The sequence below is a fragment of the Cryobacterium sp. TS_SC_7 genome, from assembly GCF_056156285.1.
Genome location: NZ_CM149589.1, coordinates 3,083,773 through 3,141,443, shown reverse-complemented (window position 1 = coordinate 3,141,443; position 57,671 = coordinate 3,083,773). Strand labels below are relative to the sequence as shown.

Annotated in this window: 50 protein-coding genes and 2 riboswitches (2 of these 52 only partly in view); of the genes, 22 read left to right on the top strand and 28 right to left on the bottom strand. The window is 67.5% G+C overall.

The annotated features are described in order from the left end of the window. Positions 1-1,835: the 3' portion of a penicillin acylase family protein gene (locus tag AC0J5J_RS14445; RefSeq protein ID WP_474898627.1), read on the top strand. The gene continues 871 nt to the left of window position 1, outside the view; the window shows 1,835 of its 2,706 coding nt (coding positions 872-2,706); the start codon falls outside the window, past its left edge; it ends in the stop codon at positions 1,833-1,835. Here the strand turns inward: AC0J5J_RS14445 and AC0J5J_RS14440 are convergent. The 4 genes from AC0J5J_RS14440 to AC0J5J_RS14425 all read right to left on the bottom strand — a co-directional run bounded on the left by AC0J5J_RS14440 (position 1,832) and on the right by AC0J5J_RS14425 (position 5,805). Continuing rightward, positions 1,832-3,133, bottom strand: a complete 1,302-nt coding sequence (locus AC0J5J_RS14440) for a citrate synthase (RefSeq protein WP_134425777.1) — start codon at positions 3,131-3,133, stop codon at positions 1,832-1,834. The genes AC0J5J_RS14445 and AC0J5J_RS14440 overlap by 4 nt on opposite strands. A gap of 217 nt (positions 3,134-3,350) precedes the next feature. Continuing rightward, positions 3,351-4,454, bottom strand: a complete 1,104-nt coding sequence (dapC, locus tag AC0J5J_RS14435) for a succinyldiaminopimelate transaminase (RefSeq protein WP_474898626.1) — start codon at positions 4,452-4,454, stop codon at positions 3,351-3,353. A 6-nt stretch (positions 4,455-4,460) separates the two neighbouring features. After that, entirely contained in the window at positions 4,461-4,778 is a 318-nt protein-coding gene (fdxA, locus tag AC0J5J_RS14430; RefSeq protein ID WP_104099174.1) for a ferredoxin, read from the bottom strand. Positions 4,779-4,812: 34 nt separating this feature from the next. Further along, positions 4,813-5,805 (bottom strand): PIG-L deacetylase family protein, encoded by a 993-nt coding sequence (locus AC0J5J_RS14425; protein WP_474898625.1) that lies wholly within the window; start codon positions 5,803-5,805, stop codon positions 4,813-4,815. A 142-nt stretch (positions 5,806-5,947) separates the two neighbouring features. Between AC0J5J_RS14425 and efeU the strand changes: the two genes are divergently transcribed. Genes efeU through efeB form a run of 3 tightly spaced genes read left to right on the top strand, consistent with a single transcriptional unit; the run spans position 5,948 to position 9,323 of the window. After that, entirely contained in the window at positions 5,948-6,832 is an 885-nt protein-coding gene (gene efeU / locus AC0J5J_RS14420) for an iron uptake transporter permease EfeU (protein WP_474898623.1), read from the top strand. 43 nt (positions 6,833-6,875) lie between these two features. Beyond that, a complete protein-coding gene (efeO, locus tag AC0J5J_RS14415; RefSeq protein ID WP_474898621.1) occupies positions 6,876-8,042 on the top strand; it encodes an iron uptake system protein EfeO in 1,167 nt (388 codons plus the stop codon). Further along, positions 8,043-9,323 (top strand): iron uptake transporter deferrochelatase/peroxidase subunit, encoded by a 1,281-nt coding sequence (efeB, locus tag AC0J5J_RS14410; RefSeq protein ID WP_474898619.1) that lies wholly within the window; start codon positions 8,043-8,045, stop codon positions 9,321-9,323. Between the two features lie 101 nt (positions 9,324-9,424). Here the strand turns inward: efeB and AC0J5J_RS14405 are convergent, their stop codons facing one another. The 11 genes from AC0J5J_RS14405 to AC0J5J_RS14355 form a co-directional block, all read right to left on the bottom strand. Next, complete coding sequence (locus tag AC0J5J_RS14405) at positions 9,425-9,826, bottom strand: hypothetical protein (protein ID WP_474898617.1); 402 nt, start codon at positions 9,824-9,826, stop codon at positions 9,425-9,427. A gap of 164 nt (positions 9,827-9,990) precedes the next feature. Further along, positions 9,991-11,901 carry a translational GTPase TypA gene (gene typA / locus AC0J5J_RS14400; protein ID WP_134425737.1) on the bottom strand — a complete coding sequence of 637 codons (1,911 nt, stop codon included), beginning with the start codon at positions 11,899-11,901 and terminating at the stop codon, positions 9,991-9,993. A 212-nt stretch (positions 11,902-12,113) separates the two neighbouring features. Next, positions 12,114-13,799 carry an ABC transporter family substrate-binding protein gene (locus tag AC0J5J_RS14395; protein ID WP_134425738.1) on the bottom strand — a complete coding sequence of 562 codons (1,686 nt, stop codon included), beginning with the start codon at positions 13,797-13,799 and terminating at the stop codon, positions 12,114-12,116. A 61-nt stretch (positions 13,800-13,860) separates the two neighbouring features. Next, a complete protein-coding gene (locus AC0J5J_RS14390) occupies positions 13,861-16,017 on the bottom strand; it encodes an ABC transporter ATP-binding protein (RefSeq protein WP_474898615.1) in 2,157 nt (718 codons plus the stop codon). Then, positions 16,010-16,966, bottom strand: coding sequence for an ABC transporter permease (locus AC0J5J_RS14385; RefSeq protein WP_134425739.1), 957 nt, complete (start codon positions 16,964-16,966; stop codon positions 16,010-16,012). The genes AC0J5J_RS14390 and AC0J5J_RS14385 overlap by 8 nt, the downstream gene beginning before the upstream one ends. 1 nt (position 16,967) lies before the next feature. Further along, positions 16,968-17,951: an ABC transporter permease gene (locus AC0J5J_RS14380; RefSeq protein WP_474898614.1), complete on the bottom strand. Its 984-nt coding sequence runs from the start codon at positions 17,949-17,951 to the stop codon at positions 16,968-16,970. 260 nt (positions 17,952-18,211) lie between these two features. Beyond that, entirely contained in the window at positions 18,212-18,745 is a 534-nt protein-coding gene (locus AC0J5J_RS14375; protein WP_134425742.1) for a PH domain-containing protein, read from the bottom strand. Between the two features lie 85 nt (positions 18,746-18,830). Then, the gene (locus AC0J5J_RS14370) at positions 18,831-20,591 is read right to left on the bottom strand and encodes a dipeptide ABC transporter ATP-binding protein (protein WP_134425743.1); all 1,761 of its coding nucleotides are present in this window, start codon (positions 20,589-20,591) and stop codon (positions 18,831-18,833) included. Further along, complete coding sequence (locus tag AC0J5J_RS14365; RefSeq protein WP_474898612.1) at positions 20,588-21,535, bottom strand: ABC transporter permease; 948 nt, start codon at positions 21,533-21,535, stop codon at positions 20,588-20,590. Before AC0J5J_RS14365 ends, AC0J5J_RS14370 begins: the two co-directional genes overlap by 4 nt. Continuing rightward, positions 21,525-22,454 (bottom strand): ABC transporter permease, encoded by a 930-nt coding sequence (locus AC0J5J_RS14360; protein ID WP_134425745.1) that lies wholly within the window; start codon positions 22,452-22,454, stop codon positions 21,525-21,527. Before AC0J5J_RS14360 ends, AC0J5J_RS14365 begins: the two co-directional genes overlap by 11 nt. Before the next feature lie 136 nt (positions 22,455-22,590). Next, complete coding sequence (locus AC0J5J_RS14355; RefSeq protein ID WP_134425747.1) at positions 22,591-24,201, bottom strand: peptide ABC transporter substrate-binding protein; 1,611 nt, start codon at positions 24,199-24,201, stop codon at positions 22,591-22,593. 224 nt (positions 24,202-24,425) lie between these two features. Between AC0J5J_RS14355 and AC0J5J_RS14350 the strand changes: the two genes are divergently transcribed. Then, positions 24,426-24,818: a thiol-disulfide oxidoreductase DCC family protein gene (locus tag AC0J5J_RS14350; protein WP_134425749.1), complete on the top strand. Its 393-nt coding sequence runs from the start codon at positions 24,426-24,428 to the stop codon at positions 24,816-24,818. Next, positions 24,815-25,585, top strand: coding sequence for a CPBP family intramembrane glutamic endopeptidase (locus AC0J5J_RS14345; RefSeq protein WP_474898611.1), 771 nt, complete (start codon positions 24,815-24,817; stop codon positions 25,583-25,585). The genes AC0J5J_RS14350 and AC0J5J_RS14345 overlap by 4 nt, the downstream gene beginning before the upstream one ends. A 133-nt stretch (positions 25,586-25,718) precedes the next feature. Here AC0J5J_RS14345 and gcvP read toward each other — a convergent pair whose 3' ends face one another. The 4 genes from gcvP to AC0J5J_RS14325 form a co-directional block, all read right to left on the bottom strand. Then, positions 25,719-28,757 carry an aminomethyl-transferring glycine dehydrogenase gene (gene gcvP, locus AC0J5J_RS14340; RefSeq protein WP_474898609.1) on the bottom strand — a complete coding sequence of 1,013 codons (3,039 nt, stop codon included), beginning with the start codon at positions 28,755-28,757 and terminating at the stop codon, positions 25,719-25,721. Between the two features lie 30 nt (positions 28,758-28,787). Beyond that, complete coding sequence (gene gcvH / locus AC0J5J_RS14335; protein WP_134425751.1) at positions 28,788-29,159, bottom strand: glycine cleavage system protein GcvH; 372 nt, start codon at positions 29,157-29,159, stop codon at positions 28,788-28,790. A 26-nt stretch (positions 29,160-29,185) separates the two neighbouring features. Further along, positions 29,186-30,340: a glycine cleavage system aminomethyltransferase GcvT gene (gene gcvT / locus AC0J5J_RS14330; RefSeq protein ID WP_134425752.1), complete on the bottom strand. Its 1,155-nt coding sequence runs from the start codon at positions 30,338-30,340 to the stop codon at positions 29,186-29,188. 78 nt (positions 30,341-30,418) lie between these two features. Continuing rightward, positions 30,419-30,519: riboswitch (glycine riboswitch) on the bottom strand. A 1-nt stretch (position 30,520) separates the two neighbouring features. After that, a riboswitch (glycine riboswitch) is annotated at positions 30,521-30,618 on the bottom strand. A 148-nt stretch (positions 30,619-30,766) separates the two neighbouring features. Continuing rightward, positions 30,767-33,439 carry a hypothetical protein gene (locus AC0J5J_RS14325; RefSeq protein ID WP_474898607.1) on the bottom strand — a complete coding sequence of 891 codons (2,673 nt, stop codon included), beginning with the start codon at positions 33,437-33,439 and terminating at the stop codon, positions 30,767-30,769. Positions 33,440-33,622: 183 nt separating this feature from the next. Between AC0J5J_RS14325 and AC0J5J_RS14320 the strand changes: the two genes are divergently transcribed. Next, positions 33,623-33,967 (top strand): LysR family transcriptional regulator, encoded by a 345-nt coding sequence (locus tag AC0J5J_RS14320; protein WP_134425125.1) that lies wholly within the window; start codon positions 33,623-33,625, stop codon positions 33,965-33,967. Between the two features lie 20 nt (positions 33,968-33,987). On the opposite strand, the gene AC0J5J_RS14315 is transcribed toward AC0J5J_RS14320, so the two are convergent. From AC0J5J_RS14315 to AC0J5J_RS14300, 4 genes are all read right to left on the bottom strand, one after another. Further along, the gene (locus tag AC0J5J_RS14315; RefSeq protein WP_474898606.1) at positions 33,988-35,241 is read right to left on the bottom strand and encodes an FAD-binding domain-containing protein; all 1,254 of its coding nucleotides are present in this window, start codon (positions 35,239-35,241) and stop codon (positions 33,988-33,990) included. Positions 35,242-35,359: 118 nt separating this feature from the next. After that, the gene (locus tag AC0J5J_RS14310) at positions 35,360-36,199 is read right to left on the bottom strand and encodes a bacteriorhodopsin (protein ID WP_198414250.1); all 840 of its coding nucleotides are present in this window, start codon (positions 36,197-36,199) and stop codon (positions 35,360-35,362) included. A 214-nt stretch (positions 36,200-36,413) separates the two neighbouring features. Beyond that, positions 36,414-37,148, bottom strand: a complete 735-nt coding sequence (locus AC0J5J_RS14305) for a DUF2461 domain-containing protein (RefSeq protein ID WP_474898604.1) — start codon at positions 37,146-37,148, stop codon at positions 36,414-36,416. A 154-nt stretch (positions 37,149-37,302) separates the two neighbouring features. Further along, on the bottom strand, positions 37,303-37,875 hold the full coding sequence (locus AC0J5J_RS14300) for an HhH-GPD-type base excision DNA repair protein (RefSeq protein ID WP_474898602.1): 573 nt from the start codon (positions 37,873-37,875) through the stop codon (positions 37,303-37,305). Between the two features lie 52 nt (positions 37,876-37,927). On the opposite strand from AC0J5J_RS14300, the gene AC0J5J_RS14295 reads away from it, so the two are divergent. The 8 genes from AC0J5J_RS14295 to AC0J5J_RS14260 all read left to right on the top strand — a co-directional run bounded on the left by AC0J5J_RS14295 (position 37,928) and on the right by AC0J5J_RS14260 (position 45,059). After that, the gene (locus AC0J5J_RS14295) at positions 37,928-38,443 is read left to right on the top strand and encodes a 2'-5' RNA ligase family protein (RefSeq protein WP_474898601.1); all 516 of its coding nucleotides are present in this window, start codon (positions 37,928-37,930) and stop codon (positions 38,441-38,443) included. Between the two features lie 131 nt (positions 38,444-38,574). Then, complete coding sequence (locus tag AC0J5J_RS14290; RefSeq protein ID WP_134425133.1) at positions 38,575-39,150, top strand: GNAT family N-acetyltransferase; 576 nt, start codon at positions 38,575-38,577, stop codon at positions 39,148-39,150. Positions 39,151-39,209: 59 nt separating this feature from the next. Beyond that, complete coding sequence (locus AC0J5J_RS14285; RefSeq protein ID WP_474898600.1) at positions 39,210-41,921, top strand: winged helix-turn-helix domain-containing protein; 2,712 nt, start codon at positions 39,210-39,212, stop codon at positions 41,919-41,921. A gap of 126 nt (positions 41,922-42,047) precedes the next feature. After that, complete coding sequence (locus tag AC0J5J_RS14280; RefSeq protein WP_474898598.1) at positions 42,048-42,740, top strand: hypothetical protein; 693 nt, start codon at positions 42,048-42,050, stop codon at positions 42,738-42,740. Further along, positions 42,740-42,973 carry a hypothetical protein gene (locus AC0J5J_RS14275; RefSeq protein ID WP_474898597.1) on the top strand — a complete coding sequence of 78 codons (234 nt, stop codon included), beginning with the start codon at positions 42,740-42,742 and terminating at the stop codon, positions 42,971-42,973. Before AC0J5J_RS14280 ends, AC0J5J_RS14275 begins: the two co-directional genes overlap by 1 nt. Next, entirely contained in the window at positions 42,970-43,671 is a 702-nt protein-coding gene (locus AC0J5J_RS14270) for a DUF2306 domain-containing protein (protein WP_474898596.1), read from the top strand. The genes AC0J5J_RS14275 and AC0J5J_RS14270 overlap by 4 nt, the downstream gene beginning before the upstream one ends. Next, positions 43,668-44,690, top strand: coding sequence for an NAD(P)-dependent alcohol dehydrogenase (locus AC0J5J_RS14265; RefSeq protein WP_474898594.1), 1,023 nt, complete (start codon positions 43,668-43,670; stop codon positions 44,688-44,690). The genes AC0J5J_RS14270 and AC0J5J_RS14265 overlap by 4 nt, the downstream gene beginning before the upstream one ends. 96 nt (positions 44,691-44,786) lie before the next feature. Further along, a complete protein-coding gene (locus AC0J5J_RS14260; protein ID WP_134425116.1) occupies positions 44,787-45,059 on the top strand; it encodes a DUF2277 domain-containing protein in 273 nt (90 codons plus the stop codon). 396 nt (positions 45,060-45,455) lie between these two features. Here the strand turns inward: AC0J5J_RS14260 and AC0J5J_RS14255 are convergent, their stop codons facing one another. After that, a complete protein-coding gene (locus AC0J5J_RS14255; RefSeq protein ID WP_474898592.1) occupies positions 45,456-46,256 on the bottom strand; it encodes a hypothetical protein in 801 nt (266 codons plus the stop codon). Positions 46,257-46,716: 460 nt separating this feature from the next. Between AC0J5J_RS14255 and AC0J5J_RS14250 the strand changes: the two genes are divergently transcribed. After that, positions 46,717-47,457, top strand: coding sequence for a hypothetical protein (locus tag AC0J5J_RS14250; RefSeq protein WP_474898590.1), 741 nt, complete (start codon positions 46,717-46,719; stop codon positions 47,455-47,457). A gap of 460 nt (positions 47,458-47,917) precedes the next feature. Then, positions 47,918-48,499, top strand: coding sequence for a hypothetical protein (locus AC0J5J_RS14245; RefSeq protein WP_474898588.1), 582 nt, complete (start codon positions 47,918-47,920; stop codon positions 48,497-48,499). Positions 48,500-48,638: 139 nt separating this feature from the next. On the opposite strand, the gene AC0J5J_RS14240 is transcribed toward AC0J5J_RS14245, so the two are convergent. Together AC0J5J_RS14240 and ychF are read right to left on the bottom strand one after the other, a co-directional pair. Continuing rightward, complete coding sequence (locus AC0J5J_RS14240) at positions 48,639-49,313, bottom strand: SDR family NAD(P)-dependent oxidoreductase (protein ID WP_474898587.1); 675 nt, start codon at positions 49,311-49,313, stop codon at positions 48,639-48,641. 215 nt (positions 49,314-49,528) lie between these two features. Further along, entirely contained in the window at positions 49,529-50,602 is a 1,074-nt protein-coding gene (ychF, locus tag AC0J5J_RS14235) for a redox-regulated ATPase YchF (RefSeq protein ID WP_134425110.1), read from the bottom strand. An 83-nt stretch (positions 50,603-50,685) separates the two neighbouring features. On the opposite strand from ychF, the gene AC0J5J_RS14230 reads away from it, so the two are divergent. Both AC0J5J_RS14230 and AC0J5J_RS14225 read left to right on the top strand, forming a co-directional pair. Next, positions 50,686-51,303 carry an exonuclease domain-containing protein gene (locus AC0J5J_RS14230; RefSeq protein WP_474898585.1) on the top strand — a complete coding sequence of 206 codons (618 nt, stop codon included), beginning with the start codon at positions 50,686-50,688 and terminating at the stop codon, positions 51,301-51,303. Positions 51,304-51,357: 54 nt separating this feature from the next. After that, positions 51,358-52,731 carry a DNA recombination protein RmuC gene (locus tag AC0J5J_RS14225; protein WP_474898583.1) on the top strand — a complete coding sequence of 458 codons (1,374 nt, stop codon included), beginning with the start codon at positions 51,358-51,360 and terminating at the stop codon, positions 52,729-52,731. Positions 52,732-52,839: 108 nt separating this feature from the next. Here AC0J5J_RS14225 and glpX read toward each other — a convergent pair whose 3' ends face one another. Next, entirely contained in the window at positions 52,840-53,796 is a 957-nt protein-coding gene (gene glpX, locus AC0J5J_RS14220) for a class II fructose-bisphosphatase (RefSeq protein WP_241972800.1), read from the bottom strand. Between the two features lie 217 nt (positions 53,797-54,013). Here glpX and fbaA point away from each other — a divergent pair, with 217 nt between their 5' ends. Both fbaA and AC0J5J_RS14210 read left to right on the top strand, forming a co-directional pair. Beyond that, a complete protein-coding gene (gene fbaA, locus AC0J5J_RS14215; RefSeq protein ID WP_474898581.1) occupies positions 54,014-55,039 on the top strand; it encodes a class II fructose-bisphosphate aldolase in 1,026 nt (341 codons plus the stop codon). 12 nt (positions 55,040-55,051) lie between these two features. Further along, positions 55,052-55,621, top strand: coding sequence for a DUF6264 family protein (locus tag AC0J5J_RS14210; RefSeq protein ID WP_474898580.1), 570 nt, complete (start codon positions 55,052-55,054; stop codon positions 55,619-55,621). Between the two features lie 92 nt (positions 55,622-55,713). Here the strand turns inward: AC0J5J_RS14210 and AC0J5J_RS14205 are convergent, their stop codons facing one another. Further along, positions 55,714-56,754 (bottom strand): 4-hydroxy-3-methylbut-2-enyl diphosphate reductase, encoded by a 1,041-nt coding sequence (locus AC0J5J_RS14205; protein WP_134425131.1) that lies wholly within the window; start codon positions 56,752-56,754, stop codon positions 55,714-55,716. 89 nt (positions 56,755-56,843) lie between these two features. On the opposite strand from AC0J5J_RS14205, the gene xseA reads away from it, so the two are divergent. Continuing rightward, positions 56,844-57,671, top strand: the 5' portion of a protein-coding gene (gene xseA, locus AC0J5J_RS14200) for an exodeoxyribonuclease VII large subunit (RefSeq protein ID WP_474898579.1). It continues 420 nt past the right edge of the window; the window shows 828 of its 1,248 coding nt (coding positions 1-828); its start codon is at positions 56,844-56,846; its stop codon lies off the right edge, out of view.

The following is a 57,671-nucleotide window of genomic DNA, read 5'->3' as shown; positions in this document are numbered from 1 at the left end:
TTCTCGGCCCGGCCGGTGGGGAAATCGGCTCCAACTCCTGGGTGGTCGCCGGCGAGCACACCGACACCGGTGCGCCGATCCTCGCCAACGATCCGCACCTCGGCGCGGTGATGCCGTCGGTCTGGTACCAGGTGGGGCTGCGCTGCCGCACCGTGAGCGCGGACTGCCCGTTCGATCTGGCCGGGTACGGCTTCTCCGGCCTGCCCGGAATCATCATCGGCCACAATGCGAAGATCGCGTGGGGATTCACCAACCTCGGGCCGGATGTCGCAGACCTCTACCTGGAGAAGGTCACCGGGGACACGTATGAGTATGACGGGGCGCAGAAGCCCCTGCAGCTGCGCAGCGAGACGATCAGGGTCGCCGGCGGGGACCCGGTGCGGATCGAGATCCGGGCCACCGAACACGGTCCGATCGTGAGCGGGCTGGGCGGCACCGTCTTCCCGGCGATCGCGAACGAGTACCCGTCGGCGATCGACCTGCCGGCGGCGGACGCGCCGGCAGCCGGTGAGGCGACGGATGCCGCGGCCGACGCGGGTGCCAGCAGCGCCGCCGCCGAACCCACCGTCTACGCGCTCTCGCTACAGTGGACGGCCCTGACGCCGGGGCGCACGGCATCCGCCGTCTTCGCGCTCGGAGCGGCGACCGACTGGGCGAGCTTCCGTCAGGCGGCCGAGCTGTTCGATGTGCCGTCGCAGAACCTCGTCTACGCCGATGTGGACGGCAACATCGGCTACCAGGCGCCGGGGCTGATCCCGATCCGCCGGGCGGGCGACGGCACCGTGCCGGTTCCCGGCTGGACGAGCGCGTACGGCTGGGACGGCTTCATCCCGTTCGATGCGCTGCCGCAGATTTTCAACCCGCCCCGCGGCTTCATCGTGACGGCGAACAATTCCCCGGTCGGCCCGGACTACCCCTACCTGATCACCAAGGACTGGGATCTCGGCTACCGGGCGGCGGAGATCACCCGGCGGCTGCAGGCCCGCATCGACTCCGGAACCCCCGTGACGACCGCGATGATGAGCGAGATCCAGGGTGACACCTACAGCCCGCTGGCGGCGGCGCTGGTGCCCGTGCTGCAGGACATCGAGACGACCGGCGCGACCCGGGACGCGCTCGCCCTGTTCGACGGCTGGGACTACCACCTCGACGCCGGCAGCGCCGCCGCCGCGTACTTCAACATCGTCTGGCGCAACCTGCTCTCGGTCATGTTCGACCAAAAACTCCCGGAGGGCACCGCGTTCACCGGTGGTGACCGTTCCTTCGCCGTTGTGATCGCCCTGCTCGACACCCCCGAGTCACCGTGGTGGGACAACGACCGGCTCGGCTCCGGCGGCCGCGACAGCATGCTTGAACGTGTGCTCGTCCGGGCCGCGGCCGAGGGCGAGAAGCTGATGGGTGCGGATGTCGCCGGCTGGGAATGGGGCCGGATCCACACGCTCGAGGTGACGCACTCCAGCTTCGGGGAGTCGGGGATCGCCCCGCTGGAGTGGCTCTTCAACCGGGGACCGTATGAGGTCGCGGGCGGCTCCAGCGTGATCGACGCCGTCGGCTGGGATGCGACCATCGGCTACACCGTGGACTGGGTGCCGTCGATGCGGCAGGTGGTGAGCCTGGCCGACTGGGACGACTCGACCTGGCTGAACCTGACCGGAAGCTCGGGACACGCGTTCCACCCGAACTACGACGACCAGACCGTGCTCTGGCAGGAGCACCGCACCCGGCCGTGGCTCTTCTCACTGGCAGCCGTGAAGCAGGCCGCCACCCACACGCTGCTGCTCACCCCGGAAGTGACGGGGCCGGACCGCGAACACGGCCCGGCCGTCAATCGCTAGCGGCGCGGGAAGTCGCGCGCCGGCTCACCGATGTACAACTGCTGGGGGCGACCGATCTTGGTCGTCGGGTCCTCGTTCATCTCGCGCCAGTGCGCCACCCAGCCGGGCAGACGGCCGATCGCGAAGAGCACCGTGAACATGCTGGTCGGGAAGCCCATCGCCTTGTAGATCACGCCGGTGTAGAAGTCCACGTTCGGGTAGAGCTTGCGCTCCTTGAAGTAGTCGTCGTTGAGCGCGATGTGCTCGAGTTCCTTGGCGATGTCGAGCAGGTCGTCCTTGACGCCCAGGGCGGCGAGCACCTCGTCGGCGCTCTCCTTGACCAGGGTGGCCCGGGGGTCGTAGTTCTTGTACACCCGGTGGCCGAAGCCCATCAGGCGCACGCCCTGCTCCTTGTTCTTGACCCGTTCGACGAACTTCTCCACACCTTCGCCGGATGCCTTGATCTCACCGAGCATCTTGAGCACGGCTTCGTTCGCGCCACCGTGCAGCGGACCGGACAGCGCGTTGATGCCCGCGGACACCGACGCGAACAGGTTCGCCTCGGTGGATCCGACCAGGCGAACAGTCGAGGTCGACGCGTTCTGCTCGTGGTCTTCGTGCAGCATCAGCAGACGTTCGAGGGCCTTGCTGACAACGGGGTTCACCTCGTAGGGCTCGGCGAGGGTGCCGAAGATGAGGCGCAGGAAGTTGTCCACGTAACCGAGCGAGTTGTCGGGGTACAGGAACGCCTGACCGATGCTCTTCTTGTAGGCGTACGCCGCCATGACCGGCAGCTTGGAGAGCAGGTGCACGGTGGCGAGCTCGACCTGTTCCAGATTCTTGGGGTCGAGGGAGTCCTGGTAGTACGCGGCCAGGGCGGACGTGCCGGCGGAGAGCACGGCCATCGGGTGCGCGTTGTACGGCAGCACGTCGAAAAGGCGTCGCAGGTCTTCGTGCAGCAGCGTGTGCCGACGGATGCGCGTGTCGAAGGCCTCGAGTTCACTCGCACTGGGCAGGGAGCCGTAGATCAGCAGCCAGGCGGTCTCAAGGAAGTTGGAGTTCTGGGCGATCTGCTCGATCGGATAGCCCCGATAGCGCAGGATGCCCTTCTCACCGTCGATGAACGTGATGGCCGACCGCGTGGCGGCGGTGTTCACGAAGCCGGAGTCGAGGGTGATCAGGCCCGACTTGCGGGTCAGAGTCGAAATGTCGATGCCGGACGCACCGGCCGTGCCGCGCACGATCGGGAACTCGGCGGATCCGCCCGGAAACGACAGCGTCGCCTGTTTGGGTTCGATGGATGGCGTTCGCTCGGCGATGTCGCTCACGGCGGCTCCCTGGGTCTGACTGAGTGTCACTGAATATCACTACCTAACCGTCTGGTGGCTGACCGTCTGTGGCGATTGGCCACAGCACACCGATGTGTCTGGAGACGTCAACGCGGGTACAGCCTAATAGGCCGAGCCGCCTACTGTTGCATCCACCAAGAAAGCCAACTTCTCCTTGGAGGGAGTTGACAAATGGGGATCTGTGGGTCTACCCGGCGTACAACCGGCTCGCGGCGGCCGCCACGCGTTCATCCGTGGCGGTGAGCGAGAAGCGAACGTGCTGCGGATAGCCGTCACCGTAGAACGGCCCCGGCCCGGCAAGGATGCCCCGGTCTGCGAGCCCGCCGATCGACTCCCAGGCAGGGCGCCCTTCGGTGGCCCAGAGGTACAGACCGGCCTCGCTGCGGGTGATGCGGAAACCCGCCGCGACCAGGGCGGGCAGCAGAACCTCGCGGCGCGCCTGGTAGCGGCGGCGCTGCACGGCGACGTGCTCGTCGTCGCCGAGCGCGGCCACCATGGCGGCCTGCAGCGGCGCGGGAAGCATGAGACCGGCGTGCTTGCGCACCGTCAGAACCCGGGCCAGCAGTTGTGAGCAGCCGGCCGCGAACGCACCACGGTAGCCGGCCATATTCGACTGCTTGCTCAGGGAATACAGCGCCAGCACATTGCGGCGGTCCTGACCGATCACGCGCGGGTCCAGGATGCTGGGGGTCGGCTGCTTGTCCCAGCCGTCGGTCCAGCCGAGTTCGGCGTAGCACTCGTCGGAGACGATCACCGCGCCCAGTTCGCGCGCGCGGGCGACGGCGGCCCGTAACTCGTCGACCGACAGCACCCGGCCGTCCGGGTTGCCCGGACTGTTCAGCCAGATCAGCTTCGTCGACGCGGGCCAGTCCGCGGGGTCGTCAGCGGCGAGCGCGTCGGCGCCGGCCATGGCCGCGCCGATGCTGTATGTCGGGTAGGCGGCGAGCGGGTGCACGATGGTGTCGCCCTCGCCGAACCCGAGCATGAAGGGCAGCAGTGCCACCATTTCCTTCGACCCGATGGTCGGCAGCACATTCTTCTCGGTGAGGCCGGTGACGCCGCGACGGCGCTCATACCAGTCGATGATCGCCCGCTGCAGCTCGGGCGTGCCGGCGGTCTGCGGGTAGGCGTGGGCGTCGGTCGCGTGGGACAGTGCGTCGCGGATGACCTCGGGGGTCGGATCCACGGGCGAGCCGATCGACAAATCGACGATGCCGCCCTCATGAGCACGGGCCCGGGTCATGAAGGGGACCATCTGGTCCCACGGATAGTCCGGGAGCGGTTTCAGCACGACGGATCAGACCTGCGGAGGCAGCACGGCGATGATCGGGTGGTCCTTGTGGATCACGCCGACCTTGGCTGCTCCACCGGGGGACCCGATGTCGTCGAAGAACTCGACATTCGCCTTGTAGTACTCGGCCCACTGCTCGGGCACGTCGTCTTCGTAGTAGATGGCCTCGACCGGGCACACCGGCTCGCAGGCGCCGCAGTCCACGCACTCATCGGGGTGGATGTACAGAGAGCGGTCACCCTCATAGATGCAGTCGACCGGGCATTCGTCGACGCAGGCGCGGTCCTTCACATCGACGCACGGCAAGGCAATGACGTATGTCACGTTGGAGGGCTCCCTTCACGAGCGAATTTCCAGTCTACGCGGTACCCGGTCTGGCCGGGATTCGGGGCCAGGCCAGCACGATCGTGGCGACCAGGGTGGGCCCGAGCGTCCAGACCATTCCCGGCAGACCCTGGGGTATCAGGACCGAGCCGCCGGCGCTGCGCAGCGACAGGATGAAGATGGTGCCGAGGAGACCGAGAGCGCAGAAGAACACGATCGTCCGGTCCCCCAGAACCAGGCGCAGGCCGGCCAGGAGCGCCGTCGCGCCGGCAAGAGCGAGGATCAGCCCGATCGGGACCGTCACGGGACCGAGCCGAACGGTGGCCTGGTGGGCGATCGTGCCCAGCAGGCCGAACGCGACCCCCGTCCCGAGGGCGAAGACAACGGCCAGAACCCGGCTGAACAACCCGGCCGGGGCCGTGACGGTCGGAGCGTGCGCCGGAGGCAGGCGCAGGAAGGTTTCCGTGCCGCCGATGGCGACCGGGAGCTGGACCCCCGCGGCGGGCAGGGCCGGCTCGGCCGGGTCGATCGGGTCGATCGGCCGAACGGTGTGGTCGGTGACGCGCCAACGGTCAGGATAGGCCGCGATCGCGCGCAGCTTCTGGTCGACCTGGGCGCTCACATCGATCGCGATCAGAAGCTGGCCGACGGCATCCGTCACCCGGCGATGCTCGAAGACGGGCACGTGGTAGCTGTCGGCGGCTCCGACGGCCGCCGCGCGGAGGGCGTCGTCGTCGGTGCCGATCACGACGGCGGTGGCCTGCACGTAGTCGAGCACGTCGCCGACGGCCTCGGCCAGTGACTGCGCCCCGGATGCCGCTGGCAGTATCCGCCAGTCGCTCACGTCGAGTTCCCGCATGGCTGTGCGCAGCTCGCGGCTGTCCGCGGTGTGCGCGGGGTCCGCACCGAACAGCACGACGACCTGGGCGCCGTCGGAGCGGAGACGGGCGATGGTTCCTCCGGTCAGGAGCGATTCCTGGCCGGGGCGGTCGTGCACGAAGACGATGCGTTCTGCACTGCCGGACATGACCATTGATGAGCTCCACGGAGTTGGGACGGGCGGACACCCACGCATGAATGATAGCTGGACAGGGCCGCGGAACCGAAGCTAGAGTGAGCCACTAAGGTAAGCCTTACCAAAGTTATCCCACACTGAACCAGGAAGCCCCGTGCTCGCAAACTACCTGATCGGCCTGCGCGAAGGCCTCGAAGCCGCCCTGATCGTGACCATTCTGGTGGCCTACGTCGTGAAGATCGGCCGCCGCGACGTGCTTCTGCGCATCTGGGCCGGCGTGGGCCTGGCCGTGGTGCTCGCGCTCGGCATCGGCGCCCTGCTCACGTTCGGCACCTACGGCCTGTCGTTCACGGCGCAGGAGGCGATCGGCGGCGTGCTGTCGATCGTGGCCACGGGGCTGGTGACCTGGATGGTGTTCTGGATGCTGCGCACCGCCCGTGACCTGCCCGGCCACCTCCGCGGCAGCATCGACCGGTCCCTCGTGGGCTCGGGTCTCGGAATCGTCGTCGTCGCGTTCATCGCGGTCGGCCGCGAGGGAATCGAGACCGCCCTCTTCATCTGGGCAGCGGTGCAGGCCACCGGCGAAACCACCATGCCGCTGGTCGGCGCCAGTCTCGGAATCGTCACCGCCGCCGGGCTCGGTTGGCTGATCTACACCGGCATGCTGCGCATCAATCTCGCCCGCTTCTTCACCTGGACCGGTGGCATCCTTCTCGTGGTCGCGGCCGGCGTGCTCTCCTACGGCGTGCACGACCTGCAAGAGGCAGGGTTCCTGCCGGGCCTGCACAGCCTCGCCTTCAATGTGAGCGCCGTCATCCCGCCGGACAGCTGGCACGGCACCCTGCTCAAGGGCACCCTGAACTTCTCCCCGGCCACCACCTGGCTGGAGCTGATCGTCTGGGTTGCCTACCTCGTGCCGGCGCTGACCCTCTTCATCGCGACGAGCCGGAGGGGCCGACCGACCGGTTCCGGCGCCGTCGAGACCACGACCACGACCACACCCGAGCGCGACGTCGCTACCGCGGCGCTCCCCCACTGACCCCGCACCTCCTCCCCTGCCCCGCCACCTGCTAAGGACCCCCATGCGCGCCCGTCTCCTCCCCCTCACCGCCGCGTCCGCGTTCGGCCTGCTCGCCCTCACCGGCTGCGTGGCCAACACCCCGGCCGATTCCGCGCGCGCCGCCCTCACTGTCGACAGCAGCACGGATGCCTGCACCGTGTCGGCCCAGGACGCCCCGGCCGGCACCCTGAGCTTCAGCATCACCAACTCGGGCGACCAGGTCACCGAGTTCTATCTGCTCGCCGAGGACGGACTGCGGATCGTGGGCGAGGCCGAGAACATCGGTCCGGGACTCACCCGCGACCTGGTGGTGCAGCTGGCGGAGGGCGAATACGTCACCGCGTGCAAGCCCGGCATGACCGGTGACGGGATTGGGAAAGCCGGCTTCACGGTGACCGCCTCCGACCAGGTCGTGGCCGTCGACGACGACCTGCAGGCGCAGATCGAGACCGCCAACGTCAACTACGCCTCCTACGTGCGAGACCAGGTGGCGCAGCTGGTCACCGGCACCGACATGTTCGCGGCCGCGTATGTGGCCGGCGACTTCGACACCGCCCGCGGCCTCTACGCATCGACCCGCTCGCACTGGGAGCGGGTGGAAACGGTTGCGGAGTCCTTCGGCGACCTCGACCCGCAGCTCGACCTGCGGGAGGCCGACCTCGAAGAGGGCCAGGACTGGACCGGCTGGCACGCGATCGAGAAGGACCTCTGGCCGGCCGACGCCGAACCCGGTTTCGCCGCCTACCCGGCCGAGGAACGCCAGCGCCTCGCCGGCCTTCTGGTTCAGGACACCGCCACCCTGAACGAGAAGGTGCAGACCCTCTCCTTCACCCTGTCGCAGCAGACCAACGGCGCCATCGGCCTCCTCGACGAGGTCGCCACGGGCAAGGTCACCGGCGAGGAGGAGTTCTGGTCGCACACCGACCTGTGGGATTTCCAGGCCAACGTCGACGGAGCCGCGGTGCTCTACGCCGGTGTGCGGGACATCCTGGTCGCCAAGGATGCCGCCCTCGCCGACAGCCTCGACGCCGAGTTCGCCGCCCTGCAGACGCTGCTCGACGCTCAGCGCGTCGGCGACGGGTTCACCCTCTACACCGACCTGAGCCCCGAAGAGATCAAGGCCCTCGCCGACCAGGTGAACGCCCTGGGCGAACCGCTCAACCAGCTCACATCGACCCTGGTGCTCTAGGTGTCCGACGGAGCGTCCGGCGGCCTGTCGCGCCGTGGCCTGCTCGGCCTGGCCGGCGCGGGCGTGGCCGGCCTGGGTCTCGGGGTGGGCGGTGACCGGGCGGTGATCGCCGTCGCCGCTTCCGCCACCGCGCCGTCCCCCGCCACGGACGTGTACCCGTTCTACCAGGAGCACCAGGCCGGCATCCTCACCCCGGCGCAGGACCGCCTGCACTTCGCGGCGTTCGACGTGTCCGCGGGAACCACCCGGGCCGGGCTGATCGAGCTGCTCCAGGACTGGACGGTGGCGGCCGCAGCGATGGCCGCGGGGCGCGATATCGGCGACTTCGGCGCCGTCAGCGGCCCCTACGACGCACCCCCGGAGGACACCGGCGAGGCCCTCGGCCTGCCCGCGTCTGGCCTGACGATCACCTTCGGGTTCGGCCCGAGCCTGTTCGAGGACGCCGACGGCGTCGACCGGTTCGGCATCAGGACCCGGCGTCCGGACGAGCTGACCGAGCTGCCGCATTTCCCCGGGGACATGCTCGAGCCGGGACGCAGCGGCGGGGACCTCTGCATCCAGGCCTGTGCCGACGACCCGCAGGTCGCCGTGCACGCCATCCGCAACCTCTCCCGGATCGCCTTCGGGCGCGCGGTCATCCGCTGGTCGCAGCTTGGTTTCGGACGCACCTCGTCGACGAGCACCAGTCAGGCCACCCCGCGCAACCTCTTCGGTTTCAAAGACGGCACGTCCAACATCAAGGCCGAGGAACCGGGTGCCGCCGACGCCCACGTCTGGGTCGGCTCCGAGGTGGGGCCCGCCTGGCTGGCCGGCGGTTCCTACCTGGTGGCGCGGCGCATCCGGATGACCATCGAGACCTGGGATCGCAGCATCCTGCGCGAGCAGGAGGCCGTGTTCGGACGCGACAAGGGCGAGGGTGCTCCCCTGTCCGGCGGCACGGAGTTCACCGCGCCGGACTTCGCCATCACCGGCCGGGCCGACCTGCCTCTGATCGGCGCGGCCGCGCATGTGCGTCTGGCTCACCCCACCCGGAATGCTGGCATCCGGATGCTGCGCCGCGGATACAACTTCGTCGACGGCACCGATGCGCTCGGCCGTCTCGACGCCGGGCTGTTCTTCATCAGCTTCCAGAGCACACCGGAGAACTTCACCGCCGTGCAGCTGAACCTGGCCCGGCACGACGCGCTGAACGAGTACATCCGTCACGTCGGTTCGGCCCTGTTCGCCGTTCCGCCCGGCGCCGCACGCGGTTCCTACGTGGGAGCCGCCCTCTTCGCCTGATCCCCCGCGGCCACTCTCCTGGCCCGACAGTGCCCGTTCCGGTCGAGAGTGACCGCAGGAGCGGTCACTCTCGACCGGAAAGGTGACAGCTGAGGTGGGGGTTAGGCGGCCGGGGAGACCGTGTAGAGCACGCCCTCGGGGGTGCCGGCGACGACCACGGACCAGGAAGCGTTCGTCAGCACGGCGACGCCGGCATCGCCGATGTTCGCCGTGGCGGCGGTGTCCGCGCTGAAACCGGCGGCCTCGAGCTTCGCCGTGGCGTCGGCGAGCGGGTCCGCGGCGCTGGACGTGACGGTGACCACCCAGCCGTCGCCGTCCGCTGTGTTCGAGGCACCGAATCCGATGTTCCCCTCGATCACGGGGATCTCCCCGGGCCAACCTTCGGGCAGCTGACCGCCCAGACTGACATCGCCGCCGGTGGCCTCGTTCACCGCTCCGTCAACCGCGTTTCCGAGGGTCTCCCCGGAACATCCGGACAGCACGGCCATTCCTGCAACAGCCATGGTCACGGCCAGCACACGTAGTCGGTTCAGATGCATCGATTACCCATTCGTCGGTTCGGTCACTCGCGCTTTAACAACGAAACCGCAGCGGTGTCGCTATGGAAGACCATAAACGACGACCGCTGCGGTTTCGCTCCGAAGCTGTGCTCCGGCAGTGGCGAAGGTTAGTTCGCGTCCTGCTTCTTCAGACGTGAGACGTTGCGCTGGCGAGCGGATGCCGCCAGTTCGACCTTGCGGATACGCACGATGGCCGGGGTGACCTCGACGCACTCGTCTTCACGGGCGAACTCGAGGCACTGCTCGAGCGTGAGCTGCTTGGACGGGGTCATCGACTCGAACGTGTCGGAGGTCGACTGACGCATATTGGTCAGCTTCTTCTCCTTGGTGATGTTCACGTCCATGTCGTCGGCGCGCGAGTTCTCGCCGATGACCATGCCCTCGTAGACCTCTTCGGTCGGGTTGACGAAGAACGACATGCGCTCCTGCAGGGCGATGATTGCGAACGGCGTGACGACACCGGACCGGTCGGCGACGATGGAGCCGTTGGTGCGGGTGTTGATGGTGCCGGCCCAGGCCTCGTAGCCGTGGAAGATGGCGTTGGCGATACCGGTACCGCGGGTGTCCGTGAGGAACTCGGTGCGGAAGCCGATCAGGCCGCGCGACGGAACGATGAATTCCATGCGGACCCAGCCGGTGCCATGGTTCGCCATGTTCTCCATGCGACCCTTGCGGGCGGCGAGCAGCTGGGTGATCGCGCCGAGGTACTCTTCGGGCGAGTCGATGGTGAGGTGCTCGTACGGCTCGTGGATCTTGCCGTCGACGCGCTTCACGACCACCTGCGGCTTGCCGACGGTGAGCTCGAAGCCTTCGCGGCGCATCTGCTCGACCAGGATGGCGAGGGCGAGTTCGCCTCGGCCCTGCACCTCCCAGGCATCCGGGCGTCCGATGTCGATGACGCGGAGCGAGACGTTGCCGACGAGCTCCTTGTCGAGACGGTCCTTGACCATGCGGGCGGTGAGCTTGTGGCCCTTGACCTTGCCGATGAGCGGCGAGGTGTTGGTGCCGATGGTCATCGAGATGGCCGGGTCGTCGACCGTGATGGTCGGCAGCGGACGCGGGTCCTCGGGGTCGGCGAGGGTCTCACCGATGGTGATGTCGGCGAATCCGGCAACCGCGACGATGTCACCGGGGCCGGCGCTCTCGGTCGGGTAGCGGTCGAGAGCCTTGGTGATCATGAGCTCGGTGACACGCACGTTCGCGATGGTGCCGTCGTGCTTGATCCAGGCGACCGTCTGGCCCTTCTTGATCGTGCCCTGGAAAATGCGCAGGAGCGCGAGGCGGCCGAGGAACGGCGAGGAGTCGAGGTTGGTGACCCAGGCCTGCAGCGGGTGCTCGTCGTCGTAGACCGGCGCCGGGATGTGCTGGAGGATCGCTTCGAAGAGCGGCTCGAGGTCGTCGTTGTCGGGCAGCTGGCCGTTCTCGGGACGGTTGAGGCTGGCGGAGCCGTTGCGGCCGGACGCGTAGACGACGGGCACGTTGAGCACGAGGTCCAGGTCGAGGTCGGGAACGTCGTCGGCCATGTCGCTCGCGAGGCCGAGGAGCAGGTCCTGGCTCTCCTCGACGACCTCGTCGATGCGCGCATCGGGACGGTCGGTCTTGTTGACCAGGAGGATGACGGGCAGGTGCGCTTCGAGCGCCTTGCGCAGCACGAAACGGGTCTGCGGCAGCGGGCCCTCACTGGCGTCGACGAGAAGAACGACACCGTCGACCATGGACAGGCCGCGCTCGACCTCGCCACCGAAGTCGGCGTGGCCGGGGGTGTCGATCACGTTGATGGTGATGGGGCCATCCGTGGCGTGGATTCCCTTGTAGGAGATCGCCGTGTTCTTGGCGAGGATGGTGATGCCCTTTTCGCGCTCGAGCTCATTCGAGTCCATGGCGCGCTCTTCGGTGTGTGCGTGCTCAGCGAACGAGTTGGTCTGCTGGAGCATCGCATCAACCAGCGTGGTCTTGCCGTGGTCGACGTGGGCTACGATCGCGACATTTCGGAGGTTATTGCGCGTGGCAATCGCCATGAAGTAAATCCTTACGAAGAATGGATGCCGCAGAGTACCGCATGCGACGAAGAATGGATGTGTGTGGTCAAAGTCCGACCCAACGGATAATCCTACCGCACTCTCCCCGTCCGGACGCTGAGAGTCACGCCGGATTCGGCAGCGGGCACGAAAAACGGGGCGGGAACCGAAGTCCCCGTCCCGTCATCCGTGCTGTGTTGCGTGTTTTCCGGCTACTTCTTCCAGCCGACGATGGACCAGTCGACCGTTTCGAACTGGGTGGCCCCGTAGTTGACGAGACCGGACTTCACGGCGTACACGTTCGGCAGCGGCGCGACCGGGATGATCGGCACATACGCGGCGAGCACCTTGTCGATCTCGTTCGCGATGACGATGCGCTTGTCGGCGTCCAGCTCCGTGTTGGCCTCGTCGAAGAGCGCGGACAGCTTCTTGTCGGTGATGCCGGTGAAGTTCGACTCGGAGTCGACCGGGGAGAACAGGGCCTCGCTCGAGGAGATCGGCCACGGCGTGCCGACCCAGGAGAAGCTGGTCATTTCGAAGTCGCCCGGGATGATGTAGTCCGAGAAGTACTTCGCGGCGGGAACCTCGTTGAGCTCGACGGCGATGCCGACCTCCTTGAGGTCAGCCTGCACCTGCACGGCGCGCTGCTTGTTGGTGGGGGTGTCGGCCGGCACGGTGATGGACAGTTCGAGCGCCTTGCCGTCCTTTTCGCGCATGCCGCCGTCGCCGGCGGCGTAGCCGGCGTCGTCGAGGAGCTTCTCGGCAGCGGCCACGTCGTAGCCGATCGCGTCGCCCACGTTGTCTTCATAGCCCTTCTGGCCCGGCATGAAGATGTAGCTACCCTGGGTGGTGGCGTCCACTCCGACCGGCGTGTTGGCCGATTCGGAGATCAGCGAACGGTCGACCGCGTGGCCGATGGCGCGCCGCAGCTCCACGTCGGCGAGCGGGCCCTTCGAGCCGTTCATGGTGACGTGCGTCCAGGTGAGGCCACCGGATGCCTGGATCTCGGCATCCGCTCGCTTCTCCGCGGTCTGGTACGCGTCCGCGTTCGACGAGATGTAGAGCACGTCGGTCTCGGAATTGCCGAACGACGTGGCGGCCGAAGCTCCGCTGATGACCTTGACGATGATGGTCTCCAGCTTGGCGGTCTCGCCCCACCACAGCGGGTTGCGGGTCAGGGTGATGACCTGGCCGGTGGTGTCGACGTCGGAGATGACGAACGGCCCCGACGACGGCACCGGCGTGGTGACATAGCCGGTGTTGAACGCCTCGGGCGTCGACGTGACGCTGGCCGGCAGCACGCTGGTGAAGATCGACTCCCAATCGGCGTTGACCGAGTCGAAGGTCACCGTGAAGTCGAAGTCGGTTCCGGTGGACTCGACCGCGCTGATCTGTTCGAAGATGGCCGTGGACGCCGGCGAGAACTCTTCGTTGCTGCCGTTCATGGCTGCCCAGGTGGCCGCGTAGTCCTTGTAGGTGATCGGGGTGCCGTCTTCCCAGACGGCGGCCGGGTTGAGCTTGATCTCCACGACCTGAGGGTCGTCACCGATGAGCTCGACGCTGGTGGCGTAGTTCGGGTCGACCGTGGTGGTTCCGTCCGCGGCGACGCGGATCGGGCCGCCGGTGGTCGGCGCCACGGTGTTGACCGTGTCGGACTCGTTGCCGTCGACCTGGTACGTGTTCCAGTTCGAGGGGAGCGATCCGATGGAGAGGCTGAGCGTGCCGCCATCCTGAACGTCCGCGGCGGCGGCGACCTCCCATGCTGTGGTGGGAAGGACGGCGCTTTCGCTCGCGGCAGGCGAGTCGTCTGCGGTGTTTCCGGGAGCGCACGCCGTGAGCAACAGGGCGGACGCACTCAGAACGGCGAGTGCTGAGAAAACAGTACTTTTCCGTTTCATGTGTGATTCTCCTTTTCTTGGTGGGAACTTTTCCGGGGTCAGGGAGGTTGTGGGGTGGGATCTAGACGGCGACGCCGAGGACCGCGCTGTCCTCCACGTGGTGGCAGGCCGTTTCGACCGTGTCGTGCAGCGCCAGCAGTGGGTCGATGCTCTCGCAGAGCGCCCGCTTCTGCGGCGGCAGGAGGGTGTACAGCGGGCAGCGGCTGCGAAAATTGCAGCCGTCGATCTGCTCCGTCGGGCTGGGCAGGTCCCCCTCCAGCAGCACCCGTTTGCGGCTGCGCTCGATCTCGGGGTCCGGGATCGGTGCCGCCGAGATCAGGGCCTGGGTGTACGGATGCCGCGGGTGGGCGAAGACCTCCGCCACCGGCCCGTATTCGACGATCCGTCCCAGGTACATGACGGCGACCGTGTCCGCGATCTGGCGCACGATGGCCAGGTCGTGGGCGACGAACAGGTAGGAGAGGTTGAGCTGCTCCTTGAGATCTTCGAGCAGGTTGATCACGCCGGCCTGGATGGACACGTCCAGTGCGGACACCGGTTCGTCGAGCACGACGAGCCGGGGGTTCGTGGCGAGGGCCCGGGCGATCCCGACCCGCTGACGCTGTCCGCCGGAGAACTCGTGCGGGTAGCGGTCGGACATCTCCGGGTCGAGACCGACCAGGTCGAGCAGCTCGGCCACGCGGGCGCGCCGGTCAGCGGGCTTCACTCCGTGCACGGTCAGCGGTTCGGCGATGATGTCACCGATCGGCAGCCGTGGGTCCAGGGCCGCCATCGGGTCCTGGAAGACGATCTGCACGTCCTTCCGCAACCGAAGCAGGTCGGCACGGTTCAGGGTGGCCACATCCTGGCCGTCGATCAGGATCTGACCGGCCTGCGGCTTCGCCATCTCCAGGATCTCGAGGATGGTCGTCGATTTGCCGCAACCGGACTCGCCGACCAGCCCCAGGGTCTGGCCCGGCTGGATGGAGAAGGACACCCCGTCGACGGCGCGCACGGTGCCGATCTGCCGGGAGAACACCCCACCCTTGGTGAGCGGGAAGTGGCGCACCAGGCCCGTGACCGTGAGGACCGGCTCGGTGTCTGCGTTCCGTTCCCGATGCTCCACGACCAGCGGTTCCGGCCGGGGGAACACGTCGGGCCGGGTCAGCGCGCCGGAGGCGATCTCTGCCGCGCGGTGGCAGGCGGCGACGTGGGCGGTCTCGCCGAGCCCGGCAACGGGCACGCCGGGTGCGGCCGGCGCGTGTTCGAGGAGCACGGGCTCGGTCTCGAGGCAGGCGGAGACGGCGATCGGGCACCGGGCCGCGAACGGGCATCCGCTCGGCAGCGCCGTGAGCGACGGCGGCCGGCCCTCGAGCGGGACCAGCCGTTGGGTTCCGGCGGTCTGCATATTGGGCACCGAGCGCAGCAGCCCGATCGTGTACGGCATGTGCGGGGCGGCGAAGACCTCGTCAGTCGTGCCGTTCTCCACGAGCTTGCCCGCGTACATCACGGCGATGCGGTCGGCATGGCCGGCCACCACGCCCAGGTCGTGGGTGATCAGCACCACGGCGGCGCCGGTCAGGCTCTTCGCCTGCTCCAGCACCTCGAGGATCTGCGCCTGGATGGTGACGTCCAGGGCCGTCGTCGGTTCGTCGGCGATGATCAGCAGCGGGTCGTTGGCGATGGACATGGCGATCATGGCGCGCTGGCGCATCCCGCCGGAGAACTCGTGCGGGAACGCTCGGGCACGCCGCTCGGGCGCCGGGATACCGACGATCTTGAGCAGTTCGACCGCCCGGGCCGCGGCGGCCCGCTTGCTCAGCGCGGCGTCGTGCAGCAGAAGCGCCTCGGCGATCTGGTCGCCCACGGTGTACACGGGGGTCAACGCCGAGAGCGGATCCTGGAAGATCATCGAGATTTCCCGGCCGCGGATGCCGGAGAGCTGCCGGTCGTTCAACTCCAGCAGCGACCGGCCGCCGAACAGGATGCTGCCGGTGACCTCCGCCGAGCTGGGGAGCAGTCCCATCAATGCCAGCGACGACACGGACTTGCCCGAACCGGACTCCCCCACGATGCCGAGGAATTCGCCCTTGTGCACCTGGTAGCTGATACCGCGCACCGCCTGGACCGACGGGCCGCCGCGCTGGGGGAACGTGACCGACAGGTCTCTGACCTCCAGGAGCGGGGGGTCTGTGCGACGGTTCGCGATCGGGTTCTCGTTCGTCAGAAGATTAGTCACGGTTGACCCCCGAGGTTGGATCGACGGCGTCACGCAGGGCGTCACCGATGAGGCTGACGGCGAACAGGGTCACGATGAGCACACCCGCCGGGAAAACGAACAGCCACGGCCGCGTCACGGCCGCGCTCGTCCCCTCGGCCAGCAGGGTGCCGAGGGAGACGTCGGGAGCCCGGATGCCGAAACCGAAGTAGCTGAGGCTGGTCTCGGCCAGGATCGCCGCCACCACACCGAGGGTCGCGTCGATGATCAGCAGGGAGGCCACGTTCGGAATGATGTGGCGGCCGAGGATCTTGCGCATCGGCACGCCCATGTAGCGGGCCGCCTTGACGAAGTCGCGGTCGCGCAGCGACTTGGTCTGGGAGCGCACCACCTGGGCCATGATCATCCAGCTGAAGCCGGCGATGAAGATGGTCAGGAACACCCAGGACAGCCCCTTGAACAGCGGGCTCAGAATCACCAGGAGGATGAAGGACGGCAGCACCAGGAGCAGGTTGATGCACCAGACCAGAACCCGGTCGACGACACCGCCCATATACCCGGCGACGGAACCGACCACCGCGGCGATGAGGGTGCCGAGCGGCCCGGCGATCAGGCCGATCACCAGCGACTTCTGCAGCCCGACGAGGGTCTGGGCGTACAGGTCCTGGCCGATGCTGTTGGTGCCGAACCAGTGCAGCTGGGTGGGTCCGAGCCCCATGTTCAGCGGGTCACGGGTGAGCGCGTCGAACGGGTAGAACAGCGGGCCGAGCAGTGCCCAGATGAGGATCAGGCCGATCGCGATCGCCCCCACCCAGAACCGGGAGGTCTGCGTGAGCCGCCGCCAGATCAGGCGTCCCCGGGACCGGGATCTTGCCGGCGGACCGCTCGGCACGCCCACCCCGAGAGGCGTCGGCGTGACCAGGACGTCCGGGGCGCCCAGTTCGGCGTTGGTTTCTTCGACCAGGGACATCTCAGTTCCTCACTCTCGGGTCGAGCGCGGCGTAGAGCACTTCGGAGAGCGTCGACGAGAACAGGATGAGGATCGCAACGAACAGCGTCGTGCCGGCGACGGCGTTGATGTCACTCTGGCTGATGGCGTTCAGGGCGAATTCACCCATTCCGTGGGAGGAGAAGACGATCTCGAGCATGATCGAGCCGGAGATCAGGGTGCCGAAGCTGTAGGCGAAGAAGGTGGACATCGGGATGAGCGCGACCCGCACGCCGTGGCGCACGAGCGCCGAGTTGCGGGAACGGCCCTTGGCGCGTGCGGTGCGGATGAAGTCGGCCGACAACACGTCGAGCATGACGCTGCGCTGGTAGCGGGAGTAGCCGGCCGCGCCGATCAGCACCAGCGCGATGGTGGGCAGGAGCAGGTGGATGCCGCGGTCGAGGGCCAGATCCCACCACGACCCGGTGAGACCGGCCGAGTATTCTCCGGTGAAGGTGATCAGCTGCATGCCCGCGGCCCCGTTCAGGGCGGTCGCGCCGATCATCAGGAGCACGCCGATCACGAAGGTGGGCGTGGCGAAGATCAGGTAGGAGCCGTAGGTCACCGCCTGGTCGCTCAGCTTGTACTGCCGCACGGCACCCCAGACTCCCAGGGTCACGCCCACGATGGCCCCGATCAGGGACCCGATCAGGAGCAGCCGAAGGCTGACTCCCGCCCGGGAGATGATCTGGTCGCCGATGGAGACGCCGTTGACGCCGTTGCCCAGCGAACCGTGCACGACGATGTTGACCAGCCAGTCCCACAGCCGCTGCAGAACGGGCACATCCGGGTTGACGCCCAGGCCGTTGAGGATGTTGTCGATCGTCTGCTGCGTCGGCTGCGGGTTGCGCCCGTAGTACTTGGCCGCCGGGTCGAGCGCCAGACTGGAGACGACGTAGGCAAGGCAGGTGGCGATCAGTGACAGGAAGAAGTAGTTGACGAAGCGTCGGAAGATGTAGAAGACCATGGGGGCGGATCAGCCCCGAACGCCGGGCAGTGTCGTCGGCAGCGTGCAGCGATTCGAAACCATGAAAACTCCCCCGTCGTTCCCTCCGCCGCGATACCGGGGAAAGGAACTGTTCTCGTGTGCTTAAGGGGAGAGCTTATGCCTGCGTGAAGCGACTCTGCCCCGGAACCCAGTCTGGGGCACATTCAGACAAAAGTTGTAACAGTTTCGAAACGTAGTGGGCAGACTGCGCAGAAAAACGCGCACTCATTGAGCAAACCTCAGGCCAACTGCGCGGCCAGTCCGAGGATGAGCGCGGCGCCGCCCAGGAGCGACCACCGATGCCACCGACGCACAATGGGCTCTCCGGCGCGCTGCGGAGTCTCATGACGGTCCCAGAAGCCGCGAATGGCCCGGTGCGCGGCCGAGCCGCGGATGCGCCCGCTGGGCTCCCTGGCCGACCCGGGCGCGCGGGAGGTAGCCACCGAGGACCTGGCGGATGACGGCGCACCCCAGCACACGAGGCGTTCGCCCGATCGGGTCACCACGACGACCTGGTGCCGAAGCACGAGATCGTCCACTTCCCCCCAGGGCACGGTGGTCGTGCGCAGTACGTTGACGATGGTCAGCCCCTGCGCGTCCAGGCGCAGACAGGGACGCGCGAAGACGAGCCACGCACCCCAGACGACGAATGCCAGCGACGGGGTCGAGGCCAGCGCCGTGTCCCAGCGACCGCGAACGGCCGCGTCGGCCAGCAGCGCCGCGCAGAGCAGCACCACGGCGACGAAGACCGCGGCGGACGCCGGCGACCGCACCGCGATCCCGGCAGGCGCCGGCGACGAGGCCGGAAGCCGAGGTCCCCGGCGGCCGGGAACCCGTCCCGAACCGCCGGACACGCGCTTAGCGGCCGAACTCGAAGTTGGCACCCGGGATGGCTGCGAGGAGCTCCTGGGTGTAGGCCTCGCGCGGGCTGTCGAAGACCTCGTCGGTGGACGCGGACTCCACGATCCTGCCGCGCTGCATGACGCAGACGTTGTCGGCGACCAGGCGCACGACCGCCAGGTCGTGGGTGATGAACAGGTAGGTCAGGCCGAGTTCCGTCTGCAGCTCGGTGAGCAGGTTCAGGATCTGGCCCTGCACGAGCACGTCGAGAGCGGAGACCGCCTCGTCGAGCACCAGCACGTCCGGCTTGAGGGCCAGGGCGCGCGCGACGGCGATGCGCTGACGCTGCCCGCCGGACAGTTCGCTCGGGTAGCGGTACCGGGTGGCCCACGGCAGGGAGACCTGGTCGAGCAACTCACGCACGCGAGCCTGGCGCTCCGCCGAGGTGCCGATCTTGTGCGCCAGGAGGGGCTCCGCGATGGTGTTGCCCACGTTGTACTGCGGGTCGAGGGAACCGTAGGGGTCCTGGAAGACCGGCTGAACCCGGCGGCGGAACTTCAGCAGCGCCGCACCCTTGAGCCCGGCGACGTCCTGGCCGTCGAATTCGATCGTCCCGCTCGTGATGCTCTCCAGCTGCAGGAGGAGCTTCGCCACGGTGGATTTGCCCGAACCGGACTCGCCGACGAGGGCGGTGGTGGTGCCCTTCTTGATGGCGAAGGAGACGTCGTTGACGGCCAGCAGTTCGTTGTACTTCAGACCCTTGGTACGGATGCGGTACAGCTTGGAGATGTTCTGAACCTTGATGAGGTCTTTCGCCTCGGCGGCCTGTTCCCGCTCGGCCGCACGCGCCACGAGGGTCGTGTCGAGCGATCCGCCGGAGAAGATCTCCGCGCCGACCGCATCGTCGTTCTTGGCCGATTGGATGCGCCGTGACGCCAGGCTCGGAGCCGCGGCCACGAGACGCTGGGTGTAGGGGTGCTGCGGGTTGGCGAGGATCTCCTGCGACGGCCCGGACTCGACGACCTTGCCCTTGTACATGACGACGAGCTGTTCGGCCCGCTCGGCCGCGAGGCCGAGGTCGTGGGTGATGAACAGCACCGAGGTGCCGTAGTCACGCGTGAGGGTACCGAGGTGGTCGAGGATCTGGCGCTGCACCGTGACGTCGAGCGCCGAGGTGGGCTCGTCGGCGATCAGGAGCTTCGGCCGGGCGGACAGGCCGATACCGATCAGCACGCGCTGGCGCATGCCGCCGGAGAACTGGTGCGGGAACTGCTTGAGGCGGTCTTCCGCGTCGCTGAGGCCGGCTTCCTGCAACACCTGAATGGTGCGCTGACGTGCGGCCTTCCCCTGGGCGACGTTGTTGGCCTTGATGGCCTCCTCAACCTGGAAGCCGATGTTCCAGACGGGGTTCAGGTTGCTCATCGGGTCCTGCGGCACGTAGCCGATCAGGCGACCGCGCACATCCTGCATCTGCTTCTCGGACAGGCCCGCGAGGTCGCGGCCCTCGAACAGGATCTGCCCGGCCGTGATCTTGCCGGTGCCGGCGAGGAGTTTGATGATGGCCTGCGCGGTCGTGGTCTTGCCCGAACCGGACTCCCCCACGATCGCCAGTGTCTGGCCGGCGTACAGGGTGAGGCTGACCCCGCGCACAGCGGGGACGACGCCGTGCTGAGTCTGGAAACCGACCTCGAGGTCGCGAATCTGGAGCAGTGGCTCGTGGGACACGCCGGAGCCGTTGTTGACGGGCTCGCTGACGGGTTCGATGACGGTCTGGCTCATCGGCGGGCCCTCGCTTCGGGGTCGAGGGCGTCGCGCACGACGTCGCCCAGCATGAGGAACGCGAGGACTGTCACGGACAGGGCCGCCGCGGGGTACAGCAACACCTGCGGGTTGGTGCGGAGGGAACTCTTGGCGGCGTCGATGTCGTTACCCCAGGACATGATGGCCGGCGGGAGACCGATACCGAGGAAGGACAGGGTGGCCTCGGCCACGATGAACGTGCCCAGCGAGACGGTCGCGATCACGATCACGGGTGCGATGGAGTTCGGCACGACGTGGCGCAGCAGGATACGGAACTTGGAGACGCCCAGGGCGATGGAGGCCGTGACGTAATCGGAGTTGCGCGCGGACAGCACGGCGCCGCGCATGATGCGCGCGATCTGCGGCCACGCGAAGAGCGAGAGCACGAGTGCGATGGTGACGGGGGTGCGCTCCGGCAGGACCGACATGAGCACGATCGCGCCCAGCACGGTGGGGACGGCGAAGAAGATGTCGCCGATGCGCGAGACGATCGCGTCGAGCACGCCGCCGTAGTAACCGGCGAGCGAACCCACGATGATTCCCGTGAAGGTGACCAGGATCGTCGCGAGCAGGCCGACGGTGACGGAAGCCTGTGTGCCGAAGATGATCCGCGCGTAGATGTCGCAGCCCTGACGGGTGAAGCCGAGCGGATGTCCGTCTTCGGGGCCGCCGTGGCTGTCACCGAGGTCGCAGGCCCGAGGCGAGACCTGGGCGAACAGGCTCGGGAACAGGGCGACGATCACGATCAGGAGGATCAGGGCCGAGGAGATCCAGAAGCTGGGCCGCACACGCATGGCGTCCCAGGCACCCGCCCAAGTGCTGCGGGCCTTCTGCGATTCGTCCAGGCGGTCGACTGTTTCGACCGGGGTTTCTTCCAGCGCGGCGACGTAGTGCGTCTGCGCGTTCGGGTTCTTATTTGGCATAGCGAATCCTCGGATCCAGTGCTGCGTAGAGGAGGTCGACGAGCAGGTTGGCCAGCACGAAGATCACGACCATCACCGCGATGAACGACACCACGGTCGGTCCCTCGCCGAGCTTGATGGCTTTGTAGACGGTGCCGCCGACGCCGTTGATGTTGAAGATGCCCTCGGTGACGATCGCACCGACCATCAACGATCCGAGGTCGACGCCGAGGAAGGTGACGACGGGCACCAGGGAGTTGCGCAGCACGTGCACGCCCACCACGCGGCGGCGGGAGAGCCCCTTGGCCGTGGCGGTGCGCACGAAGTCCGCGTTCAGGTTGTCGGACACGCTCGCCCGGGTGAGGCGCACGATGTACGCGAACGACACCGAGGCCAGCACGAGGGCAGGGAGTAGGAGTTCGCTGAGAGGAGCCTCGCTGCTCACCGTGGTGCGCGCCCAGCCGAGTTGCACGGCGAAGACGTACTGCAGCACGAACCCGATCACGAACGTGGGAACGCTGATCAGGAGGAGGCTGACGACGAGGGCGCTGGTGTCGAACAGCTTGCCCTTGCGCAGACCTGCGACCAGGCCGACCAGAATGCCGAAGAAGGCCTCGATGGCCAGGGCGAGCAGGGCCAGGCGGGCCGTGATCGGGAACGCCTTGGCCATCACGTCGCTGACGGGACGGCCGGAGTAGGTCGTGCCCAGGTCTCCCTGGAAGAAGTTGCCGATGTAGATGAGGTACTGAACGATGAACGGCTTGTCCAGGTTGTACTGGGCGCGGATCTGCTCGACAACTCCGGGCGCCGGGGGCCGGTCGCCGTACAGGGCCGCAATGGGATCTCCGGGGAGGGAGAACACCATGAAGTAGATCAGGAGGGTTGCACCGAAAAACACCGGGATCATCTGGAGCAGGCGTTTGCCGGTATACCAGATCATCAGGTCCCCAAGCCGGAACGTATGTACATGAGATTCACAATCACTGGTTGAGTCTAGTCAGTGTGGGGTCCGTGGCTGCACGCCCCGGACCCCACACTTGGTTCTATCTACTGCTGTTGAACGGTTGGAACGAGTATTACTCGCTCTTGGTGATGTCGGTGTACAGCGGCACGGAGTCCCAGCCGTAGACGACGTTGTCGACCTTGTCAGACCAGACCCCGGTGACGTTGGAGTACCAGAGCGGAATGGTCGGAAGGTCCACGAGCAGGAGTTCCTGTGCTTCCTGGTACTTCTTGGTCGCATCCTCGACGGAGGACGCGGAGGCGCCTTCCTTCAGCAGCGCGTCGAACTCGGGGCTGGCGTAGTCCTCGTAGTTCGAGCCGGCACCGGTCTGGTACAGCGGGGCGAGGAAGTTGTAGAGCGACGGGTAGTCGCCCTGCCAGCCGGCGCGGGTTCCACCGGTCAGCTTGTCAGCGGAACGGTCTTCGAGCGCAGCGGCGAAGGTCGGGTACGGCTTGCCGACGGCTTCGATGCCGAGCGTGTTCTTGATGCTGTTGGTGACGGCGTCAACCCAGGCGGCGTGGCCGCCGTCGGAGTTGTAGGCGAGGTCGAACGTGCCGGTGTAGGGCGCGATCGCGTCGGCTTCGGCCCACTTGGCCTTGGCCTCTTCGGGGTTGAACTCGAGAACCTCGGAACCCTTGAGGGAGTCGGAGTAGCCGTCGATGACCGGCGAGGTGAAGTCGGTCGCCGGGGTACGGGTGCCCTGGAAGATGACGTCGGTGATTTCCTTGCGGTCGATCGACATCGAGATGGCGGCGCGGCGCAGCTTGCCTTCCTCACCGCTCCAGTGCTCGAGGTAGTACGGCATGTTGAAGCCCTGGAAGATGGCGGCCGGCTGGTTGACGAAACGGTCCGGGAAGTCCGACTCGTAGGTCTCGAAGGCGGCGTCCGGGACGGCGTCGAGCACGTCGAGGTTGCCACCCTGCACGTCCGCGTACGCGGCGTCCTGCGAGGCGTAGAAGACGATGCTCAGGCCGCCGTTGGCGGGCTTGCGCACGCCGTCGTAGTCAGGGTTGGTGACGAGGTCGATCCCGACCTCGTTCTCCCAGGCGCCCTCTCCGTCCAGCATGTACGGGCCGTTGCCGATCGGGTCCTGACCGAAGGCTTCCATGTCGTCGTATGCGACGGAGGGCAGCGGCATGAACGCCGTGTAGCCCAGGCGAAGCGGCCAGTCGGCCTCGGGCGAGGCCAGCTCGACGGTGAAGGTGGTGTCGTCGACGACCTTGAGGCCGGTCAGCTCGGCGTCAGCCTCGGGGTCGAAGCCCGCGATGTTGTCGAAGAAGTAAGAGGCACCCTGCGCGTTGCTGAACGTCGCGCCGTAGGTCCAGGCATCCACGAAGGAATCGGCCGTGACGGCCTCGCCGTTGGTGAACTCCCAGCCGTCGTTGAGCGTGACGGTCCAGTTCTGCGAATCGTCGGACTCGATCGACTTGGCGACCTCGTTCTCGATCTCTCCCTCGGCGGTGTACGAAACGAGTCCGGCGAAGATCGAGGTGGCGATCTTGCCGCCACCGGTTTCGGTGGTGTTCGTGGGGATGATCGGGTTCTGCGGCTCAGAACCGTTGGTCGTGATAATCGACGCGTTGCCGCCCTCTGCGGGGGTGTCTCCGCCGGCGCAACCGGAGAGCACGAGCGCTCCCGCGGCGGCCAAGGCGATGGCTGGTATGCCCAGTCTCCTGATTTTCAATTTTCCTCCAGTGCGCAGGGAAGTGCCGCCGGGCCTTTGGGCGCGCAGACACCTCAGTTATATCGACCTTAAAGAGCAGGTGCGGACTTCGCATAATCTATTGAGGAAACGTTACACATGCGAAACAAACTGCGCAGGATAGTTGCGCCACAACAGGTTCTTGCGCGCAAACTATCCGCCAGATTCAGCAACATGCTCGTTCCAGGCAGTGGGAGGATTGAACAATGACCGTCACCGCCCCCGCCCGTCCTCCGTTGCTGATCTTCGACGGCGACTGCGCCTTCTGCACCACGTCCGTGAACGCGATGAAGCGCCTCCTGCCCGCCATGCCGGCCTCCTCCCCCTACCAGTGGACCGACCTGGCTTCCTATGCCCTGACGACGAAGGATGCCCAGTCCCGGGTATGGCTGGTCATCGACGGACACCAGTACGGCGGGGCCGCCGCCGTGGCCGCGTTGCTCCGGCACCAGCCCGCGGCCGCACTGCGCGCCCTGGGCTGGCTGGGCACCGTGCCGCCGTGGTCGTGGGCCGCCGAAGTGGGCTACCGCTTCGTGGCCCGCTACCGTCACCGCCTGCCCGGCGGGACCCCGGCCTGCCGGATGAAGCCCGGAGCGTGACTCCGCGCGGCGATCGCACCGCACTCCGCTGGGAGGTGGGGATCGTCCTCGGGCTCTCGCTCGGGGCATCCGCTCTCTACTCGGTCATTGCGATCATCGCCCGGCTGACCGACACCCGGCCGCTCTCGGAACAGTCGGCGACCCTCAACGGGTCGCAGTCGACTCGGGAGTGGCTCGATTTCAGTTACCAGTTCCTGGGCATCTTCTTCGCCCTGTTCGCGGTTGCCCTGGTGCTCTACCTGCTGTGGCTCCCCGGTCAGAACTCGTTCCGACGTCTCGGATTCGACTTCACGCAGCCGGGGCGTGACCTGGGGAGGGGCGTCGGGCTGGTGCTCGTGATCGGCATCCCCGGCCTGGCGCTCTACCTCGCCGGGCGGGCCTTCGGCTTCACGGTGGCCGTCGTCCCCTCGCCGCTGGACACGTTCTGGTGGACGGTCCCGATCCTGGTGTTCTCGGCGCTGCGCTCGGCGCTGGTCGAAGAGCTGATCGTGGTCGGCTACCTGTTCACCCGGCTGCGTGAACTGGGCTGGTCGACCTGGACCGTGATCGTGTCCTCGGCGCTGCTGCGCGGCAGCTACCACCTGTACCAGGGCGTGGGCCCGTTCTTCGGCAATGCGGTCATGGGCGTGGTGTTCGGCTGGTGCTATGTGCGCTGGGGACGCACCATGCCGCTGGTGATCGCGCACTGGATCCTCGACATCGTCTCCTTCGTCGGCTACCCGCTGGCCCTGGCCTGGTGGCCCGGCCTCCTCGCCCCCGCCGCCTGACCGGCTGCCCGTACGCCCGGGCCCCCGTGCCCGTGCCCGTGCGAATTCGACGGAGATTCTGCCTCAGAAGGCGCTAATCAGGCCGAAACGCGGCCGAATGGGCAAAATCTCCGTCGAATTCGTTCGGGGCGTTCTACTCGAAGGCCTCCGGCGGCGGGCAGGCGCAAACGAGGTTGCGATCCCCGTAGGCGTTGTCGATGCGGCGCACGGGCGGCCAGTACTTGCCGCGGATGAGGCTGCGCACCGGATAGACCGCGGTCTCGCGGTCGTAGGCGTGCGTCCACTCCCCCTCGATCACCGACTGCGCGGTGTGCGGGGCGTTGTGCAGCGGATTGTCGTCGGCAGGCCAGCGGCCGGCGGCCACGGCATCCGCTTCGGCCTTGATCGCGATCATGGCCTCGACGAACCGGTCGATCTCGGCCAGGTCTTCGCTCTCGGTCGGTTCGATCATGAGCGTGCCGGAGACCGGGAAGCTCATGGTCGGCGCGTGGAAGCCGTAGTCGACCAGGCGCTTGGCCACGTCGTCGACGCTGACCCCGGTGGCCTCGGTGAGCGGGCGGAGGTCGAGGATGCACTCGTGCGCGACCAGACCGTTGTCACCCGAATACAACACCGGGTAGTGCGCCTCGAGCCGTTTGGCCACGTAGTTGGCCGCCAGAACAGCGGCGCCGGTGGCCTCATGCAGTCCCTCCGCGCCCATCATGCGCACATAGGCCCAGGAGATGGGCAGGATGCTCGGGCTGCCGTACGGCGCCGCCGAGACCGGACCGCCGGCGTGCACGACCGTTCCGCCGACGGCGCCGGCCTCGGTGTCACCTGTCGCCGCGTCGCCGGAGGCGAGCAGGTAGTGCTCCGCGCTCTGGGCCATGGGGTGCCCCGGCAGGAACGGCGCGAGGTGCGCCTTGGCCCCGACCGGGCCGACGCCGGGCCCGCCGCCGCCGTGCGGGATGCAGAACGTCTTGTGCAGGTTCAGGTGCGACACGTCGCCGCCGAAGTCACCGTACCGGGCGAAGCCGAGCAGGGCGTTGAGGTTGGCGCCGTCCACGTAGACCTGGCCACCGGCCTCGTGCACGGCCCGGCAGATGGTGCCGACCTCGTGCTCGTAGACGCCGTGCGTGGACGGGTAGGTGATCATCAGCGCAGCCAGGTTTCCCGCGTGCAGGGCGATCTTGGCTCGCAGGTCGTCCAGGTCGACGTTGCCGAGCTCGTCGCAGGCGACGACGACGACCTTCATCCCGGCCAGAACGGCGGATGCCGCGTTGGTGCCGTGCGCGCTCGACGGGATCAGGCAGACGGTGCGCTGGGTGTCCCCGTTGGACAGGTGGAAGCCGCGGATCGCGAGCAGACCGGCCAGTTCACCCTGGCTGCCCGCATTGGGCTGGAGGGACACCGAGTCGTAGCCGGTGACATCCGTGAGCCAGGTTTCGAGCTGCCGGATCAGTTCCAGGTAACCCTCCACGTCGGCACGTGGCGCGAACGGGTGCAGACCGCCGAACTCGGGCCAGCTGACGGCCTCCATCTCGGTGGCCGCGTTCAGCTTCATGGTGCAGGAACCGAGGGGGATCATGCCGCGGTCCAGCGCGTAGTCGTAGTCGGCGAGGCGCTTGAGGTAGCGCATCATGCTCGTCTCGGAGCGGTGCGTGTTGAACACCGGGTGGGTGAGGAACTCGCTGGTGCGGTGCAGTTCGGGCGGCAGCCCGGCCTCGACCATGCTGAAGTCGACCAGGCCGAAGGCGTCGCGGCCGCCGAACGCGCCGACGACGAGGGCGAGGTCGGCGAGGGTCGTCGTCTCGTCGACGGCGATGCCGATGGTGTCCGAATCGACGAGGTGCAGGTTGATGCCGCTGTCGGCGACCGCCCCGACGATCTCGGCTGCACGGCCGGGAACGGAGACCCGGACCGTGTCGAAGAACGTCTCGGTGCGCACGTCGGCTCCGGCGGCGAGGAGCGCGACGACGAGCTGCCCGGCGCGCTCATGCACCTGGGCGGCGATTTTCCGAAGGCCGTCAGGCCCGTGGTACACGGCGTACATGCCGGCCATCACGGCCAGGAGAACCTGAGCCGTGCAGATGTTCGAGGTGGCCTTGTCCCGACGGATGTGCTGCTCCCGGACTTGCAACGACAACCGGTAGGCCGGGTGTCCGGCCGCGTCGACGCTGACGCCGACCAGGCGGCCGGGAAGCTGGCGCTCGAGGCCCTTGCGCACGGCCATATAGCCCGCGTGCGGACCGCCGAAGCCCATCGGCACGCCGAAGCGCTGGCTGGTTCCCACGGCGACGTCGGCACCGAGCTCGCCGGGCGAGCTGATCAGGGTCAGGGCGAGCAGGTCGGCGGCGACGACGGCGAGCGCTCCCTGCGCCTGGGCGGCGGCGATGACGCCGGCCGGGTTCCAGACCCGGCCGGACGCGCCGGGGTATTGCACGAAGACGCCGAAGTACTCGCCGAGGTCTGCCCCGCCGGTCGAGCCGCCCCCGGTGGTCGAGCCACCCCCGGTGGTCGAGCCTGTCGAGACCCCGGTGGTCGAGCCGCCCCCGGTGGTCGAGCCACCCCCGGTGGTCGAGCCTGTCGAGACCCCGCCGAGGTCGACCTCGACCAGGTCGATCCCGAGGGCGCCCGCGCGGTTGGCCAGCAGCGCCTTCGTCTGCGGCAGCGCGTCGGCGTCGACGATGAACCGGGTCGACGTGGACTTCGACGCCCGGCGGGTGAGCAGCATGCCCTCCACCACGGCGGTCGACTCGTCGAGCATGGACGCGTTGGCGGTGGACAGCCCGGTCAGGTCCGCGATCATGGTCTGGAAGTTGATCAGTGCCTCGAGCCGGCCCTGGGAGATCTCGGGCTGGTACGGCGTGTACGCCGTGTACCAGCTGGGGTTCTCGAACACATTCCGCTTGATCACGGCCGGGGTGACGGTGTCGTAGTAGCCCAGCCCGATCATCGAACGCTTCACGGTGTTGCGGCCGGCGAGCTCGCGCAACTCCGCGATGGCCTCACGCTCGGTCGCCGCAGGCGGCAGGGTGCTGTCGCCGATGGTGCGGAACTGGTCCACCTGGATCGATTCGGGCACGGCGGCGTTGACGAGGGCGTCAACGGAGTCGTACCCGAGGATGGCCAGCATGCGGGACTGCGCGTCGGCATCCGTGCCGATATGGCGTTGGGTGAAGGGCTGTGACATGGGTGCGGGAACCTGCGCTTTTCGGTTTCGTTACTCGCCGATGAGGGCGGAGTATTCGGCGTAGCTGAGGAGGGGAGGAAGCTCGGAGAAGCTGACCTTGATCAGCCAGCCGTCGCCGAAGGGGTCGCTGTTGACGAGCTCGGGGCTGTCGACGACGGCGTCATTGGTCTCGGCGACGGTGCCCGTGATGGGCGCGAAGAGTTCGCCGACCGACTTGGTCGACTCGATCTCGCCGACGACGGTGCCACCGGCGACATCGCTGCCCACGGCCGGCAGCTCGACGAAGACGACGTCACCGAGCTTGTCGGCGGCGTACGCGGTGATGCCGACGGTGGCGGTGTTGCCGTCGACCTGCACCCACTCGTGCTCGGCGGTGTACTGGAGTTCAGACTGTTCGGCCATGGGGGTGTTCCTCTCGATGGGGTGAATTATTTCTGACGTTTGTAGAACGGAAGGGCGGTCACGGTCGCGGGGATGCGCGTGCCGCGCACGTCGACGAACACCTCGGTCCCGAGGCGGGCGAGTCCGGGTGCGACATAGGCCATGGCGATCGGATGTCCGAGCGTCGGTGACAGCGCACCGCTCGTGATCACGCCGTCGGCCACGGTCGCGTCGGAGCTGCGATACACCAGGTAGTCGGCCCGCCCGGCGCGCTTGCCGGCCGAGGCCAGCCCCACGAGCACGCGCGCCTCGGCGCTGGGACCTTCTTCGCTGGCCTCGCGGCCGATGAAGTCGACCTCCTTGCCGAGATTGACGACGCGGCCGAGCCCGGCCTGGGCGGGGTAGGTGGTGGTGCTCAGCTCGTGGCCGTAGAGCGGCATGCCGGCTTCCAGGCGCAACGTGTCGCGACTGGCGAGCCCGGCCGGTACGAGGTGGAAGGATGCCCCTGCCGCGCGGAGCGCGTCCCAGAGGGCCGCGGCATCCGGCACGTCGACGTAGAGCTCGAAGCCGTCTTCTCCGGTGTAACCGGTGCGGGCGATGAGCACGGTGCCGGCCTGGAAGGTGCCGCCGAGGGCGCGATAGTACTTCAGCGCGGACAGGTCACCGTCGACGGTCAGGTCGGCAGTGGCCTCGAGGATGGCGCGGGAGTTCGGTCCCTGCACGGCGATCAGGGCGACGTCGTCGCTCCGATCCGTGACCGTGACGTCGAAGCGTGCGGCGCGGGTCGACAGCGCCTCGAAGGCCGGAAACCGGTTGCCGGCGTTGGCGATGACGAGGTACTCGTTCTCGGCCGTGCGGTAGACGACCACGTCGTCGATGATGCCGCCGGCGCGGTTGAGGATGAGGCTGTACTTGGCCTGGAGCAGATCGATCGCCGAGAGTTTGCCGGCGAGGGCATAGTCGAGGAATGCGCCCGCGTCCGGCCCCGAGACGACGATCTCGGCCATGTGCGAGAGGTCGAAGATGCCCGCGCTGGTGCGCACCGCGTGATGCTCGGCCAGATCGCTCGAGTAACGCACCGGCATCTGCCAGCCGGCGAAGTCCGTGAAGCCGGCCCCGGCATCGACGTGCGCCTGGTGCAGGGGGGAGAAGCGTTCCGCCGCGGGGGTGGAATCAGGGTGGGCGGCAGTGTCCGAGGTCATGAGTTCTCCAGGTTGTCGTCGGCCGAGAGCCGAGCGAGAATCTCCGGGGCGCGGTCGAGCGATCGAACCCCTGGGAACTCCCCCTCTGTCGTCAGGCCTGAGAGCTTCACCGGTCCGTTGCCGGAGCGATTTTCACCATGGGCGAGTCACTGTTGTGCCGCGACTACTTTTCAGAGTGGCCAGTCCGATGCGGTACGAGTACCTGAGAGATTGTCGGGGAGGATTGCTCCTTCGGTGTTCGGCTGCCTGGCGGCGCCGAACTCTCCCGCATCGACCTTGATGGCCCGATATTCACTTTTCGGCACCAGCCTAGCGTGCGCCGGGATCGCACAGCGGTGGCCGGCTGGGTCCGGACAGGGAAAAGCGGGCAGCCGGTCGTGCCGGCTGCCCGCTTCGAACCCTGAACTCCAGTGGGTCGTGTGACTCCTAGTAGCCGTAGGCGTAGACCGGCTTGCCGCCCTCCATGGTGATCCGGCCGTCCACGTAGAAGTCGCGCTGACCGGTCATGGGCTCGACGGTGCCGCTGAAACCCTGACGGTTGTAGGTCACGCTGGCGGAACCCTGGACGTCCGTGGTCACGTACCACTCGTCGTCGTAGGAATCCTCGATTTCGAACGTCGCGGCCTCGTCGATGGTCCAGGCCACGTCCGTGACGGTGCCGAAGTCGAACGTGTACATCGGGCAGTCGTCGGCGTCGAGTTCCTTCAGCGCCACACACGCCTCGACCATCGCGGTGACCTGCTCGTCGATGCTCTTCTCGAAGGCCTTGGTGGGCACCAGCTCGAGTTCGACGCTCTCGCCCCCGTCGAGGTAGGAGGATCCGACCGTTGTCGTGCGGGGCTCGGCCGTGATCCACTCGTCGTCGCCGGCGACGCCGACGGTGTACTCGCCCGGGAACGCGAGCAGCTGCACATAGCCGTCACCCTGCTGCCCCTTGGTGAGCGAGACGGTGACGCCGTTGACGTCGAGTTCGGTGATGCCGTCGCTCAGCATGACGTCGAGGCTGGACAGCCCCACGGTGCTCAGCTTCCAGTCATCGAAGAACAGCAGGGTGGACCCGGTCCGCTTGAGCTCGTATAGTTCGGTGGACTTGCCACCGTCCTGCTTGAGCTCGGCGGTCACCTGGGCGGAATCCCCGTTGATGCTGACGTCGGTGATCGTGAAGTCGGTCACGCCGCCATCCGTCGCCTGAAAGACCTTGTCGGTCAGCAGCACACGCTCGGCCCGGGTCCCATCCGGAACCGAGAGTTCGAGAGCGGCCGACGCGTCCTGGTCGACCAGTGCGCCCAGGTAGCTCTGCACCTGGTGCTTGGGGCTGTAGACCGTCTTGTTGACGACCGCGATACCGATCGAGGCGGCCACCACGAGAACAGCGGCACCGCCGACGAGGCCGAGGACGAGGAGCAACCGGCGCTTGCGCTCGGGAGTCATCGGCTCGGTTGCCCCGGAGGCGACCGGAACGCCCACGCCCGGGCCTGCAACGGCGTCCGCGGCGTCGCCCGACATGGCGGTCATCACGGCGGGTTCGCCCACCGGCGCGGTGGGACGGATGCCGGCAGTCAGGGGCACACCGACCCGCGCCGTGAGCCGCCCGACCCGGGCGATCCAGGCGGCGGGGATGAGCGCGATCAGTGCCGGGGCCAGGTACAGGGCCACCGCCTCGACGAGTGCGCCGAGAGCCGCGAAGACGAGGAACGCCCAGGCGGCCAGACCCACGGATCCGCGGCCGGAGCCGGCGCCTTCCAGCAGGCCGATCAGGGAGTCGCTGTCGGAGCCGGCGTCGACGGTCGTCCAGCCGCTGATGCTGCCCAGCAGGGACGCCAGGACGCCCACCAGGGCGAAGGCGACGATGGTGGTCACCCAGGAGACCGACGACGCGGGTGCGCCGGTCGGGCGCCGCAGCCGCAGAATGATCCCGGCGCCACAGATCAGGGCCAGGTTGACGATCACGATCAGGGCCGTGGCCCAGAACGGCAGCACCGCCGGCATCCAGTAGCTGTCGGGGACGCCTCCGAGGGGCAGCGAAGACAGCGCGCCGGTGAGCGTGATCGGTGCGAAGTTGACGAAGCCGAGGCCGTCGAGCACGGCCGTGGGGAGCCACAGCGGCGCGGTCAGCAGGGCGTTCACCCCCACCTCCACGACGGTCCAGATCAGCAGCCCGACCGTGAGGAGGGCGGCGAGAACAGCCGTGTAGAGAGCGACAACGGGGGCGGTTCCGCGGACGTTGTCGCGCACGACGCGTGACGCGGGCGCCGCGGCCGGAGGCAGGGTGGCGGGGCGCACGCGTCCGGCGACGCGGGCGCGGCCGGCGTAGGCGGCGATCGTGCCGAGCGCGAGCGCGCCCAGGAAGGCGGTGAAGGAGGCTGAGGACAGCGCCACGTCGGAGTCCAGCGCGGAAGCCAGCTCGTCGGACGAGTCCAGGCGCAACGGGAGAACGGCCGCCACGATCACGGTGAGGAGGGCGAGAACCAGGCCCGTCGGCACCGACAGGAGCCACCGGATGCCGCGGGTCGCACTGCCCTGCAGTCGCTCGTCCCGGCGGGCGAGGAAGACGCCGGCCGCGACAAGGAACGCGGTGATCACGAGAGGGAGCCACAGGAACGAGACGGATGCGGTGACACCCAGGACCGTCGAGGTCCCGGTCAGCGTGCCGCCGACGGCGAGACCCACGAGTTGGGCCGGCGCCTGGAACGCCCAGAACCACTCGGGGTCGGATTCCAGGAGGCTCACGCCGAGAAGCAGGGTTACGACGAAGGCGAACACCCAGGCTGCAAGGAATACCAGGGCACCGGCTGCGGCGGCGGCGATGAATCGTTCGGGTGACACGCTGCGCACGAGCGCTCCGGCACGCGTGACGACCGTCGGGCCGGCGGGCGCGGCCGGAGTCCCGGCAACGGGAGGAGCGGGCGGGCCCGCCGGCGGCACGGGCGGAACCGCAGCATCCGCGGGCGGCGCAGGCGGCGCGGGCGGACCGGCCGGCGGTTCAGGCGGTGCAGGCGGACCCGCAGCATCCGCTGGCGGCGTCACAGCGGGCTGCAGGTTCGTCGCTTCCAGATCGTTGTTCGTCGCGTCAAGGCCGGAATCCGGCTCTCCGCCCAATTTTGAATTATCCATAAATCCCCCAGTATCAGCACTTACTCTATCAGCTGGGAAATACCTGAGAACCTGGTCACGCCGGGGGGACGCCGTCGTCGCCGGGGGCATCCGTCACGACTCCCCGGACTCGGCGCGTACCCTATGAGTCTGCCTGCGAATCGTGCGGGTCAGAAGAAAGGCGTTTCCGTGGACATCACCCTCCTCCGGCACTTCATCGCCGTCGCCGAGGAGTTGCATTTCCCACGCGCCGCGATGAACCTCAATATCTCCACCCCGAAGCTGCGCTCCTCGATTGCGAAACTCGAGGCGAACCTCGGCGTCGTGCTCATCGACCGCACCACGGAGACCACCCGGCTCACCACCGCGGGCAACCTGTTTCTGACGGATGCCCGCGCCGAGCTGGCTGCCTCGAACGAACCCTGGAAGCCGCCGCTGCCCGCGGGCGGCAAAGCCAAAGCGGCGAAGGGCAAGGGCCGCGCGCCCGAGGTCAAAGGCCAGCCGCGGCCCGGCAAGCGCCGCCAGGGGCGCTAGCCGGAGCTCCCCGTCGACCGCTAGAGACCGTCCAGTCGCGCCATGTCCTCCGACTCGTCGGCAGCGCGCACTCCGGCCGAGGCCCGGCGCCAGGCAGAGAAGCTGGCTACCGAGCCGCTGTGCGGCTCCACCAGCCACGGCCACGGATGCAGCTCCGCCGCACCCTCCGCGTACCGAGCGAAACTGGGTACCGGTGCAGACGTGACGGCTGCGTCAAGGCCCGGAACGATCACTCGGGGGTCGCCCAGGTGCACGACCACCTCGCGGCGGCGGGCCAGATCCTGAAGGGTCTCCACCGTGAAGATCAGCCTCTTGCTCGACAACCGCAACCGCTCCAGGGCCGGCTCGTCGAAGACGAAGACGACCGGAAGCGCGGGATGCGCGATGAGGGCCGGATCGGCGTCGCCCAGGGAGTCCACCGTCAGGAGCACCGACCGGGCAGCCCGATGCCGGACGACGTCGGCGGGCCCCCTCGTGATGGACAGCTGAGGGTCGCGGGTGAGGTTCGCCGGCGCATCCGTCACCGGCGGAACGGCGGCCGAGGCCGGAAATTCCTGGATCGGGCAGGCCCGGGCGAGCGGGCAGTCACGGCAGAGTTGCGGCGCCCGTTTCTCAACCTGCCAGCGGGCGAAGCCGTAGGGTGAACCGGTGCCGGCCCCCACCGTCCACTGCCAGCCCAGCAGGTTGGCGGCGCGGGAGCCGTCGAGCAGGTGCCGGTAGAACTCCTCCTGACCGGCGTGCCACCCGGCGCCGGACCGGACCGTGTACTGGGAGGCCAGCCACATCCGGGTCTGGTTGACGAGCCAGCCGTCGGTTTCCAGCTCCGACACCACCGACTCGACGCAGCGCATGCGCTGCGGCCAGGCCTCGGGTTCGAATTCTCCGGCCCAGGGTGCCGCGAAGCGCAGGTTTCGGTGCAGGGCCCCGCCCACCCGCGCGTAGAGATGGCGCGCGTATTCCTGCCAGAGCAACTCATCCCGGAATTTTCGGGTGTCCCGGGCCGGTCCGCCCCCGACGTGCTCCCACACCCGGCCAAGCGGCAACAGCGAGTGCCGAATATACGGTGAGAGCCGGGATGCCCCGCGAGCGCTCTCCGGGAGTACCTGGCTGCGCTTGGCCGCATAGCCCGCGACCGAGAAGCCGGCCAGTGCACGGTCGGCACTGGTCTGGCCGCCGCGGATGCCGGGACTCGGCCTCACCTCGTCGTCGACCAGATGGGGCAGGTGGCGGGCCACAACGGCATCCGCAGGTCCGTCATTCAGGGCGATGAGCACACCTGATTTTAGACTCCGACCCGGGCGAACTGGATGCAGAAACGGGCCTGGGCCGGTCGCGATCATTCGATCACGACCGGCCCAGGCCCGTTGGCTGCGCGCCGGAGGCCGGGTGGGCCTACTTGCCGCGTGCGTTCGTGCCGGCTGCCATCTCGTCGGCTTCATCGACCGACAGTTCGAGGCGTGCGAAAGACGGGTCGTCCGCGAACGACTTCATCCGAGCGATCTTGTAGATGATCAGGCCGTAGAGGGCCTTGGCCAGGATGTCGGCGATCGAGTAGCCGATCTGCTTGCCGACCCAGGCATCCGAACCGTCGATGCCGAGCATCGGCAGCAGGTAGGCGATCGGGTAGACACCCCAGGTCAGCAGCAGCAGCAGGCGCAGCTGGCTGATCGTGCGGCGCACACTTGCCGGCTGACGGTCGAGGGACTTGGTCAGTTCGACGAACAGGACGTAGAGGATGTACGCGAACGGAATGGTCGAGAGCAGACCGAAGATTCCGCGTACCGCGTTGTCGCCGCTGAGCTCGCCGGGGTACCCGAGGATGATCATCAGGGCCGAGGCCGGGATGAGGCGGTAGAGGAGGCTGGTCTGCACCTTGCGGGCCAGGGCGAGAACCGCGATCAGTTCGAGCAGGAGCAGAGGAACGGTGAGGAGCCAGTCAACGTAGCGGTAGCCCTCGTTGAAGGATGCCCCGGCGACCTGCACATAGTCGCCCGCACCGCCGATGGCCTCGGTGACGAACGCTGCTTTGAAGGAGTCGAAGATGCGGAAGTAGTGGTACGCGGCAATCGCACACACGATGGCCGCGACGGTCATCGCCTGACGGTAGCGCGGGAGAATCCGCTTGAGGGAGACGATGATGAAGATCGCCGTGAACAGCTGTGAGGCGATGACGAGCGAAAACATGTTGTAGACGGTGTCGTATTGAATCTGGGTGAGGGAATCGGGAATCACTTTTTGTCCTCCGGATGAGCGAGAAAGAACTGAGATATCGCTGTGCAGACGTGCTTTGCTGTGTTGCTTGATTACTAATCAGCCTAAATGCTGAACTGATTGCTTACTAGGAATTTAGTACTAATTTCCTGAGTCTAAGCAGGGAGTATCCAGACAGATTTAGTGAGGAATGTACACCCGATCAGGGAGTCCCGAATGGGGACGACAACGTCACTCACACGGCCGTGGAATCACCCTGTTCGCGGCGGCCGGTTGCGGCCTCCCGCTGCAGTGGCGTCACCGAGGAAAGCGGCACGTTCAGCAGATCGACCAGCGGAGCGAGCGCCCGGAACCGCTCCAGCACCAGGTCGGTGAAGTCCTCGCCGAGCGCCGCGGCGCCGGGCAGGAAGCCGGTCATCGCCCAGCTGCGGTTCTGCAGCAGATCGACGGCCGGGTGGTCGGCCGGGAAACCCTTCGGCGCACGCACGAGCGGGTTGCCCGCCAGCGGATCGGCCAGTCCGGTGCGCGACACGTCGGCCAGCACGCCTCGCATCGCCCTGTGGTGCTCGAGCAGATACTCGCGAATGGCGCGCAGCTGCTGCGGTCCCGGACCCCAGGACCCTCCCGCGACCATGACGCTCTGCACACCCACCTGCACGAAGAAGCCCGCTCCCCCGGTCTTCTCCAGACCCTGCCGCGGCCAGAAGGCCGCCAGATGGGTCTTGTAGGGGGTTTTGTCGTGGGAGAAGCGCACGTCGCGGTAGATGCGCATCATGGCCTTGTTCGGCGGCCGGAGATGCTGGGGTGCGAACTCGCCCAGGCCGGCGTTGATCGACTCGATGACGGCCAGCATCCGTGCCTTCAGCTCGATCTCGTAGACGGGCTTGTGCTCTTCGAACCACTCGCGGTTGTTGCGGTGTTCCAGCTCTTCGAGAAAGTCAAAGGTCTGCTCGCTGAAATGGGGGCCCACTGCACACTCCTCGATCTGGCCGGTAACGGTCTAACCGCGGGTACCGCCCTGCTTCACCACCCTACGCAGGAACAGCAGCGGCAGTGTGACGGTCGCCACGGCCGGGACCAGCCAGACCACGAGGGTGGCCAGAGGATCAGGAACCGCACCATGCCTACTCCGTCTTCTTGGCCGCTGCCTTCGCCGCCCGCTTGGTTTCCCGCACCCGGCTCAGAGATTCCGGGTCGACGATGTCGGCGACCGACCGGAACGAGCCGTCCTCGCCGTAGGGGGCGGATGCCTCCCGCCAGCCCGGCGCCGTGAGACCCTGCCGCTTGCCGAGCAGGGCCAGGAAGATCTTCGCCTTCTGCTCGCCGAACCCCGGGAGCGCCTTCAGGCGCCGCAGGATCTCGGCGCCGTCCGGGGAGCCGGTGGTCCACAGGGCGGAGGCGTCGCCGTTCCAGTCGGCGGCGATCACCCCGGCGAGGGTCTGCGTGCGCGCGGCCATCGAGCCGGGGTAGCGGTGCACGGCCGGCGTGGCCCGGAAGACCTCGACGAAGGCGTCGGCGTCGAAACCGGCGATGGTCGACGGGTCGAGCGTGCCGATCCGGTCGCGGACCTTGGCCGGCCCGGCGAACGCGGTCTCCATCGCGATCTGCTGGTCCAGCAGCATCCCGAGGAGGAGGGCGAACGGGTCGTCGCTGAGCAGGGCGTCGGCGGCGGAATCGCCGGTGAGGTGCAGCATCATCCGCCCATTGTGCCACCGGCCGGGCGCTGCCGGTGGCGCCTAGACTCGGCCCATGTCCCGCCTCGTCGTCGTCCTCCCGCTCACGCCGCTCCGCACCGGCGACAGCTTCCCGGTGTCGGACTGGCCGCTGCACATCACGGTGCTGCCCCCCTTTCACACGGATGCCGCGGCATCCGTCATCGCGCACGTCATCTCGGGTGTCGTCGCCGCGACCATCGCCGGCGCGCCGGGCGGCGGGACCGCACTGACTCCCGTCGCGGGCGCCGACGCGCTGTTCGGCCGGCGGGAGGACGTGCCGGTGACGCTCATCGAGGACGACCCGCAGCTCACGGGGTTGCACCGCGCCCTCGTCGACGCTGTGCGGCCGTTCGCCTCCACCCCGGATGAACCCGCGTTCACGGGTCCCGGCTTCCGGGCCCACATCACGATCAAGAACGGCGCCCGGGTGCACGCGGGCCAGCGGCTCGCCCTCAGCCAGATCGCCCTCGTGGACATGGCGCCCCGATCCGCGGCGAGCGGGCGCACGGTGCTCGCCACGTTCCCTCTGGCCGCGCCGGGCCCGGCCTGACCTCGACCGGAAATGTCGACCTCGGCGCCACCCTCCTGCCGAAGGATCCGGCCCGGGCTGCCCTTCCGGATGAGCACGCACGGTGGCACCATTGGCCCCGCGAAGTGAGGGCTGAGAGGATGGCGACGACGATGACGATCGAGGTGACGCCGGCCCACGACTTCGCGGACATGGCGACGATGTTCGAGCCGAAGAACCCCGAGTCGTCTGTCTGCTGGTGTCTCTCCTGGCGGCTGGGCTCCGCGGAGAACCGCGAGCTCCGGGGCGCCGCTCGAGCCGACAAGGTACGGGAATTGTGCTCGCGGGAACTCGCTCCCGGCGTGCTCGCGCACAGCGACGGGGAGGTCGCCGGGTGGGCCGGGATCGCCCCGCGCGCCGAGCTGCACCCCTTCGCTCACTCGCGCAAGATCCCGCACCTCGACGAGCTGCCCGTCTGGTCGCTCTGGTGCCTCCGGGTGCGTCCCGGGTACCGCAAGCAGGGCGTCACGCGCGCACTCATCGACGGGGCCGTGGCGTACGCGCGGGCATCCGGCGCCCCCGTCGTGGAGAGCTACCCGGTCGACAACGCGGGACAGCGGGTGGACCTCACAATGGCCTACGTCGGCACGCGCAGCATGTTCGAGCGGGCCGGCTTCACGAAGGCCGCCGACACGAGCGCCGTCGCGGGCGGCTTCGCGCGCATCCTGATGCGACGGATGCTGCGCTGACCCCGAACTCGCATGGCCGGTGGGCTGGAGCTCACCTGCCCTGTCCCTAGGATGAGGTCATGGCGATGCCGGTCCTGGCCACAAAGCTCTTCATCCCGAGGCTTCGGTCCGGTGCAGTGCCTCGCCCGCGCCTGGTCGAGCGTCTGCAGGAGGGACTCCGCGCCGGCCGGAAGCTGCTGCTGATTTCTTCGCCCGCCGGTTTCGGCAAGACCACGCTGCTCACCGAGTGGATAGCCGATGCCCAGCGGCGGGATCCTCTGCTGCGGGTCGGCTGGCTGTCTCTCGACGAGAGCGACAACGATCCCTCGCGGTTCCTCACCTACCTGACGAACGCGCTGCAACGGGCAGATCCCGCGATCGGCGCAGGCGCAGCAGTCCTGACCCTCCCGGTCACGTCGTTCGAGCCGGCCCTGACCGGGCTGATCAATGACGTCGCCCAGAGTCCGCAGACGATCATCCTGGTGCTCGATGACCTGCAGGTGATTGAGGCACCGGAGGTCCGTGACGCTCTGGTCTTCCTCCTCGAGCATCTTCCGCAGAATCTGCACGTGGCCGTGGCGAGCCGCTCCGATCCGCTTCTGCCCGTGGCGCGATTGCGCGCCGGGGATGAGCTCACCGAGTTGCGGGCAGCCGATCTGCGCTTCACTCCGGACGAGGCCGCCGCCTTCCTGACCGAGATGGTGGACCTGCAGCTCTCGGCCGACGACATCGCCGCCCTCGAATCGCGCACGGAGGGCTGGATCGCCGGGCTCCAGCTGGCGGCCCTCTCGATGCGGGAACGCTCGGATGTCTCCGGCTTCATCCACGGGTTCACCGGGAGCAACCGGTTCGTGATCGACTATCTCGCCGAAGAGGTGCTGCAGCGTCAGCCCGAGCAGGTGCGGGCATTCCTGCTGCGCACCTCCATCCTGGACCGGCTCACCGGCCCCCTCTGCGACGCCGTCACCGGGGAGGCAGGGAGCAGCGAGATGCTGGCGTCCCTCGAGCGGGAGAATCTCTTCGTCATTGCCCTCGACGACCGGCGTCATTGGTACCGGTATCACCACCTCTTCGCGGATGTCCTGCGGGCGCGGTTGCGTGCCGACGGGCCGGATCGGGTGGCTGAGCTCCATCGACTCGCCAGCGCCTGGCACGAGCAGAATGACCTCCCGGAGGAAGCGATCACTCACGCCCTGGCGGCCGGGGACAGTGAACGTGCGGCGACGGTGATCGAGGGGACCGTGCCCTCCGTGCGGCAGAGCAGGCAGGATGCGACGCTGCTCGGCTGGCTGAAGTTGCTCCCGGACGACGTCATCCGCCGCAGGCCGGTGCTCGGCGTCTACTGCGCGTGGTCCGCATTCGTCTCCGGTGACGTAGAGGCTGTCGAACCCCGCCTGAGCGACGCCGAACGGGCCCTGGCGGCCAGGAACGATGACGGCGAACCGACGCACCGCTCCGCCGCCGGCGCGGAGCTTCGGAAGCTTCCCGTGACGATCGCCGTCTATCGGGCAGCCCTGGCGCAGGCGCAGGGGAATGTGAGCGGGATGAAGGAGCACGCTGGGCGCGCCCTGGATCTCACCCTTCCAGACGATCATCTCGGGCGCGGTGCGGCAGCCGGCCTCCTCGGACTCGCTTCCTGGGCCGACGGCGATCTCGACGCCGCCCTGCGGGCCTTCGCCGAGGTCAGGACCAGCCTGCGACTGGCCGGCAATCTGGCCGATATGCTCGCCACCACCCTCGTGCTGGCAGACCTCCTGACGCCGATGGGACGACTCCGCGAAGCCGAGAGCGCCTTCGCACAGGGCCTGCAGCTCGCATCGGAACAGGGAGAGCCGCCGCCGCAATCGACGGCCGACCTGCACACCGGCATCAGCGAACTCCTGCGCGAACGCGACGAACTGCCCGCCGCCAGAGCGCACCTGCAGGTGAGCGAGGAACTCGGGGAACGAGCCTCCCTGCCCGAGAACCGCTACCGGTGGTTCGTCGCGATGGCGCGGGTCCGGGACGCCGAAGGACATCAGCACGCCGCTCTCGATCTACTCGCGACGGCCGAACGGCTGTACCGACGCGGGTTCTTCCCGGAGGCCCGTCCGATCGCCGCGATGCGAGCTCGGCTCTGGATCAAGCAGGGACGACTGACGGATGCCCGCGCCTGGGCCGACGAGCACGGCCTGTCTGCGGAGGACGAGCTGACCTACCTGAGTGAGTTCGGGCACATCACCGTGGCGAGGCTGCTCATCGCGCAGCACCGGGGCGATCCGCGTGAGGGAACGATCGGGTCGGCCATCCGTTTGCTTGACCGGCTCCTGGCCGCCGCCGAAGCAGGCCGCCGCACCGGAGTCGTCCTTGAGATCCTCCTGCTGCAGGCACTGGCGGAGGAGGCGCAGGGTCGCATCCCGTCCGCCCTGCCTTCGCTTCGCCGCGCGCTCACCCTCGCCGAGCCGGAGGGTTACCTCCGACTCTTCGCCGACGAAGGCGAGCCGATGTCGGCGTTGCTCCGTGCGGCCGCCGAGACGGGAACCAGCCCCGAGTACGTGAGACGGATCGGCCGGGCCCTGCGCACATCCGGTGCCGGCACAACCGGTCTGCCGACCCTGCCTGAGCCATTGAGCGAGCGCGAACTGCATGTACTCCGGCTTCTGGCGACCGAACTCACCGGTCCCCAGATCGCGCGGGAACTGTACGTTTCGCTCAACACACTGCGCACCCACAGCAGGCACATCTTCGGCAAACTCGACGTCAACAGCCGTTCGGCTGCCGTCAGCCGTGCCACCCAGCTGGGCCTGATCTAGTCAGCCAGTCGGCATAATCACCACCTCGGTCACCACGGGGGGTGATGCCCCGTCACCACGTGTCTTCGTAGATTCGGGTCGTTCTCAGGTATCCACCTGGGGCCACTCAGAGCATCGGAGAACCTCATGAACATCACGCCTTCCACACTCACCCGAGGGGCCGCGGGTGCCGCCGCCCTGTCCGGGTTGATCTATATCGTCATCCAGTTCATCCACCCCGCCGACGAGGTCACTTCCCTCACCACCCAGACCTGGGTGACGGTGCACAGTCTCAGCTTCGGCATGGCCGTCCTCGGCCTGGTCGGCGTCACGGGCCTCTACCTTCGCCAGGTGCGCCAGTTCGGGCTGCTCGGCCTGATCGGCTACGCGATGTTCGGACTCTTCTTCATCCTCCAGTCGGCCTTCGTCTTCGCGGAGGCGTTCATCGCGCCGCTGGTCGCGGCGGACGCACCGCAATTCGCCGAGGACTTCGTCGGCCTCTTCGGCCGAAACCCGGCCGAGACCGACCTCGGCCTTCTCGCCGCACTTCCCCTGATCGGCGCCGTGGTCTACACGGTCGGCGCCATCCTGTTCGGCGTCGCCGTCCTCCGGGCCCGCGTCCTGTCCCGTGGGGCCGGTATCCTCTTGATCGCCGCTGCGGCGGTGACGCCCCTCGCGGGCGCGCTGCTTCCGCATCCGCTCGAACGGATGGCCGCGATCCCGATGGGCCTGGCCCTGATCTGGCTCGGCTACTCACTGTGGTCGGACCAGCGCACCAGCGCAGCGCAGAGCATCCGCGCCGCGCACGGATCAGCTCTCGACCACACGACGGTGTTCTGATGAACCGGGAGAACGGTGACCTCGCCCGCTATGAGATTCGGCTCCGGGGACAGCTCGAGGAGAGCTGGAGCGACTGGTTCGAAGGCTTCACCCTGACCGGGACAGTCGATGGAACCACCGTGCTCACGGGCTCGGTCATCGACCAGGCCGCGCTGCACGGGCTGCTCCGGCGCGTCAGCGACCTGGGTGTGACGCTGATCTCCGTCAATGCCCTCGGAAGCAGGCAACCATGACCGCGGGCATCGTGACTGCCGCGACACCCCGCGGCGATCATCGGTCCGGCTCTCGGAGGCACTGGCTGGCACCGACCGGGTTGATCCTCCTCAGCCTCATCCCCGTGCTCGCCGGGGCGGCGCGGCTCACCGAGCTGACGGGCGGGGCCGTCGCCACACCGCAGAACGCCCGGTTTCTCGACTCCCCCGTGCCCATCGTGACGCACATCCTCAGCGTGACCGTGTTCACCCTGCTGGGCGCGTTCCAATTCGTGCCGACACTGCGTCGCCACCGGGCCGGCTGGCATCGCGTCACCGGACGCATCCTCATCCCGGCGGGCCTGCTCGCCGCGCTCTCCGGCATGTGGATGGCCGCTTTCTACCCGCATCCAGCCGGGGATGGAGCCCTCCTGGTGGTGTTGCGGCTGCTCTTCGGGGCAGCCATGGTGGCGAGCATCGGCCTCGGTGTTCGCAGCATCGTGCGGCGAGACGTCATCCGCCACGGCGCCTGGATGACCCGCGCCTACGCCATCGGAGTGGGAGCCGGCACCCAGGCCGTCGTTCTCATCCCACAATCGATCATCTTCGGTTCAACCGACGAACTATCTCGCGCCGGGTTCATGGGTGCCGCCTGGGTGATCAACCTGGCGGTAGCGGAGTACATTATCCGCCGGCGCCCCAGACCTGTCCTCACCCCATCATTCAAGGAGTCGCCATGAAGTCACAACCAGACACTCGCACCCACGGCCAGGATGTGCGGATGCGTGCCGCCGTCTATCGCCGGTTCGGCCCTCCGGAGGTGGTGCAGATCGAAGAGGTGCCCAAACCCCAGCCGCGGCCGGGCGAGGTGCTCGTCAAGGTCTACGCGAGCACGGTGAGCGCCGCTGACTACCGGTCTCGCTCGCGCAACGTCCCGAAAGGGCTGGGACTGCCCACTGCGCTCGCGCTCGGAGTGTTCCGCCCCCGCCGGCGGGTCCTGGGCATGGATGTCGCCGGTATCGTCGAGGCCGTGGGCTCGGGCGTCACGTCGTTCGGGCCCGGAGACGAGGTGATCGCCATGCTCGGCAGCCGGTTCGGCGGGCACGCGGAATACGTCTGCATCCCGCAGGATGGCGTGATCACGGCGAAGCCACGGAACATGACCTTCACGGATGCCGTCACCCTCGTCTTCGGCGGAACCACCGCCCAAGCATTTTTCAGCCGCGCCGCGATCACACCGGGCAGCACCGTTCTCGTGAACGGCGCATCCGGTGCGGTAGGCACGGCGGCAGTGCAGCTCGCCAGGCAGTTGGGCGCCCGGGTCACCGGTGTGTGCAGCGGCGCCAACCGCGAACTGGTCACCGCGCTCGGCGCCGACCGGGTGATCGACTACACGACGACGGATTTCCTGCTCGAGGGGCAAACCTACAACGTCATCATGGATTGCGTCGGGAACGCCCCCTTCGAACGCGCCGCGGCGCGCATCACTCCCGGCGGCGCCCTGTTGCTCGTCATCTCCGATCTGAGAGGTCTGCTGCTGGCCGCCTGGCACACCAGGACGAGCGGGAAGCTGGTCGCCGCGGGCAACATCGCCAACACGGCGGAATCGCTGGCTGTGCTCGTCGGCCTCGCGGAATCGGGTCGCTTCCAGGCCGTCATCGACCGTACCTACGACCTTGCCGACGTTGCCGCTGCGCACCGCTACGTCGACGACGGGCACAAGAGAGGCAATGTTGTGCTGCGGATCGCAACCGGTTGACCGCCGGGCACAACCGGTGCGGCAGGTGCCCGGGGCGGCGCGGCCACCGCCGAACTGCGGGGTGACGACGCCGGGACAGGTGGTTATTCTGGGGGCATGTGCCGGAACATCCACACTCTGCATAACTTTGAGCCTGCCGCCACCGACGACGAGGTGACCGCCGCCGCCCTGCAGTTCGTGCGCAAGATCAGCGGCTTCACGAAGCCGTCGAACGCCAACGCCCCGGCGTTCAACCGGGCTGTCGAGGAGATCGCCCACATCTCGCGGCACCTGTTGGAGGACCTGGTGACCACGGCTCCGCCCAAGAACCGGGAAGTCGAGGCGGAGAAGGCGAAAGCCCGCTCAGCGAAACGGTTCACCGCGGCATAGGGCTGCGGATGTCCGTGCTTGGCGACCGGGGCGGAGACGAACCGACACGGTCAGCTCCGTGACGCGGAGCGCCATGCCCGGTGGCTAATTCAGGAGAATCATCCGGCCCGAGGCGGATCCACTACCAAAGCTGACAGCATCCTCGGGCGACCGATCTCCTGAATTAGCCACACCTCCGGGTGCCTGTCGTTGCAGCGAGGCTTGACGTCGGTTCTCATGCGCCGGATGCTCCCCGGAGAACGCCGGCAGCCGACGTCGACGGATGCGGTCGAGCTCGTCTGGTGCGCCGGTCGGAGTCGACCGGACCTGTCGAGTACGACGAGACTCCCCACCCGCCACCGCCGGCAGCGGTAGCCCTGGGACAAGAACGACGACTCAGCAGCTGGACACTCTCACTTAGTCGGATGTCGTCGAGACTGGCAACGCGAGTCCGAGGAACGGCTCGATTGCGCGGGCGTACTCCTCAGACTCCCCTGAACGCACCACAGTCGCACCGTACGAGACGCGGATGTTGTCGAGTCGACCGTCAGCGTTCTCCGCCCAGGTCGCTGCCGCACCGGTGGGGTCCAGCGCCGTATCCTGGATGGAGACATCGACCCATTGGACGCCGTCGTACACCCTGGCGTTCCAGAGCCAACACTCACCGCCCTCGCGGTTGCAATAACGGTCGCGGTATTCCTTCTGCCAGTTCGGGTCGGCGTTCATTGCCTTGGAGTCCTGCTCCAGCACGAGCAGCCCGAGCCCGGCGGCACGAGTGACCTCACTGGCGGCATCGAGCACCGCCTGCCACTTCGCCGGGCGCGGAACGCCATCCGTGGCCGATTCGCAACAGTTGACGGAGATGAGCATGGACTCTCCCCCATAACCATTGCCGAGCTGCGGGAACCAGCGCTCATCACTGAACCACTCGTCCTCGGGCTCTGTAGACGTCATCTCCAGGCCTGAGGCGTCGGCAATCGCGGCCTGCAGATTGCCGATCAGCGCACGCGCCTCGGGCTCGAGCGCTGTCTGGTCTGGTCGGCCCAACAGAGCCTCCCCGTTCTGCCCCGCGTGAGCCGGGTAGTCGGCCCAGTCGACCGTGATCTCATCGCCCTGCGAATCTGTGTACGTGGTTGTCGGCGACGGTTCGACACCGAAGGCAGAGCAGCCGGTCAGGGACACGGCTGCCAGCAGAATCAGGCCAACGTGTCGTTTCATGCCCTGAGACTACTGCTCAGGGTTGCCCACAGCTCAAGCATGCGAACATGACACGGCCCTGCCTGCCGAAGCTGACGGGGCCGTTCTCAACACACGCTTTTTTTTGGATGTCGACGCGGAACCAAACCGTGTTCCGTCATTCCATCGCCGAACTGGGGTGTCTGAGGTCTTCGCTCTGAACGACCAGCGCCGGTGAGAGCGGGCCGCAGCGCTGCATGACGTCAATCTGGGCAATTGTTGCCGGAACGGACAATTGTGGCCGTTGCGCCGGCCACAATTGTCCGAAGCGGGAACAGTTGCGGCCCGGACCGCGGGCCACACGTGAACCGGGATCCCACCGCATTCCGCCACCAAGTACGTGACCGTGGAACGGCAACACCAGCCATTCATCCATTAGATCTCAGCGTCTGTGTGAAGATATGTTCGAGGGCGCTCATACGTCCGATGACCCGGGGGAACAATGATCGATAACGGCGTGTCACGTGTGGGCAAGGTTCTCTCAGGAGCGGTCCTCGTCGTTGGCGCGGTGTTCCTCACCGCCTGTTCCGGACCAGCAGCTCCTATCCCACGCACCCTCAGCCCGACGGCAACGCCCACAACGGCAACGGCAACCGAGTCGGCGCCGCCGGCTGCAGCCCGGGTGACTGACCTCGTGCTCAGCTCGACGTCGATCGAATTCCGAGATGCATCCGGGACCGCCCAATCCACGTTCGACTATTTCCAGCCGCCGGACGAACTGGTTTCCGCGCTAACGCTGGCACTGGGAAGCGCGCCGACCAAAAGCACGTGGGGCGAGGACGACAATCACCCAGGAGTTACCTACGCGTGGGACGATTTCGCCATCCACGACTTCGATCGAGTGGTGAACGGGGAGACATTGAACTGCCCAAGTTCCTCTTTCGGAGTGGAAACCGAGGCCCTGAACGGTGTTCGCATCCGCACAGTGGATGGAATCGCCGTCGGCGACAACGCCGCCGAAATTGCGGCACGTTATCCCGACACCTCGTGGAGAAGTGCTCCGCTGGGCGACCCCAAGGGCGAACCCGTCGAACTCCACATCGGCGTCGGTCACGTTTCGCTTCCACCGTGCGAGGCCGCGAGAGGAAATTCGGACCGCACGTATTCGGTCCGGCTTGATGCCCCTGATCCGCTCGGGCCGATCACGAGATTCTGGGGGCCTTCGGCGGACTGGGGCGACTGAAGCCTCACCAACCACTGAAACGGTGACGCTGATCTTCCCCCGGTGCCCGTTCAATGCGACGCGGCATCCGCAACGAGCGCGCATCGACTTCGACGGTTCCGGTCAAGTTCGGCTGCTGCGCCTGTCGAAGTCGGCCGGTTTTCGTCACCGACAGTCCTGACAACCGCCGAGGGTCGCTTCAGTCCGGGACGTTGCCGTGCCTCTGATTACCAACCGTGCAAGGATGTCTCCAAGTGCAGCCACCTGCTTGATGACTTCTGGGGGAAGTATGATCGTTCGCGGCGTGGAGGGTGGGTGCGGCACAGCGGTCGCAGCACTTGTTGTGGTTGCCAGCGTCCTGATTCTGACCGGCTGCTCCGGTCAAGCCGGTCCCGTCCGCGGCACCCCGGGTCCGTCTGCAACGCCGACGGTGGCTCCATCTGCCCCGACTGCATCGGAGCCTCTCCCGGTCACAGCCGCAGTGACGGACCTCTACATCAGTGCAACCTCCATCGACGTGCGAGACGGCTCCGGGGAGACTTTGGCCACGTTCGACTACTTCCAGCCTGCCAGCGAGGTGGTCGCCGGCCTGTCCGCAGCCTTCGGAAGCCCGCCCATCACCGAAGACTATTTGAGCGAAAACACCGAGCAGCATCCCGGCACTAGGTATTCGTGGGGTCATACCTACGCCAAGGATTCTGGTTCTGGCCTGAACCCCGACACGCCGGGTGATTTCGTCTTCGTCGACGAGGACCCGGTCGGGGTGCCACCTTATCTTCCCAACACCCGTGTCCTAGTTGCCTCCGACGCCGTGAACGGTGTTCATATCAGCACCATCGACGGGATTGCGGTCGGAGACAACGCCGCAGAACTCGCGGCACGTCATCCCGACACCGCTTACCGGAGTCCTCACGACGGCGCGCTCGACCTAACTGTGGGTCCCGTGCCGCTCCCACCCGCCGACTGGAACGCCGACCCTGTGTTTTCCGTCCAGGTCCGCGCTCCCGACCCACTCGGGCCGATCACAGTGTTTGTTGCTCCATCGCCGAACTGGGGCGTGTGACGCCCTCACCCCTGGGCAGGAACGCTGCTCCACGTCAAAGCGGAAATCCACCGAGTGGCATCGCAAAGCAACCATTCACAGCCACGTTTAGCGCCCTTCTGGCTATCTCCGCATCGTCGCTGCCGGCAGCGCAGTGCCCTTACTCCCTGCCGTCCTCAAGCGGGATGAGCATCGTTCGAAATGGACCAGCAACGGCGTGGAGGTCCCAGATGCGATCGGCGACGCCGTCGATGCCATCGTCAAGCTGAAGCTGAGGAATGCCTCCCGGGATCACGAGTTGGCTGACACGGACTCCCTCACCCTCGAGCGCGTCGTGGAGCATCTCGCCGTAGGCGCTCTCGGCCGGGAAGGCGACCGATGTGCCGGCGAAGTCGGCGCGGGCCTTCACTGAGGTTCCGCCGTTGATCATGATGATGCTGCCGCTACCTGACTGCCGCATCGCCGGGAGCACCGCACGCACCGCGTGAATGAGCCCGAGAGCCGAGAACTGCAATGCCTCCAAAGCCAGCTCCGGAGTCATGTCGAGCACCGGCTTCAGGTAGTCACGCGACGGAAGCGGGCTGTACTGCAACGTAGTGATGGGTCCGAGCTCTGCCGCAGCACGCGCAAGGGAATCTTCAAGCGCCGCCGGCACTCGGACATCCGCGGCGTAACCACACGCGGTGAAACCGGCAGCAGTGAGCTCCGCAGCCATGGAGTCGAGCTTCGACTGGTTTCTCGAGATCAGGGCGATTGAGAAGCCCTCGCGCCCGAACCTTCGCGCAACTGCTGCTCCGAGTCCTGGTCCAGCTCCGATGATGGCGATGACAGGCACGGTGGTTTCCTCCGAGTGATGATCTTGTGGTGCCGAGAGTGAAGTCTGATGGGTCGACAGCTCTGAGGATCACGCACCAGCCCGACCCCGGATATTGCCGGGGCAGGGTGATGACATGGTCGGGTACAGGGCAATTGTTGCCGAAACGGACAACTGTTGCCGGTGCGCCGGCAACAGTTGTCCGAAACGGGAACAGTTGCGGCCGGCACTGCGGGCTACACGTTGAAGCGGAACTCCACCACGTCGCCATCCTGCATGATGTATTCCTTGCCCTCGATGCGGGCCTTGCCCTTGGAACGGGCCTCCGCCACGGAGCCGGCCTCCATCAGGTCTTCGAAGGAGAAGATCTCCGCCTTGATGAAGCCCTTCTGGAAGTCGGTGTGGATCACGCCGGCGGCCTGCGGGGCGGTCCACCCCTTGTGGATAGTCCAGGCGCGCGTTTCCTTCGGGCCGGCCGTCAGGTAGGTCTGCAGGCCGAGGGTGTCGAAGCCGATGCGGGCGAGCTGGTCGAGGCCACTCTCGGCCTGGCCGGTCGAGGCCAGCATCTCGGCGGCATCCTCGGCGTCGAGCTCGCTGAGCTCGGATTCGAGCTTCGCGTCGAGGAACACGGCGTTGGCCGGCGCGACGAGGGCGGCGAGGGTGTCGAGCTTGGCCTGGTCCTGCAGCACGGCCTCGTCCACGTTGAAAACATAGATGAAGGGCTTCGCGGTGAGCAGCCCGAGTTCCTGGATCGGCTCGATGTCGAGCGCGGCCGACGAGAGCGGCTGGCCGGCGTCGAGGATCGCCTGCGCCTTGAGCGCGGTCTCGAGCACGATGGGGGGAAGTTTGCGCCCCTTGACCTCTTTCTCGAACCGCAACACGGCCTTTTCGAGGGTCTGCAGGTCGGCGAGGATGAGCTCCGTGTTGATGGTCTCCATGTCGCCGGCCGGGTTCACGGCACCGTCGACGTGCACCACGTCGGGATCGGCGAAGCCTCGGATGACCTGTGCGATGGCATCCGCTTCACGGATGTTGGCGAGGAACTTGTTGCCGAGGCCCTCCCCCTCGCTGGCGCCGCGCACGATTCCGGCGATGTCGACGAACGAGACCGGCGCCGGCAGCAGGGCCTTGCTGCCGTAGATGGTGGCCAACGCAGCGAGCCGGAAATCAGGCAGGTTGACGATGCCGACGTTCGGCTCGATGGTGGCGAACGGGTAGTTCGCCGCGAGCACGTTGTTCTTGGTCAACGCGTTGAAGAGGGTGGACTTGCCGACATTGGGCAGTCCGACGATTGCAATAGTAAGAGCCACGAGAGTCAATCGTACCGTCTGCGGCCCGCGGCCCGGTCGGCCCGCGGAGGCGCAGTGTCGGCGGCCCGTGAAAGGATGAAGCGGTGCCAGTCAACTTCACCGCCATCGACTTCGAGACCGCCAACTCCTCCAGCGCATCGGCGTGCTCGGTGGGGCTGGTGAAGGTGCGCGACGGCCAGGTGGTCGACCGGGTCGCCTGGTTCATCAAGCCCGCCGTCGGGCACGACATGTTTCTGGCCTGGAACATCAAGATCCACGGCATCCGGCCGACGGATGTCGCGGGTGCGGCCACCTGGGCCGAGCAGCTTCCCGACCTGGTCGCCTTCGCCGGCGACGACCACCTGGTGGCCCACAACGCCGGCTTCGACTTGGGTGTGATCAAGGCATCCTCCACCGTCGCCGGCCTGGAGGTGCCCGACTTCAACTACGTCTGCAGCCTGCAGGTGGCCCGCCGCACCTACCACCTCGACTCCTACCGACTGCCGGTCGCCGCGATGGCCGCGGGATTCGAGGGCTTCGCCCACCACGATGCCCTGGCCGACGCGGAGGCCTGTGCGGCCATCATGATCCACGCTGCCGACCGGCACGGGGCCGGCACCCTCGAGGAGCTGGCGCAGATCACCGGCGTGAAAGTCGGCGCGATCGGGCCGGTCGCCACGAAGGAGAAGTCCGCCACGCACGGCCCGATGGCCCTGAGCTAGGCGTCAACTCACCTCCGGCGCGGGAGTGTCGGTGGCCACTGGCAGAGTGGATCCATGGATTCCTGGTTCAGTCTCTTTGTCGGTCTTGTCGTCGGCGCCCTGCTGGGCACCCTGCTCACGGTGGTGTTCACGGCGCGCGCCGCGGATCGCCGCACCGCGGGCCGGTCAGGCAGCAACGACCCACTCGTGACCGAGGCCAACCACCAGGTGGCGCTGGCCGAGGTGTGCGCCCGGGAGGCGGGCATCCAATCCATCCTGCGCGAGGAGCTGGCCTCGGTGCAGGCAACGGCCGATGCCCTGCGCGGGCAGGTCGTCGACGCGGGGCGTCAGTACCGCGAACTGAGCGACCGCCAGCGCGATGACCAAGAGGCGCGCACCGAACAGCAGAAGCAGGAGAGCAGGGTCCTGCAGGCGCTCGCACCGGTCAAGGAGAGCCTGCAGGACATGCAGGCGAAGGTTGCTGAGCTGGAGGCCCAGCGCAGCCTGCAACACGGCGAGCTCAGCCAGCAGCTGCGGTCGGCGACCGAGTCTGAGGAGCGCCTGCGGAGCACCGCCGAGTCGCTCGCGTCTGCGCTGCGCGCCAACAACACGCGCGGGGTCTGGGGCGAAACCCAGCTGCGCAGCGTGGTCGAGGCCGCCGGTCTGATCGAGCGGGTCGACTTCGACGTGCAGTCGAGCATCACCTCCGATGCCGGCGCCGGCCGCCCGGACATGGTCGTGCATCTGCCCGGAGGCAAGAACATCGCCGTTGACGCGAAGGTGCCCTTCACGGCGTTCCTCGAAGCCAGTCAGATCCCGGTCACCGCCACCGGCGCCCTGGGCGCCCAGCGGACCGCCTACATGAAGGCACACGTCAAGGCCGTGCGCGACCACATCACCGCGCTCGGCAGCAAGGCCTACTGGCAGGGCCTGGAGGCGTCCCCCGAGATCGTGATCGCCTTCATCCCCAGCGAGTCCCTGGTCTCCTCGGCGCTGGAAGCCGACCCGTCGATCATGGAGTTCGCGTTCTCGAAGCGGGTGGCCCTCGCCTCCCCGGTGACCCTGTGGTCGGTGCTCAAGACGGTGGCCTTCACCTGGCAGCAAGACGTGCTCACGCATGACGCCAAGGTCTTGTTCGACCTGAGCCGGGAACTCTACGGGCGCCTGTCCACGACGGCCACGCACATCGAGAAGCTGGGCCGGTCGATCGAGCGCACGGTGAAGGACTACAACGGCTTCGTCGGCTCGATGGAACGCCAGGTCCTGCCCACCGCGCGCAAGCTCAACGCCCTCGACGAGTCGAAGGTGCTGGCGCCGCTGGTGGGGATCGAAGACACCCCGCGCGAACTGGCCGCCTGGGAGTTCGTGTCGGAACTGGAGTCCGCGGCGCTGGAAACTGCGGCGCTGGAAACTGCGGCGCTGGAGCCGGCCGTACCCCACACCGACTGACGCCGAGAATCGCCGTTAACGCTGAAAATCGCCGTCGGAACGGCGATTCTCAGCGTTTCGGGCGACACTCGGTGGATCAGAGCGCCGATCGGACCCTGGGCCGGAGGGCTAGAGCCACTTGGAGGCGAGGTGCTCGCCGATCACGCGGCGCGAGGTGCCGGACTTCGAGCGCAGAACGATGCTCTCGGTGCGGATGATCGGGCCCTGGCGGCGCACGCCGTCGACGAGTCCGCCATCCGTGACACCCGTGGCGACGAAGAAGGTGTTGTCGCCGCTGACCATGTCGTCGAGCTCGAGCAGCTTGTCGACGTCGAGGCCGGCCGCGACGGCACTCGCGCGCTCGGCGTCGTCCTTCGGGGCGAGACGACCCTGCATGTAGCCGCCGATGGCCTTGAGCGCGCAGGCCGTGGTAATGCCCTCGGGGCTGCCACCGATGCCGACGCACATGTCGATACGGGTCTGCCAGCGGGCCGCGTTGATGCCGCCGGCGACGTCGCCGTCGCTCATCAGCCGGGTGCCGGCTCCGGCGCTGCGGATTTCATCGATCAGTCCGGCGTGACGGGGGCGGTCGAGAACGGCGAGGACCATCTCGCCGACCGGCTTGCCGGTGGCCTTGGACAACTCGCGGATGTTGTCGCCGATCGAAGCGTCCAGGCTGACCACTCCGCGGCCGGCCCCTCCGGTGACGATCTTGTCCATGTAGAACACGGAGGACGCGTCGAGCATGGTGCCGCGGGAGGAGACCGCGATCACGGAGAGGGCGTTCTGGCGCCCGGCGGCGGTGAGACTGGTGCCGTCGATCGGGTCGACCGCGATGTCGCAGGCCGGACCCTTGCCATTGCCGACGCGCTCACCGTTGAAGAGCATGGGGGCTTCGTCTTTCTCACCCTCGCCGATGACGATGAGTCCGTCGAAGTTGACGGTGCCGAGGAAGACGCGCATGGCGTCGACGGCTGCCTTGTCTGCGGCGTTCTTGTCGCCGCGGCCGATGAACGGGACTGCGCGAATCGCTGCGGCCTCGGTGGCCCGCACCAGCTCCATCGCAAGGTTGCGGTCGGGGTGCATGAAATTGGGGGCGATTTCGGGGCTGTTCACAGATGGTCCTTCCCGGACGAAGAGTGCGGCAGTGGCAAGGCCCATCTTTGGGCCGGCACCTGTTTCGGTGCTGCCTTCTTCAGCCTAGCGCCCGCTCCCCATCGGACCGGTGCACGCGCTGGCACGTGCGGAGACCCACCTCGGTAGGATGAGAGGACCGAAACGGTCCAACCGAGGAGACTCAACTATGCCCATCGCAACCCCAGACCAGTATGCCGAGATGCTCAACAAGGCCAAGACGAAGGGGTTCGCCTATCCGGCGTTCAACGTTTCGTCTTCGCAGAGCATTAATGCCGTCCTTCAGGGCCTGACCGAAGCCGGCTCAGACGGCATCATCCAGGTCACCACCGGTGGCGCAGATTACTTCGCCGGCCACACAGTCAAGAACCGCGCATCCGGTGCGCTCGCGATGGCACGCTTCGTGCAGTCCGTCGCCGACAATTACCCCGTTACCGTTGCCCTGCACACGGACCACTGCCCCAAGGGCGCGCTCGAGGACTTCGTCCTCCCGCTCATCACCGCCTCCGAAGAAGAGGTCAAGGCCGGCCGCAACCCGATCTTCCAGTCGCACATGTGGGACGGCTCCGCCATCGCCCTCGGCGAGAACCTGGAAATCGCCAAGGACATCCTGAAGCGCACCCAGGCGATCAACGCCATCCTCGAGGTCGAGATCGGCGCCGTCGGCGGCGAAGAAGACGGCGTCGAGGGCGACATCAACGAGAACCTGTACACGACTCTCGACGATGCGCTGTCCATGATCGACTCCCTCGGCATGGGCGAGAACGGCCGCTACATGGCTGCCCTCACCTTCGGCAACGTGCACGGCGTCTACAAGCCCGGCAACGTGAAGCTGCGCCCGGAGCTCCTCAAGGAGATCCAGGATGGCGTCGCCGCCAAGCTGGGCACCGGCCCGAAGCCCCTCGACCTGGTCTTCCACGGCGGATCGGGTTCCACCGACGCCGAGATCGCCGAGGCCGTCGCGAACGGCGTCGTGAAGATGAACATCGACACCGACACCCAGTACGCCTTCACGCGCGCAGTCGCCGGCTACATGCTGAGCAACTACGACAGCGTCCTCAAGGTTGACGGCGAAGTCGGCAACAAGAAGGTCTACGACCCCCGCGCCTGGGGCAAGGTTGCCGAGACGGCCATGGCCGCTCGCGTCGCCGAGGCCACCCGCCAGCTCGGCTCCGCCGGCCAGTCGAACAGCTAGCACCGGATGACGATGGCCGAGAATTCTTCGTCGACTCCTCCGGGAACCCCTCCGGAGGATTCCCGGCCGCGTCCCCAGTACGGCGAGCTTGCGCCGGAGGGTTGGAGCTGGACTCCGACCCCCGATGAGCGCACCCTCGCCACACCGGATGCACCCGTGTCATCCGCGGCACCCGTCGCGGCTCCGCACCCGCGCGGCACCGCGCCGCGGTGGGACCGTCCGGTCACGCTGAGTCTGCTCGTCCTCGGGCTGCTGTCCACGCTCTTCGCGGTCAGCATGCTCGCCATGATCACCGATTCGATCCAGTTGATCTACACCCAGCTGGACCTCGGCGCGTACGAGCCGGATCCGTCCGTGCCCGGGCTGATCACGGCGGGGATCGTCAGCGTGTGCCTGGTCTGGCTGGCCACGGCGGCAGGCGCAATCCTGCTGCTGGCACGCGGCAGGCGCGCGTTCTACGTGCCGCTGATCGGCGCGGTCCTGTTCGTGGTCGTGTTCATCGCTTTCAGCAGCGCGGTGCTCGCGACCGACCCGACGCTGCTCAATGACCCGAACCTGATGGACGTCTACGGCTCGCTGTAGACCCGCACGGTCCCGCCGGACCGCACACACGAAGCCCCCGGCGATCAGACGTGATCTGATCGCCGGGGGCTTCGTGGTGTCTGCGGCGCCGATTACTCCGGGCGGCTGACCCGACCGCCGAGAGCCCGGGCATCGGTATTGCCGGCCAGGTCCTTGCGGAGCTCCTTCGGCAGCGAGAACAGCAGGTCCTCCTCCGCCGTCTTGATCTCCTCGACGTCGCCGTAGCCGGCCTCGGCCAGATCGGCGAGAACTTCGTGCACGAGCTCGTCAGGCACGGATGCCCCGCTCGTCACACCCACGGTGGCCACCCCGTCGAGCCACTCCTGCTTGATCTCGCTGGCGAAGTCCACCCGGTAGGCAGCCTGGGCGCCGTACTCCAGCGCCACCTCGACCAGACGCACCGAGTTGGACGAGTTCGCCGAGCCGACCACGATCACGAGGTCGGAATCGCGGGCCACCTTCTTGATCGCCACCTGGCGGTTCTGGGTGGCGTAGCAGATGTCGTCGCTGGGGGGATCCTGCAGGTTCGGGAAACGGGCGCGCAGGCGGCGCACGGTTTCCATGGTCTCGTCCACGCTCAGCGTGGTCTGGGACAGCCAGACGACCTTGTCGGGGTCGCTCACCTCGATGGTGTCCGCGTCGTCGGGGCTGCCGACGAGCGTGGTGTGCTCGGGCGCTTCCCCCGCGGTGCCCTCGACCTCTTCGTGGCCCTCGTGGCCGATCAGCAGGATCTGGAAATCGTCCCGGGCGAAGCGCACGGCTTCCCGGTGCACCTTGGTGACCAGCGGGCAGGTGGCGTCGATGGCCAGCAGGCCCCGGTCCGCCGCGGCGGTGACGACGGCCGGCGACACGCCGTGGGCGCTGAAGACGATGTGGGAACCGGTGGGCACCTCGTCGACTTCCTCGACGAAGATCGCACCCTTCTTCTCCAGTTCGGAGACGACATGGATGTTGTGCACGATCTGCTTGCGCACATAGACGGGGGCGCCGTAGAGCTCGAGCGCCTTCTCGACGGCGATCACGGCCCGGTCCACGCCGGCGCAGTAGCCGCGCGGGGCGGCCAACAGCACCCGTTTGTGTCCGACCACCGGGGTATCCTTGAGCCTGTTGCGTGCCCGGGGAATCCGTGGCATGCCAAGGCCGATCACAGGCGAATCCGTACTGATAGTCACCAACCCAGTCTATGGGGGCAGGGCTGTGCAGTCCGTGGGAGGAACGATTGATGACGGACGCAGCATCCACCCTCGAGACCCCGTGGCCGGTCGGGCTGCTGGCCAACAAGATCCGGGGCTACATCGACCGCCTCGGCACGGCCTGGGTCGAGGGCGAGATCACCCAGTGGGGTGCCAGCGGCGGCAACGTCTACGGCAAGCTGAAAGACCTCACCGAAGACGCCACCGTCAGCTTCACGATCTGGTCCTCGGTGCGCGCGAAACTGACCAGCGAGTTCAAGCAGGGTGACCGGGTCATCGCCCTGGTCAAACCCAACTACTGGGTCAAGGGCGGCACGCTCACCATGCAGGTGTTCGAGATGCGGCACGTGGGTCTCGGCGACATGCTGGAACGCCTGGAGCGGCTGCGCAAGCAACTGGCCGGAGAGGGGCTCTTCGACGCCTCGCGGAAGAAGCCGCTCCCCTTCCTTCCGCACTGCATCGGACTGGTCACGGGCAAGGACTCCGACGCCGAGAAAGACGTCATCCGCAACGCCCAGTTGCGCTGGCCTGCCGTCAACTTCCACCTCGCGTACGCGGCCGTGCAGGGTGAGCGCATGGTGGCCGAGGTGACCGCGGCCATCCAGCGTCTGGACGCCGACCCGGAGGTCGACGTGATCATCGTCGCCCGCGGCGGCGGCGACTTCCAGAACCTGCTCGGCTTCAGCGACGAGAGGCTCGTCCGCGCGGCGGCGGCCTGCACGACCCCGCTGGTCAGCGCCATCGGCCACGAGGCCGACCGGCCCCTCCTCGACGACGTCGCCGACCTGCGCGCGTCGACGCCGACGGATGCCGCCAAACGCGTCGTCCCGGACGTCTCCGACGAACTCAACCGGGTG

Excerpts from the sequence above, each read along its gene's own strand:
- AC0J5J_RS14425 (WP_474898625.1), bottom strand. The coding sequence starts at position 5,805 with ATGTCCGGCAGTGCAGAACGCATCGTCTTCGTGCACGACCGCCCCGGC.
- efeO (WP_474898621.1), top strand. The coding sequence starts at position 6,876 with ATGCGCGCCCGTCTCCTCCCCCTCACCGCCGCGTCCGCGTTCGGCCTG.
- AC0J5J_RS14405 (WP_474898617.1), bottom strand. The coding sequence starts at position 9,826 with ATGGCTGTTGCAGGAATGGCCGTGCTGTCCGGATGTTCCGGGGAGACC.
- typA (WP_134425737.1), bottom strand. The coding sequence starts at position 11,901 with ATGGCGATTGCCACGCGCAATAACCTCCGAAATGTCGCGATCGTAGCC.
- AC0J5J_RS14395 (WP_134425738.1), bottom strand. The coding sequence starts at position 13,799 with ATGAAACGGAAAAGTACTGTTTTCTCAGCACTCGCCGTTCTGAGTGCG.
- AC0J5J_RS14385 (WP_134425739.1), bottom strand. The coding sequence starts at position 16,966 with ATGTCCCTGGTCGAAGAAACCAACGCCGAACTGGGCGCCCCGGACGTC.
- AC0J5J_RS14380 (WP_474898614.1), bottom strand. The coding sequence starts at position 17,951 with ATGGTCTTCTACATCTTCCGACGCTTCGTCAACTACTTCTTCCTGTCA.
- AC0J5J_RS14370 (WP_134425743.1), bottom strand. The coding sequence starts at position 20,591 with ATGAGCCAGACCGTCATCGAACCCGTCAGCGAGCCCGTCAACAACGGC.
- AC0J5J_RS14365 (WP_474898612.1), bottom strand. The coding sequence starts at position 21,535 with ATGCCAAATAAGAACCCGAACGCGCAGACGCACTACGTCGCCGCGCTG.
- AC0J5J_RS14360 (WP_134425745.1), bottom strand. The coding sequence starts at position 22,454 with ATGATCTGGTATACCGGCAAACGCCTGCTCCAGATGATCCCGGTGTTT.
- AC0J5J_RS14350 (WP_134425749.1), top strand. The coding sequence starts at position 24,426 with ATGACCGTCACCGCCCCCGCCCGTCCTCCGTTGCTGATCTTCGACGGC.
- gcvP (WP_474898609.1), bottom strand. The coding sequence starts at position 28,757 with ATGTCACAGCCCTTCACCCAACGCCATATCGGCACGGATGCCGACGCG.
- gcvH (WP_134425751.1), bottom strand. The coding sequence starts at position 29,159 with ATGGCCGAACAGTCTGAACTCCAGTACACCGCCGAGCACGAGTGGGTG.
- gcvT (WP_134425752.1), bottom strand. The coding sequence starts at position 30,340 with ATGACCTCGGACACTGCCGCCCACCCTGATTCCACCCCCGCGGCGGAA.
- AC0J5J_RS14300 (WP_474898602.1), bottom strand. The coding sequence starts at position 37,875 with ATGATGCTGCACCTCACCGGCGATTCCGCCGCCGACGCCCTGCTCAGC.
- AC0J5J_RS14295 (WP_474898601.1), top strand. The coding sequence starts at position 37,928 with ATGTCCCGCCTCGTCGTCGTCCTCCCGCTCACGCCGCTCCGCACCGGC.
- AC0J5J_RS14290 (WP_134425133.1), top strand. The coding sequence starts at position 38,575 with ATGACGATCGAGGTGACGCCGGCCCACGACTTCGCGGACATGGCGACG.
- AC0J5J_RS14285 (WP_474898600.1), top strand. The coding sequence starts at position 39,210 with ATGGCGATGCCGGTCCTGGCCACAAAGCTCTTCATCCCGAGGCTTCGG.
- AC0J5J_RS14280 (WP_474898598.1), top strand. The coding sequence starts at position 42,048 with ATGAACATCACGCCTTCCACACTCACCCGAGGGGCCGCGGGTGCCGCC.
- AC0J5J_RS14275 (WP_474898597.1), top strand. The coding sequence starts at position 42,740 with ATGAACCGGGAGAACGGTGACCTCGCCCGCTATGAGATTCGGCTCCGG.
- AC0J5J_RS14270 (WP_474898596.1), top strand. The coding sequence starts at position 42,970 with ATGACCGCGGGCATCGTGACTGCCGCGACACCCCGCGGCGATCATCGG.
- AC0J5J_RS14265 (WP_474898594.1), top strand. The coding sequence starts at position 43,668 with ATGAAGTCACAACCAGACACTCGCACCCACGGCCAGGATGTGCGGATG.
- AC0J5J_RS14260 (WP_134425116.1), top strand. The coding sequence starts at position 44,787 with ATGTGCCGGAACATCCACACTCTGCATAACTTTGAGCCTGCCGCCACC.
- AC0J5J_RS14255 (WP_474898592.1), bottom strand. The coding sequence starts at position 46,256 with ATGAAACGACACGTTGGCCTGATTCTGCTGGCAGCCGTGTCCCTGACC.
- AC0J5J_RS14250 (WP_474898590.1), top strand. The coding sequence starts at position 46,717 with ATGATCGATAACGGCGTGTCACGTGTGGGCAAGGTTCTCTCAGGAGCG.
- AC0J5J_RS14225 (WP_474898583.1), top strand. The coding sequence starts at position 51,358 with ATGGATTCCTGGTTCAGTCTCTTTGTCGGTCTTGTCGTCGGCGCCCTG.
- glpX (WP_241972800.1), bottom strand. The coding sequence starts at position 53,796 with ATGCACCCCGACCGCAACCTTGCGATGGAGCTGGTGCGGGCCACCGAG.
- fbaA (WP_474898581.1), top strand. The coding sequence starts at position 54,014 with ATGCCCATCGCAACCCCAGACCAGTATGCCGAGATGCTCAACAAGGCC.
- AC0J5J_RS14210 (WP_474898580.1), top strand. The coding sequence starts at position 55,052 with ATGGCCGAGAATTCTTCGTCGACTCCTCCGGGAACCCCTCCGGAGGAT.
- AC0J5J_RS14205 (WP_134425131.1), bottom strand. The coding sequence starts at position 56,754 with ATGCCACGGATTCCCCGGGCACGCAACAGGCTCAAGGATACCCCGGTG.